General features: G+C 64.9%; 56 protein-coding genes and 1 pseudogene (2 of these 57 running past the window's edge). 34 read left to right on the top strand and 23 right to left on the bottom strand.

All coding sequences use genetic code 11. The features are described 5' to 3' along the window. Positions 1–233: the start of a 16S rRNA (cytosine(967)-C(5))-methyltransferase RsmB gene (gene rsmB, locus API01S_RS26040; protein WP_061306508.1), read on the bottom strand. Its footprint begins 1,105 nt before the window's first position; only the first 233 of its 1,338 coding nucleotides appear in the window; it begins with the start codon at positions 231–233; its stop codon lies beyond the left edge, outside the window. 93 nt (positions 234–326) lie between these two features. Between rsmB and API01S_RS26035 the strand changes: the two genes are divergently transcribed. Together API01S_RS26035 and rimO are read left to right on the top strand one after the other, a co-directional pair. After that, positions 327–956, top strand: coding sequence for a LysE family translocator (locus API01S_RS26035; protein ID WP_050728512.1), 630 nt, complete (start codon positions 327–329; stop codon positions 954–956). Positions 957–1,167: 211 nt separating this feature from the next. Next, positions 1,168–2,484: a 30S ribosomal protein S12 methylthiotransferase RimO gene (gene rimO, locus API01S_RS26030; protein WP_050728511.1), complete on the top strand. Its 1,317-nt coding sequence runs from the start codon at positions 1,168–1,170 to the stop codon at positions 2,482–2,484. A 91-nt stretch (positions 2,485–2,575) separates the two neighbouring features. Here the strand turns inward: rimO and API01S_RS26025 are convergent, their stop codons facing one another. Beyond that, entirely contained in the window at positions 2,576–3,127 is a 552-nt protein-coding gene (locus API01S_RS26025) for a ferritin-like domain-containing protein (RefSeq protein ID WP_061306507.1), read from the bottom strand. A 231-nt stretch (positions 3,128–3,358) separates the two neighbouring features. Between API01S_RS26025 and API01S_RS26020 the strand changes: the two genes are divergently transcribed. From API01S_RS26020 to API01S_RS26000, 5 genes are read left to right on the top strand one after another with little or no spacing between them, the layout of a single operon-like run. Then, a complete protein-coding gene (locus API01S_RS26020) occupies positions 3,359–3,946 on the top strand; it encodes an LOG family protein (protein ID WP_006216261.1) in 588 nt (195 codons plus the stop codon). 42 nt (positions 3,947–3,988) lie between these two features. Beyond that, positions 3,989–4,555, top strand: coding sequence for a hypothetical protein (locus API01S_RS26015; RefSeq protein ID WP_061306506.1), 567 nt, complete (start codon positions 3,989–3,991; stop codon positions 4,553–4,555). Positions 4,556–4,588: 33 nt separating this feature from the next. After that, the gene (locus API01S_RS26010) at positions 4,589–5,215 is read left to right on the top strand and encodes an HAD hydrolase-like protein (RefSeq protein WP_006216263.1); all 627 of its coding nucleotides are present in this window, start codon (positions 4,589–4,591) and stop codon (positions 5,213–5,215) included. Between the two features lie 20 nt (positions 5,216–5,235). Continuing rightward, entirely contained in the window at positions 5,236–5,862 is a 627-nt protein-coding gene (locus tag API01S_RS26005) for a pyridoxamine 5'-phosphate oxidase family protein (protein ID WP_061306505.1), read from the top strand. A 24-nt stretch (positions 5,863–5,886) separates the two neighbouring features. Then, positions 5,887–6,408, top strand: a complete 522-nt coding sequence (locus tag API01S_RS26000; RefSeq protein ID WP_006216265.1) for a class IV adenylate cyclase — start codon at positions 5,887–5,889, stop codon at positions 6,406–6,408. A gap of 41 nt (positions 6,409–6,449) precedes the next feature. Here API01S_RS26000 and fmt read toward each other — a convergent pair whose 3' ends face one another. Together fmt and def are read right to left on the bottom strand one after the other, a co-directional pair. After that, positions 6,450–7,391 (bottom strand): methionyl-tRNA formyltransferase, encoded by a 942-nt coding sequence (fmt, locus tag API01S_RS25995; protein ID WP_061306504.1) that lies wholly within the window; start codon positions 7,389–7,391, stop codon positions 6,450–6,452. A 33-nt stretch (positions 7,392–7,424) separates the two neighbouring features. Next, a complete protein-coding gene (gene def / locus API01S_RS25990; protein ID WP_006216267.1) occupies positions 7,425–7,937 on the bottom strand; it encodes a peptide deformylase in 513 nt (170 codons plus the stop codon). 220 nt (positions 7,938–8,157) lie between these two features. Here def and dprA point away from each other — a divergent pair, with 220 nt between their 5' ends. The 3 genes from dprA (at position 8,158) to API01S_RS25975 (ending at position 10,772) form a co-directional block, all read left to right on the top strand. Then, the gene (gene dprA / locus API01S_RS25985) at positions 8,158–9,270 is read left to right on the top strand and encodes a DNA-processing protein DprA (RefSeq protein ID WP_061306503.1); all 1,113 of its coding nucleotides are present in this window, start codon (positions 8,158–8,160) and stop codon (positions 9,268–9,270) included. 123 nt (positions 9,271–9,393) lie between these two features. After that, positions 9,394–10,302 (top strand): hydroxymethylglutaryl-CoA lyase, encoded by a 909-nt coding sequence (locus tag API01S_RS25980; RefSeq protein WP_006216269.1) that lies wholly within the window; start codon positions 9,394–9,396, stop codon positions 10,300–10,302. Next, positions 10,299–10,772, top strand: coding sequence for a membrane protein (locus API01S_RS25975; RefSeq protein ID WP_006216270.1), 474 nt, complete (start codon positions 10,299–10,301; stop codon positions 10,770–10,772). Before API01S_RS25980 ends, API01S_RS25975 begins: the two co-directional genes overlap by 4 nt. 72 nt (positions 10,773–10,844) lie before the next feature. Here the strand turns inward: API01S_RS25975 and API01S_RS25970 are convergent, their stop codons facing one another. Together API01S_RS25970 and API01S_RS25965 are read right to left on the bottom strand one after the other, a co-directional pair. After that, the gene (locus API01S_RS25970; RefSeq protein WP_039882462.1) at positions 10,845–11,861 is read right to left on the bottom strand and encodes an amino acid ABC transporter substrate-binding protein; all 1,017 of its coding nucleotides are present in this window, start codon (positions 11,859–11,861) and stop codon (positions 10,845–10,847) included. Positions 11,862–12,041: 180 nt separating this feature from the next. Next, positions 12,042–13,283: an aminotransferase-like domain-containing protein gene (locus API01S_RS25965; RefSeq protein WP_039883697.1), complete on the bottom strand. Its 1,242-nt coding sequence runs from the start codon at positions 13,281–13,283 to the stop codon at positions 12,042–12,044. A gap of 200 nt (positions 13,284–13,483) precedes the next feature. On the opposite strand from API01S_RS25965, the gene API01S_RS25960 reads away from it, so the two are divergent. Both API01S_RS25960 and API01S_RS25955 read left to right on the top strand, forming a co-directional pair. Beyond that, positions 13,484–14,203 (top strand): YggS family pyridoxal phosphate-dependent enzyme, encoded by a 720-nt coding sequence (locus API01S_RS25960; protein ID WP_061306502.1) that lies wholly within the window; start codon positions 13,484–13,486, stop codon positions 14,201–14,203. Between the two features lie 160 nt (positions 14,204–14,363). Continuing rightward, positions 14,364–15,332 carry a Bug family tripartite tricarboxylate transporter substrate binding protein gene (locus tag API01S_RS25955; RefSeq protein WP_006216275.1) on the top strand — a complete coding sequence of 323 codons (969 nt, stop codon included), beginning with the start codon at positions 14,364–14,366 and terminating at the stop codon, positions 15,330–15,332. A 115-nt stretch (positions 15,333–15,447) separates the two neighbouring features. Here the strand turns inward: API01S_RS25955 and API01S_RS25950 are convergent, their stop codons facing one another. Both API01S_RS25950 and API01S_RS25945 read right to left on the bottom strand, forming a co-directional pair. Beyond that, entirely contained in the window at positions 15,448–19,407 is a 3,960-nt protein-coding gene (locus API01S_RS25950) for a DUF3683 domain-containing protein (protein WP_006216276.1), read from the bottom strand. A 131-nt stretch (positions 19,408–19,538) separates the two neighbouring features. After that, positions 19,539–20,075: a YqaA family protein gene (locus API01S_RS25945; RefSeq protein ID WP_061306501.1), complete on the bottom strand. Its 537-nt coding sequence runs from the start codon at positions 20,073–20,075 to the stop codon at positions 19,539–19,541. A 159-nt stretch (positions 20,076–20,234) separates the two neighbouring features. Here API01S_RS25945 and ilvA point away from each other — a divergent pair, with 159 nt between their 5' ends. Beyond that, the gene (ilvA, locus tag API01S_RS25940; protein WP_006216278.1) at positions 20,235–21,743 is read left to right on the top strand and encodes a threonine ammonia-lyase, biosynthetic; all 1,509 of its coding nucleotides are present in this window, start codon (positions 20,235–20,237) and stop codon (positions 21,741–21,743) included. A 162-nt stretch (positions 21,744–21,905) separates the two neighbouring features. Here ilvA and API01S_RS25935 read toward each other — a convergent pair whose 3' ends face one another. Beyond that, a complete protein-coding gene (locus tag API01S_RS25935) occupies positions 21,906–23,018 on the bottom strand; it encodes a porin (protein WP_061306500.1) in 1,113 nt (370 codons plus the stop codon). 469 nt (positions 23,019–23,487) lie between these two features. Beyond that, the gene (locus API01S_RS25930; RefSeq protein WP_061306499.1) at positions 23,488–23,871 is read right to left on the bottom strand and encodes a DUF4148 domain-containing protein; all 384 of its coding nucleotides are present in this window, start codon (positions 23,869–23,871) and stop codon (positions 23,488–23,490) included. Between the two features lie 384 nt (positions 23,872–24,255). Between API01S_RS25930 and API01S_RS25925 the strand changes: the two genes are divergently transcribed. Next, a complete protein-coding gene (locus API01S_RS25925; protein WP_006216282.1) occupies positions 24,256–25,146 on the top strand; it encodes a LysR family transcriptional regulator in 891 nt (296 codons plus the stop codon). Between the two features lie 20 nt (positions 25,147–25,166). On the opposite strand, the gene API01S_RS25920 is transcribed toward API01S_RS25925, so the two are convergent. The 8 genes and pseudogenes from API01S_RS25920 to purT all read right to left on the bottom strand — a co-directional run bounded on the left by API01S_RS25920 (position 25,167) and on the right by purT (position 34,330). Next, the gene (locus API01S_RS25920; protein ID WP_006216283.1) at positions 25,167–25,718 is read right to left on the bottom strand and encodes an adenine phosphoribosyltransferase; all 552 of its coding nucleotides are present in this window, start codon (positions 25,716–25,718) and stop codon (positions 25,167–25,169) included. Positions 25,719–25,772: 54 nt separating this feature from the next. Beyond that, positions 25,773–27,470 (bottom strand): thiol reductant ABC exporter subunit CydC, encoded by a 1,698-nt coding sequence (cydC, locus tag API01S_RS25915; protein WP_061306498.1) that lies wholly within the window; start codon positions 27,468–27,470, stop codon positions 25,773–25,775. Beyond that, positions 27,467–29,170 (bottom strand): thiol reductant ABC exporter subunit CydD, encoded by a 1,704-nt coding sequence (cydD, locus tag API01S_RS25910; protein ID WP_254598464.1) that lies wholly within the window; start codon positions 29,168–29,170, stop codon positions 27,467–27,469. Before cydD ends, cydC begins: the two co-directional genes overlap by 4 nt. Positions 29,171–29,247: 77 nt before the next feature. Next, the gene (cydX, locus tag API01S_RS25905; protein WP_006216286.1) at positions 29,248–29,373 is read right to left on the bottom strand and encodes a cytochrome bd-I oxidase subunit CydX; all 126 of its coding nucleotides are present in this window, start codon (positions 29,371–29,373) and stop codon (positions 29,248–29,250) included. A 13-nt stretch (positions 29,374–29,386) separates the two neighbouring features. Continuing rightward, on the bottom strand, positions 29,387–30,541 hold the full coding sequence (gene cydB, locus API01S_RS25900) for a cytochrome d ubiquinol oxidase subunit II (protein ID WP_006216287.1): 1,155 nt from the start codon (positions 30,539–30,541) through the stop codon (positions 29,387–29,389). 12 nt (positions 30,542–30,553) lie between these two features. Continuing rightward, positions 30,554–32,128, bottom strand: coding sequence for a cytochrome ubiquinol oxidase subunit I (locus API01S_RS25895; protein ID WP_006216288.1), 1,575 nt, complete (start codon positions 32,126–32,128; stop codon positions 30,554–30,556). A 128-nt stretch (positions 32,129–32,256) separates the two neighbouring features. Continuing rightward, on the bottom strand, positions 32,257–32,802 hold the full coding sequence (locus API01S_RS25890) for a GbsR/MarR family transcriptional regulator (RefSeq protein WP_006216289.1): 546 nt from the start codon (positions 32,800–32,802) through the stop codon (positions 32,257–32,259). Positions 32,803–33,123: 321 nt separating this feature from the next. Next, a pseudogene (purT, locus tag API01S_RS25885) lies at positions 33,124–34,330 on the bottom strand (formate-dependent phosphoribosylglycinamide formyltransferase). 105 nt (positions 34,331–34,435) lie between these two features. On the opposite strand from purT, the gene API01S_RS25880 reads away from it, so the two are divergent. The 9 genes from API01S_RS25880 (at position 34,436) to API01S_RS25840 (ending at position 41,883) form a co-directional block, all read left to right on the top strand. Next, on the top strand, positions 34,436–35,425 hold the full coding sequence (locus API01S_RS25880) for a KpsF/GutQ family sugar-phosphate isomerase (protein ID WP_006216291.1): 990 nt from the start codon (positions 34,436–34,438) through the stop codon (positions 35,423–35,425). Beyond that, complete coding sequence (locus tag API01S_RS25875) at positions 35,422–36,030, top strand: KdsC family phosphatase (protein ID WP_084802506.1); 609 nt, start codon at positions 35,422–35,424, stop codon at positions 36,028–36,030. The genes API01S_RS25880 and API01S_RS25875 overlap by 4 nt, the downstream gene beginning before the upstream one ends. Positions 36,031–36,067: 37 nt before the next feature. Next, positions 36,068–36,700, top strand: a complete 633-nt coding sequence (gene lptC, locus API01S_RS25870; protein ID WP_006216293.1) for an LPS export ABC transporter periplasmic protein LptC — start codon at positions 36,068–36,070, stop codon at positions 36,698–36,700. Beyond that, positions 36,697–37,317: a lipopolysaccharide transport periplasmic protein LptA gene (gene lptA, locus API01S_RS25865; protein ID WP_061306495.1), complete on the top strand. Its 621-nt coding sequence runs from the start codon at positions 36,697–36,699 to the stop codon at positions 37,315–37,317. The genes lptC and lptA overlap by 4 nt, the downstream gene beginning before the upstream one ends. A 33-nt stretch (positions 37,318–37,350) precedes the next feature. Beyond that, positions 37,351–38,145: an LPS export ABC transporter ATP-binding protein gene (gene lptB / locus API01S_RS25860; protein WP_039882468.1), complete on the top strand. Its 795-nt coding sequence runs from the start codon at positions 37,351–37,353 to the stop codon at positions 38,143–38,145. A 223-nt stretch (positions 38,146–38,368) separates the two neighbouring features. After that, on the top strand, positions 38,369–38,707 hold the full coding sequence (gene hpf / locus API01S_RS25855) for a ribosome hibernation-promoting factor, HPF/YfiA family (RefSeq protein WP_006216296.1): 339 nt from the start codon (positions 38,369–38,371) through the stop codon (positions 38,705–38,707). 318 nt (positions 38,708–39,025) lie between these two features. Continuing rightward, positions 39,026–39,481 carry a PTS sugar transporter subunit IIA gene (locus API01S_RS25850; protein WP_050728498.1) on the top strand — a complete coding sequence of 152 codons (456 nt, stop codon included), beginning with the start codon at positions 39,026–39,028 and terminating at the stop codon, positions 39,479–39,481. Positions 39,482–39,500: 19 nt separating this feature from the next. Further along, entirely contained in the window at positions 39,501–40,427 is a 927-nt protein-coding gene (gene hprK, locus API01S_RS25845) for an HPr(Ser) kinase/phosphatase (protein WP_006216298.1), read from the top strand. A gap of 22 nt (positions 40,428–40,449) precedes the next feature. Then, on the top strand, positions 40,450–41,883 hold the full coding sequence (locus API01S_RS25840) for an aminotransferase-like domain-containing protein (RefSeq protein WP_061306494.1): 1,434 nt from the start codon (positions 40,450–40,452) through the stop codon (positions 41,881–41,883). 39 nt (positions 41,884–41,922) lie between these two features. Here the strand turns inward: API01S_RS25840 and API01S_RS25835 are convergent, their stop codons facing one another. Together API01S_RS25835 and API01S_RS25830 are read right to left on the bottom strand one after the other, a co-directional pair. Then, positions 41,923–43,203 carry a cytochrome c gene (locus API01S_RS25835; RefSeq protein ID WP_006216300.1) on the bottom strand — a complete coding sequence of 427 codons (1,281 nt, stop codon included), beginning with the start codon at positions 43,201–43,203 and terminating at the stop codon, positions 41,923–41,925. Positions 43,204–43,216: 13 nt separating this feature from the next. Beyond that, the gene (locus API01S_RS25830) at positions 43,217–43,975 is read right to left on the bottom strand and encodes a c-type cytochrome (protein ID WP_156487186.1); all 759 of its coding nucleotides are present in this window, start codon (positions 43,973–43,975) and stop codon (positions 43,217–43,219) included. A gap of 185 nt (positions 43,976–44,160) precedes the next feature. Between API01S_RS25830 and rapZ the strand changes: the two genes are divergently transcribed. Next, positions 44,161–45,033, top strand: coding sequence for an RNase adapter RapZ (gene rapZ, locus API01S_RS25825; RefSeq protein ID WP_039883698.1), 873 nt, complete (start codon positions 44,161–44,163; stop codon positions 45,031–45,033). Further along, positions 45,030–45,992, top strand: coding sequence for a septal ring lytic transglycosylase RlpA family protein (locus tag API01S_RS25820; protein ID WP_050728495.1), 963 nt, complete (start codon positions 45,030–45,032; stop codon positions 45,990–45,992). Before rapZ ends, API01S_RS25820 begins: the two co-directional genes overlap by 4 nt. 18 nt (positions 45,993–46,010) lie before the next feature. Here API01S_RS25820 and API01S_RS25815 read toward each other — a convergent pair whose 3' ends face one another. Together API01S_RS25815 and rsmI are read right to left on the bottom strand one after the other, a co-directional pair. Further along, the gene (locus API01S_RS25815; protein WP_050728494.1) at positions 46,011–46,595 is read right to left on the bottom strand and encodes a methylated-DNA--[protein]-cysteine S-methyltransferase; all 585 of its coding nucleotides are present in this window, start codon (positions 46,593–46,595) and stop codon (positions 46,011–46,013) included. 4 nt (positions 46,596–46,599) lie between these two features. After that, entirely contained in the window at positions 46,600–47,535 is a 936-nt protein-coding gene (rsmI, locus tag API01S_RS25810; RefSeq protein ID WP_006216305.1) for a 16S rRNA (cytidine(1402)-2'-O)-methyltransferase, read from the bottom strand. Positions 47,536–47,602: 67 nt separating this feature from the next. Here rsmI and API01S_RS25805 point away from each other — a divergent pair, with 67 nt between their 5' ends. The 4 genes from API01S_RS25805 to API01S_RS25790 all read left to right on the top strand — a co-directional run bounded on the left by API01S_RS25805 (position 47,603) and on the right by API01S_RS25790 (position 50,020). Then, complete coding sequence (locus API01S_RS25805; RefSeq protein WP_061306492.1) at positions 47,603–48,085, top strand: YraN family protein; 483 nt, start codon at positions 47,603–47,605, stop codon at positions 48,083–48,085. Positions 48,086–48,198: 113 nt separating this feature from the next. After that, positions 48,199–48,792: a phosphoheptose isomerase gene (locus tag API01S_RS25800; protein ID WP_006216307.1), complete on the top strand. Its 594-nt coding sequence runs from the start codon at positions 48,199–48,201 to the stop codon at positions 48,790–48,792. Beyond that, complete coding sequence (locus tag API01S_RS25795; RefSeq protein ID WP_006216308.1) at positions 48,789–49,529, top strand: BON domain-containing protein; 741 nt, start codon at positions 48,789–48,791, stop codon at positions 49,527–49,529. The genes API01S_RS25800 and API01S_RS25795 overlap by 4 nt, the downstream gene beginning before the upstream one ends. Continuing rightward, complete coding sequence (locus API01S_RS25790) at positions 49,526–50,020, top strand: peroxiredoxin family protein (RefSeq protein ID WP_006216309.1); 495 nt, start codon at positions 49,526–49,528, stop codon at positions 50,018–50,020. Before API01S_RS25795 ends, API01S_RS25790 begins: the two co-directional genes overlap by 4 nt. 95 nt (positions 50,021–50,115) lie before the next feature. Here the strand turns inward: API01S_RS25790 and API01S_RS25785 are convergent, their stop codons facing one another. Then, positions 50,116–50,904 (bottom strand): MetQ/NlpA family ABC transporter substrate-binding protein, encoded by a 789-nt coding sequence (locus API01S_RS25785; RefSeq protein WP_006216310.1) that lies wholly within the window; start codon positions 50,902–50,904, stop codon positions 50,116–50,118. Between the two features lie 260 nt (positions 50,905–51,164). Here API01S_RS25785 and argB point away from each other — a divergent pair, with 260 nt between their 5' ends. The 5 genes from argB to API01S_RS25760 form a co-directional block, all read left to right on the top strand. Then, positions 51,165–52,067: an acetylglutamate kinase gene (gene argB / locus API01S_RS25780; RefSeq protein ID WP_006216311.1), complete on the top strand. Its 903-nt coding sequence runs from the start codon at positions 51,165–51,167 to the stop codon at positions 52,065–52,067. Further along, positions 52,067–52,813, top strand: a complete 747-nt coding sequence (locus tag API01S_RS25775) for a pyrimidine 5'-nucleotidase (protein ID WP_050728492.1) — start codon at positions 52,067–52,069, stop codon at positions 52,811–52,813. Before argB ends, API01S_RS25775 begins: the two co-directional genes overlap by 1 nt. A gap of 56 nt (positions 52,814–52,869) precedes the next feature. Beyond that, a complete protein-coding gene (gene slmA, locus API01S_RS25770; RefSeq protein ID WP_006216313.1) occupies positions 52,870–53,445 on the top strand; it encodes a nucleoid occlusion factor SlmA in 576 nt (191 codons plus the stop codon). A 215-nt stretch (positions 53,446–53,660) separates the two neighbouring features. Continuing rightward, positions 53,661–55,154, top strand: a complete 1,494-nt coding sequence (locus API01S_RS25765) for a DASS family sodium-coupled anion symporter (RefSeq protein WP_050728491.1) — start codon at positions 53,661–53,663, stop codon at positions 55,152–55,154. Positions 55,155–55,166: 12 nt separating this feature from the next. Then, positions 55,167–55,678: the 5' portion of an Ldh family oxidoreductase gene (locus API01S_RS25760; protein WP_006216315.1), read on the top strand. Its footprint extends 538 nt past the window's final position; the window shows 512 of its 1,050 coding nt (coding positions 1–512); its start codon is at positions 55,167–55,169; its stop codon lies beyond the right edge, outside the window.

Here is a 55,678-nt window from a genome sequence, read left to right as displayed (position 1 = left end):
AACACGCTGGGATAACGCTGGACCAATTCACGGCCCACCGCATCGGCCCAGCCCAGATAGCGCATCGCATGGAAAGACACGGCCTGCGTGGCCGGGCGCAGGGCCGAACTGACGTCGCTCAACGCGTCCGTCAGGGAACGGCCGTCCAGCACGCCCTCGACCACCCCCGCGCTGGAAAGAAGAACGGAGGAAAGCGGGGGGGCAAGATTGGGGGAGTCGGAACGCGTGGACATGGTGGGAATTCTGAGGATAAGACCGATATGGTAGCCGGACCTGGACGAACGGCGCTGGCCACGTCAAACTGGCCGCTGCCCAGGGAGCGCTTTATGTCCACCGCCACACTGTTGCTGTTCGTCCTGGCCTCGGCCATCGCCATCGTGACGCCCGGCCCCACCACTCTGCTTGCCATGAGCAACGGCTCGCGCCACGGCGTGCGCGCCGCCGGCTGGGGCATGGCGGGCGCGGTGCTGGCCGACCTGATCCTGATCGGCGCGGTTGCATCCGGCCTGGGCGTGGTGCTGGCGGCCTCGGAAATCGCCTTCCAGATCATCAAATGGGTGGGCGCGGCGTATCTGGCCTACCTGGGCTGGAAGATGCTGCGCTCGGATGCGGCGCTGGTGCTGCCCTCTGCCAGCTCGACTGCGCGCCCGGCCAGCCTGGCTCTGGGCATGCGCAGCTTTCTGGTGGCGCTGACCAACCCCAAGGCCCTGCTGTTCATGTCGGCCTTCCTGCCGCAATTCATCGACCCGCAAGCCCCGCTGCTGATTCAATACGCCATCGTCGCGGCGGTGATGGCGACGATCAATACGCTGACGATGGTGGTTTACGCCATGCTCGGCGCGCAATTGGTGCGGGCATTTCAAGGATCGGGATTGCGCTGGCTGAATCGCGTTTGCGGCAGCTTGATGATGGGCTTGGCGGCGACGCTGGCCCTGTATCGGCGAGGGGCGGGGTAAAGTCCGAATCGCCGGATGCGGCGTGGGCCCAGGCCCGTCGGTTACACACGTAACCCCCGCCGCTCGGCAGGACCTGGGCGGGCCTTTCGCCTCCTCCAGCCAATTCGTCGCTTCCCCCCGGTTTCCCCTAAAATAACGGCCCCCGCTCTGCCGCGCTAAAATTGCGCAGATTTTGATCATTGGCGCCGGCTCGCGCCCACCGAGGTATTCCATGTCTTCCCCCAAAGTCGGCTTCGTCAGCCTGGGCTGTCCTAAAGCCCTGGTCGACTCCGAACGCATCCTGACCCAACTGCGCACCGAAGGGTACGAAGTCACGCCCGAGTACAACGACGCGGACGTTGTCGTCGTCAACACCTGTGGGTTCATCGACAGCGCCAAGGCCGAATCGCTTGAGGCGATTGGCGAGGCGCTGGCCGAGAACGGCAAGGTCATCGTCACCGGCTGTATGGGCGTCGAGGAATCCGTGATCCGCAAGGTGCACCCCAGCGTGCTCGCGGTCACCGGTCCTCAGCAGTACGAAGAAGTGGTGCGCGCCGTGCATGACGCCGCGCCGCCCAAGCAGGACCACAATCCCTATCTGGACCTGGTGCCCCCGCAAGGCATCAAGCTGACGCCGCGTCACTACGCCTATCTGAAGATCTCGGAAGGCTGTAATCACCGTTGCAGCTTCTGCATCATCCCGTCGATGCGCGGCGATCTGGTCAGCCGCCCGGTGGGCGATGTGTTGAGCGAAGCCGAACGTCTGGTCAAGGCGGGCGTGAAGGAAATGCTGGTGATCTCGCAGGACACCAGCGCCTACGGCGTCGACGTGAAGTACCGCAGCGGCTTCTGGAACGGCCGTCCGGTCAAGACGCGCATGACCGAGCTCTGTCTGGCCCTGTCCGAAATGGGCATCTGGACACGCCTGCACTATGTGTACCCGTACCCGCACGTGGACGAAGTGATTCCGCTGATGGCCGAGGGCAAGATCCTGCCCTATCTGGACATTCCGTTCCAGCACGCCAGCCCGCGCATCCTGAAGGCCATGAAGCGCCCGGCGTTCGAAGACAAGACCTTGGCGCGCATCAAGCGCTGGCGCGAGATCTGCCCCGACCTGACCATCCGTTCCACGTTCATCGTCGGCTTTCCTGGCGAGACCGAGGAAGACTTCCAGTACCTGCTGGACTGGATGCAGGAAGCGCAGCTGGATCGCGTGGGCTGTTTCCAATATTCGCCGGTGGAAGGCGCGCCCGCGAACCTGCTGGACAACCCCGTGCCCGACGACGTGAAGCAAGATCGTTGGGAACGCTTCATGCAATTGCAGCAAGGCATCTCGACCGCGCGCCTGGCGCGCAAGGTGGGCCGCGAAATCGACGTGCTGATCGATGAAGTGGACGAAGACGGCGCGATTGGCCGCAGCAGCGCGGACGCGCCCGAGATCGACGGCTGCGTGTACGTCAGCTCCGACAACCCGCTCAAGCCGGGCGACATGGTGCGCGTGCGCGTCACCGAGTCGGACGAATACGACTTGTGGGGCGAAGTGATCTGATGAAGCAGGGGCGCGGCGCCAATGTTGGCGCCGCGCCCCCGTTTGATGGCGCCCGAAGCGCGGGCGCCCTGGCCGCGTAGCGGCTATCTGTTTACAGGAAGTCCGCCAGGTCGTCGGCGTGTTCCTCTTCGACCGCCAGGATTTCTTCCAGCATACGGCGCGTGGTCGAATCCTGATCGCCGATGTATTCGATCATCTGGCGATAGCTGTCGATGGCGATACGCTCTGCGATCAAGTTTTCCTTGATCATGTCCTGCAAGGTTTTGCCTTCGACGTATTCCGAATGGCTGCGCTCCAGCAGGCCCTTCGGAGACAGGTTCGGTTCGCCACCAAGCTGAACGATGCGTTCGGCCAGACGGTCGGCGTGTTCCTGTTCCTGCGTGGCATGTTCGGCGAATTCCGCCGCCACCGGCTCGGCGTTCAGCCCATGTGCCATGAAGTAGTGGCGCTTGTAGCGCAGCACACAGACTATTTCAGTGGCCAAGGCCTCGTTCAGCAGCTTCAGCACGGTTTCCCGGTCTGCGCGATAGGTGTCCGTGACGGCGCCGGATTCGATGTCCTGACGCGCCTTGGCTCGGATCGCCTTCACGTCCATGTCGAATGGGCGGCTGGCCTTCTCGGCGGTTCGGGTTGCTTGTTCCATATCGTTCGCTCCTCTAGTTAGTGAAAGCCCTACGACGCTGGATTTCCAGTCGTACCGAACGACTCAGTCTACCGATCGCAGCGGAACTTGCTGTGTCCAAACATTGCTCCTGCCACCAATTTGCACCGCCCGGCCACCCCCAAACGCGCCCGCTGACCTTCTCGTAAACTATCGACTTCCCGGAAAGCCCGTGACGCAATCTGTAACGGGCCCGGTCATCTCGAACCTGTTATGAACCTGAAGAACATCTGCGTGTATTGCGGCTCGAACCCGGGCAGTCGGCCGGACTATATCGAGCAGGCCCGCGTGCTGGCCCGCGAATTGGTCAAGCGCGACCTGGGTCTGGTGTACGGCGGATCGGTCGTCGGCATCATGGGCGTGGTGGCCAATGAAGTGTTGGCCGCTGGCGGCCGCGTCATCGGCGTCATCCCGGAATTGCTGCAAAAGAAGGAACAGGCGCATCGCGGCCTGACCGAGCTGCATCTGGTGCAGAACATGCACGAGCGCAAGGCGATGATGATCGAGAAGTCGGACGGCTTCATCGCCCTGCCGGGCGGCTCCGGCACGCTGGAGGAATTCTTCGAGGTCTGGACCTGGGCCCAACTGAACATGCATCAGAAGCCCTGCGGCCTGTTGAATATCGCGGGATACTACGACGCGCTGGTGCAGTTCGTTAACCATGCTGTCGACGAAGCCTTCATCCGCCCGCAGCATCGAGACATGTTGGTGGTGGAGCAAGACCCCGCGCTGCTGCTGGACCGGTATGCCATCTATGAGCCGCCGAACGTCTCGAAGTGGTTCGACCCCATCACGGCCTGATGCCTTTCTTCCCCTTTTGAGCCCATGACGACCGCCCTCGCAATGTCTTCCGATTCGTTGTCCCCACGCAGCACCGAGTCCGTGCTGCGCGACTACTTCCACGCCAAGGACGAGAATCGCCCGCATTACATGGCGCGCGCATTCGCCTCGGACGCTGTCCTGAAGATGGCCTTGCGCACGCAGGCGATCGCCTTCCCCCCTGAATCGCACGGACTGGCGGCGATTGCCGACACGCTGGTGCGCAAGTTCGGCCAGACCTACGAAAACGTCTACACGTTCTACCTGTCGCGCCCGCCGATCGATGCGCGGCTGCCCGAATACCAGTGCGACTGGATCGTGGGCATGACCGAAAAAGCCACGGGCAATGTGCGCGTGGGCTGCGGTCGCTACGACTGGAAATTCCAGGCGGATCCCTATCGCGCCACCGACTTGACCATCACCATCGAAACCATGGTCACGCTGCCGCCGGGCGACATGCCCGCCGTGTTCGGCTGGCTGCTGGCGCTGGACTATCCCTGGACCAATGCGGCGCGTGTCGTCGCCAGCGCGCCGCCGCTTGAAGCACTGGCGCCGGTCGTGCACTATCTGCTACACCCCAACGGCTTATAGGCCCCGCCACCAGCCGGCAAACGGATTGATTACTTGAAATACGATATCGCTGCATTCGACTTTGACGGAACCCTGGCAGACACCATGCCCTGGTTCAATTCCATCCTGAACACGGTGGCCGACAAGTACGGCTTTCGGAAGATCGACCTGGCCGAGCGCGAGAACCTGCGCCACCGCGAAGCCTCCGAAATCCTGAAGTACCTGGGTATTCCGCTGTGGAAGCTGCCGGCCATCATGACGCACGTGCGCACGTTGATGCAGGACATCGACCCCAGCGTGCAACTGTTCGACGGCATCGCCGATGCGGTCGCGCAACTGAAGGCGGGTGGAGTGCGGCTGGCGGTGATCAGTTCGAATTCCATCGAGAACGTGCAGCGCGTGCTGGGCGCCGACACCTGCGCACTGTTCGACGACTATGAATGCGGCACCGACCTGTTCGGCAAGGCTGCCAAGATCGACCGACTGATGCGCCGTCATGAAGTCGCCCCCGAACGCTTCCTGCTTGTGGGCGACGAAATGCGCGACATCGACGCCGCGCGCAAAGCGGGCGTGCGCGTGGCCTCCGTCGCCTGGGGCTATAACCACGTGGACGCGCTGCGCGAGCGCAAGCCCGACGAACTCATCCTGACCGTAGACGACCTGCCCGCCATCCTGGCCTGACTTCGCAACCGGAACCCGCCATGCACATCGACCCCGACCATCTCGTCACCGACGCCAACGCGCTCCAGGCCCTGTACGGTTCACCGGGCGAGGCGTCGCTGAAGAAGGAAGTGGATCACGTGCATCCGCATTACCGGGCTTTCATCGAGGCATCGCCGTTTGCGATGCTGGCCACGTGCGGGTCGGATGGGTTGGACGCATCGCCGCGCGGCGATCCGGCCGGCTTCGTCGTGGTCGAAGACGAAAAGACACTGCTGCTGCCCGACCGCCGTGGCAACAATCGCGTGGACAGCTTGCTCAACGTGCTGGCCGACCCTCGCGTGGCGCTGTTGTTCCTGGTGCCCGGCGTGGGCGAGACGTTGCGCGTGAACGGCACGGCCCGCATCAGCGTCGACCCGGCGCTGCTGGCGCGCTTTGCGGTGGACGACAAGCTGCCGCGCTCGGTGCTGATCGTTGACGTGCAGACCGTGTACTTCCAGTGCTCGCGTGCGCTGCTGCGCTCGCGCCTGTGGGACCCGGCCACGCAAGTGCCGCGCAGCGCGCTGCCCAGCGTCGGGCGCATCCTGTCCGACCTGACGGCGGGCACGTTCGATGGTGTCACCTATGACCGGGACCTGCCAGCACGCGTGGCAGGCACGTTGTACTGATCTTATTCAGCCGAGGTTCTTGCCATGGCTCGTAACGTCGAAATCAAGGCCAGGGTCGATAGCCTGGCCGTGCTGGAACCCTTGGCCGCCGCCCTGTCCGGCCAGGAACCGGTATCGCTTGAGCAGGACGACACCTTTTTCACCTGCACCCACGGGCGCTTGAAGCTGCGGGCGTTTGCCGATGGCACGGGCGAGCTGATTTTCTATCGACGCGCCGACGAAGCGGGCCCGAAGGAAAGCTTCTATTCCATTTCGCCCACCGACGCGCCCGACACGCTGCGCGAGACCCTGACGCTAGCGTATGGTGCGATTGGCCGGGTGAAGAAACACCGCGTCGTGTTCATGGCGGGGCGCACCCGCATCCATCTGGACCGGGTCGAAGGCCTGGGAGAATTCCTGGAGTTGGAAGTCGTGCTGCGCGACGGCGAGAGCGCCGACGCCGGCTATGAAGAAGCCCGCACCTTGATGTCGAGCCTGGGCGTCGCGCCCACGCAATTGGTGCCGGGCGCCTACCTGGACCTGCTGGCGGGCACCGCGCGGGCCTGAACGTTCAGGCCGGCTGCGCGCAGCCCGCTCGCTCGCTCGCTTCAAGCAGGCTGCCAGCCGCGCACGAATACATCGACAGGCTGGCGCTTGCCGCCAGCCTTCTGCAATTCCAGCAAGCGCAGCACGCCATCGCCGCAAGCAATGTCGATGCCCTGCCCGTCCGCGCGCAACACGCTGCCCGGCTCGGCCGTCGCCGCGCCTTCCAGCGCCTGCGCGCGCCAGACCTTGACCGGGTCAGGCAGGCCCGGCAAGCGGATGCTGGCGCCGGGCACGGGGTTGAAGGCGCGCACGCGGCGCGCGAGCAGTTGCGCGGGCTGCGTGCAGTCCAGCGCTGCTTCGGCCTTGTCCAGCTTGGCGGCATAGGTCACGCCGGCTTCGGGTTGCTTGCGAGGCGTAAGGCCGTCTTTTTCCAAGGCGTCCAGCGCTTGCACGATGGCCTGGCCGCCCGCCGCCGCCAGGGCGTCGTGCAGCTGTGCGGCATCGGTGTCCGCGCCAATCGGCACCACGACTTCCAGCAGCATGTCGCCCGTGTCCAGGCCCTGATCCATCTGCATGATGGTCACGCCCGTCTGCGCATCGCCGGCTTCGATCGCGCGCTGAATCGGCGCGGCGCCGCGCCAGCGCGGCAACAGGCTGGCGTGGATGTTCAGGCAGCCCAGGCGCGGCAGGCCCAGCACCCATTGCGGCAGGATCAATCCATACGCCGCCACCACCATCACGTCGGGCGCAACCTGCTCCAGCAACGCGCGGGCCTCGGCGGCCTCGTCGGGATAGCGCCCGTCCAGCCGCAGGCTGCGCGGCTGGGCAACGGGAATGCCGGCGTCCAGCGCGGCCTGCTTGACCGGGCTGGGCGTCAGCTTCAGGCCGCGACCGGCGGGCCGGTCGGGCTGGGTCATTACCAGGGCAATGTCGTGACCCGCAGCCCGCAAGGCGTCAAAGGCGATACGGGCGAATTCCGGCGTGCCGGCAAAAACTAGGCGCATGGGGAGTCAGACCAAAAAGTCAAAAAACGGGAATCAGTCGCGCAGCGCTTCGCGCTCGGCCTTCTTCAGCTTGGTCTTGATGCGGTTCTGCTTGAGGTTGGACAGGTATTCGACGAAGACCTTGCCTTCAAGGTGGTCCAGCTCGTGCTGGACGCACACGGCCAACAGGCCGTCGGCTTCGAATTCGAAGGGCTTGCCGTCGATATCGAGCGCCTTGCAGCGGATGCGCGACGCGCGTTCGACTTCGTCGTAGATGCCGGGCACCGACAGACACCCTTCTTCGTAGATCTTGTGATCGTCGCTGCGCCAGGTGATCTCGGGATTGATCAGTGCGAGCAGTTCGTTGCTGTCCTCGGACACGTCGATCACGACCACGCGTTCATGCACATCGACCTGGGTTGCGGCCAGGCCGACGCCGGGCGCGTCGTACATGGTTTCAGCCATGTCGCGAACCAGTTGACGGATGCGGTCGTCGACTTCGGCTACCGGCTTGGCTTTCTTGTGCAAGCGCGGGTCCGGGTAGCGAAGGATAGGAAGTAAAGCCATTGAAAAGGGATCGCCAGTAATTGATGCTTGGGTAAGAGTTTAATTCATTAGAGTCTTGATTTCTAATAGTTTTCGGCTAATCCGGGCATTGCCGGCATGCTGCGTCCCCGGTTCCTGCAGGCTCGCGCGTGACCGATCCGTCCCTGCCCGGCCGGCACGCATCTCGCCTTGCATGCGACACTTGCCCACTCTTGACGCTCCCATCCGACGCGCCCGTCACATGCCGCTAGCCCATACTTCCGCCGAACTGTCCGCCTGGTTGCGGCTGTCCCTGGAACCGAATGTCGGATCCGCCACCGCCTGTACGTTATTGAGCGCACTGGGTATGCCCGAGCAGATCTACGCGCAACGGGCCACCGCCCTGGTCCGTCATCTGCCCGAGGCGCTGGCGCGCCAACTGGCCGCGCCCATGCCGGCGGACATGGCCGCACAGGTGGAAGCCGCGCTGCAATGGGTGGTGGCGCCGGGTCGCCACATCGTGACGCTGGCTGACCCGACCTATCCGCAAAGCCTGCTGACGATTGCCGACCCGCCGATCCTGCTCTATGTGGCGGGCGACCCCGCCTACCTGCAAGGCCCGTCGTTGGCGGTGGTCGGCGCGCGCAACGCCACGCCCGGAGGCCAGGAAACCGCGCGCGCCTTCGCCCGCCACCTGGCGGGCCATGGCTGGCGCGTGGTCAGTGGCCTGGCCCTGGGCATTGATGCCGCCGCGCACGAAGGGGCGCTGGACGCCGGCCCCGAAGGCGCGGGCACCGTCGCCGTCATGGGCACGGGCATCGACCGCATCTATCCCGCCCGCCACCGCGAGCTTGCTCACCGCATCGCGGCGCACGGCGCGCTGGTGTCTGAATTTCCATTGGGCACGGGCGCGCTGCCGCCGCACTTTCCGAAACGCAATCGCATCGTGGCCGGGCTGGCGCGCGGGGTGCTGGTGGTGGAAGCCGCCAAGCAAAGCGGCTCGCTCATCACGGCGCGGCTGGCCGGCGAAAGCGGGCGCGAAGTATTCGCCATTCCCGGGTCCATCCATTCGCCCTTGTCGCGCGGCTGCCATGCGCTGATCCGCCAGGGCGCCAAGCTGGTGGAAACCGCCGCCGATATCACCGACGAGCTGGGCGGCGGCCCCACCCCGATCAACCGCCGCGCGCCGCCCGCGCCCCCGGCGCTGCCCGATCACCCCGTGCTGGACGCCATGGGCTACGACCCGCTGCACCTGGACGCCATCTTCGCGCGCTCGGGCATCACCATCGACGCGCTACAGGCGCAGCTGGTCGAGCTGGAATTGCAGGGCCGGCTCGCCCGTCTGGATGACGGCCGCTACCAACGTTTGAAGTAGGGTCATCCGAGCGACCCACGCCCGGGAAACCGCACACGCCCTCTGCATAGCGATGGCGCTACTATTGTCGATGGCGCCGCAGCGTTGCGCGCCGCGTCACCCAATATCGAACCAGGAAGAGACATGGCTTTGCCCTCCCGCGTGAAGATCGTCGAAGTGTCGCCCCGCGACGGTCTGCAGAATGAAAAGGAATTCGTGCCGACCGACATCAAGGTCGAGCTGATCAACCGCCTGTCCGCCGCAGGCTTTCCCAACGTGGAAGCCGCGTCGTTCGTATCGCCCAAGTGGGTGCCGCAGATGGCCGACGGGGCCGACGTCATGGCGCGCATCGAGCGCCGGCCGGGCACGATCTACTCGGTGCTGACGCCCAACATGAAGGGCTTCGAAGGCGCACTCGCCGCCGGCGCGGATGAAATCGTCATCTTCGGCGCGGCCAGCGAAGCGTTCTCGCAAAAGAACATCAACTGCTCCATCGCGGAATCCATCGCCCGCTTCGAACCCGTGGTGCAGGCCGCGCGCGAAGCCGGCATCCGCGTGCGCGGCAGCATCAGCTGCGCACTGGGCTGTCCGTACCAGGGCGAGGTCCCCATCGAATCCGTGGTCGATGTCGCGCAGCGCTATCTGGCGATGCAGGTCGATGAAATCGACGTGGCCGACACCATCGGCGTCGGCACCCCGCAACTCGTGCGCGACGTCATGACCGCCGTGACGCGCGTCGTGGACCCGGCGCGCGTGTCCGGCCACTTCCACGACACCTATGGCCAGGCGCTGGCCAACATCCTGGCCGCGCTGGAAACCGGCATCTCGATCTTCCATACGTCTGTCGCCGGCCTGGGCGGCTGCCCGTACGCCAAGGGCGCCACCGGCAACGTCGCCACCGAAGACGTGCTGTACATGCTGCGCGGCCTGGACATCGACACTGGCGTTGACTTCGACGCCGTGGTCGATATCGGCCAGTGGATGTCGGCCAACCTGAACCGCAAGGGTTCCAGCCGCGCGGGCAACGCCATCGCGGCCAAACGGGCGGCATGACCTCGCCTGGCCCTGCCCCTTCCCTTGAAGAGCGCGCGGCCTTGCTGCGCGAGATCGGCCCGTTGCCGCTGTCGGGCCAGGCATGGCCCGACTGGGTGCGCATCCTGGCATGGGTCATCCTGGCCGTGCTGGGCGTGCAGGTGGTGACCACCGCCATCCGCGCGCCCGCGCAGCCGTTCGATACGGTGCTGGCGGTGGTGGTGGTGCTGTGTTTCGTGGGGCTGCTGTTCGTGTCCTGGCACATGCAGACGTCGATCACGACGATCGACGAGCGCGGGCTGCGCCAGTCCTGGTTCACCCGCCGCGAAGTCGCCTGGGAAGACGTGCGCTACGCGCGCTTCGTGCCCATGCTGTTTTCCAAGCGGCTGGTGATATTCACGCATCGGGGCAAGCCCGTCATCCTGCAGGGCGGCACGCGCGAACTGCGTACGGCGTTCGTGAAGATCGCGCAGCTGTATCGACGCGGCTGACGCCCCCCCCGGGACTTCATCGAATACAACGCGCGGAAAGCCCATCGCGGGCTCACCGCGCAACGCTGACGATCAGCGGATCGGCAACGCGTACATCAAACCGCCCTGCGTCCATTGCGCATTGAGCCCGCGCTTGATCTTCAGCGGGCTGCCCTCGCCGACGTTGCGATCAAAGCTCTCGCCGTAATTGCCCACCTGCTTGACGATGTTGTAGGCCCACTTCTCGTCCAGCCCCAGGTTCGCGCCGCCGCCGGGCGTCACGCCCAAGATGCGCTTGATGTTGGGATTGGCGCTGTTGAGCTGCTCGTCGACGTTCTTGGACGTGACGCCGTATTCCTCGGCCTCGATCATTGCCGACAGCGACCAGCGCACGATGTTCAACCACTTATCGTCGCCCTGCCGCACGAACGGACCCAGCGGTTCTTTCGAGATGATCTCGGGCAGCACCACGTAGTCGTCAGGATTTTGCAGCTTCGAGATGCGGATCGACGCCAGCCCCGAGGCGTCCGTCGAGAACACATCGCAGCGGCCCGCCGCGAAGGCGTTGACCACTTCGTTGAATGTTTCGATCACCACCGGCTTGTACGTGACGTTGTTGGCGCGGGCCCAGTCGGCCAGCGTGTTCTCGTTGGACGTGCCGGTTTGCAGGCAGATGGTGGCGCCGTTGATCTCTTTGGCGCTTTTCACGCCCAAGGACTTCGGCACCAGGAAACCCTGGCCATCGTAGAAATTGATGCCGGCGTGGATGATGCCCAGCGCGGTGTCGCGCTGCTGCGTGACCGTGGTGTTGCGCGTCAGCACGTCCACTTCACCCGATTGCAACGCGGTAAAGCGCTGCTGCGAGTTCAAGGGCACCACCTTGATCTTGTTCGCGTCGCCGAACACCGCTGCCGCAATGGCGCGGCATAGGTCCACGTCCAGCCCTTGCCACTTGCCTTGCGCGTCGGGCGCGGAGAAACCCGCAAAGCCCGTGGTCGTGCCGCAAGCCACGGCGCCACGCTGACGCACGACGTCCACCGTTGCCGCCTGCGCGCCTTGCGCCGCCGCCATCAAGAGCGCCGCGCCCATCAACCCTTTTGCAATGTTCATGACCTGGATTCCTGTTAAGCCGGGCGCGCGGACGCGCCGAGGCAAGAAGCTTATAGACATGAAGCGCCCGCGCCAAATAACAAGCGCTTATTTAGGTATGACCGCTCGCGCTCCGGGATGTCGGGCGCGAGCCGGTGGGCCAAGCTTAAACAGGCCGACGCCGCTCGGCCTTGTCCGCGATCAGGCGGCCAACGAAATCGACACGGGTTCGTTGGCTTGGCACGCGTCCAGCGCGCGGCCCAGGCGCACCATGCCCTGGGCGATTTCCGCCTCGTTCATGGTGGCGAACGACATGCGCATGGCAAACAGGTCGGCCTGCTCGGCATTGGCGTAGAACGCCTTGCCCGGAACGTAGACCACTTCATGTTCGATGGCGTAGGGCAGCAGGCGCGTAGCGTCGACATCGCCCGTCAGGCGCGCCCAGAAGAACATGCCGCCCTCGGGCTTGCTGAAGCTGACGCGGCCGTCCAGTTCACGGGCCAGCGACTCGGCCATCGCGTCGCAACGCAGGCCATAGGCAGCGCGGATGCGCGGCACATGCTCGTCGTAGCGGCCATTGGCCAGATACTGCGCCACCACTTCCTGGATCCACGCCGATGAGGCCATGTCGTCGGCCGCCTTGGCGCTGACGCAGCGGCGACGGATTTCGGGCGGGGCGATCAGCCAACCGATGCGCAGCGCCGGCGCCATGGTCTTGGACATGCTGGCCAGGTACACCGCCCAGTGGCGCGCTTCGCCTTCGGCCAGCGCCGCGATGGGGGGCACCGCCTCGCCGGCAAAGCGCAATTCGCTGTAGGGGTCGTCTTCAACGATCAGGAAGCGATGTTTGACGGCCAGCTCCAGCAAACGCAGGCGGCGCTGACGCGAAATGGTCGCGCCGCACGGGTTCGAGAACGAGGCCACCACGCAAACCATCTTGGGTTTGACCCGCGCGGCCAGCTCATCCAGCGCGTCCACGTCGATGCCGTCCGGCCCCGAGGCCACGGTGTGCACGGTGGCGCCGGTGTAGCGCAGGGCCTGGACAGAATTGGGGAAGGCCGGCGATTCAATGATGGCGTGATCGCCCGGTTGCAGCATCACGCGGGTCAGCAACGCCAGCGCTTGCTGCGATCCGCCCGTGACAACCAGCTCGGTGTCGGCGTTGCAATGCAGGCCGCGCGCGGCGGACAGGCGCGCCAGTTCGTTGCGCAGGCTGGCCTGCCCGTCGATATTGGAATATTGCAGGCAGGCGCCCAGGCGTGACAGGACCTGGTTGGAGGCGATCGACAAGCCCTCGACGTCGAACAATTCTTGCGCAGGATAGCCGCCAGCCAGCGAAATCGTGCCGGGCCGCAAGGCATACGGCATGAGCGATCGGATGGGAGAGGCGGGGGGATTCAGGAAAGGCGTGGCAAAGGCGTATTCTGGCGCAGCGCTGGACATGGCGGGAGACTGGGGAAGGTGGAAGACCGTGTCGCCCGCTGGGGCGGCGCCGGAGGGCATAGAACATTGAAATATAAACAAATCTCCGCAAATTCTAAGCCTGCGTATTACGCAGGGTCAACGACCGTCACACCACGTGTGGCGAAACGATCGCGCGGGGTCCTACACTATGGGACATCCTGTTCCTGCAAGAGAGCTGCATGACCGTCCAAGACACCATGGCCGGGCGCATCGCCCGCATCCACCAACGCATTGCCGACGCCTGCGCGCGCGCCGGACGCAGCCCGGACAGCGTGGTGCTGCTGCCGGTCAGCAAGACCTTCGAGGTGGACGCGATCCGCGAAGCCATGGCGCTGGGCATGACCCGCTTTGGCGAGAACAAGACCCAGGAACTGCGGCAGAAGGCCGCCGCCCTGGCCGGCCAGGGCCTGCAATGGGTGCTGATCGGCCATCTACAGACCAACAAGGCCAAGGACGCCGCGCGCGACGCCGACGAGGTGCAATCGCTGGACCGCGTCGACCTGGCAGAAGCATTGCACCGCCGCCTGCTGAACGAAGGCCGCACCCTGGACGTGCTGGTCCAGGTGAAGACGTCCACCGAGCCCAGCAAGTTCGGCATGGCCCCGGAAGACGTGTCCGCGTTCCTGCGCCGCATCGCGGCGGAATTTCCGACGCTGCGCGTGCAGGGCCTGATGACGCTGGCGGTCAATTCGCCCGATCCCGACGCCGTGCGGGCCTGCTTTCGCGCCTTGCGCACGCTGCGTGACAGCCTACGGGCGGAAAACATCGAGGGCGTTTCGCTGGACCGCCTGTCGATGGGCATGAGCGGCGACTTCGAACTGGCCATCGAGGAAGGCTCGACGGAAGTGCGCATCGGCACCGCGATTTTCGGCGCGCGCACCTACCCCGACGCGCAGTAGACAGGCGCGTTGATGCGGGAAAACAGGGGGCCACGCGGCCCCCTTTTCGCTGGGAACGCGAGCATAATGGCTGCGCAAAAAATAGCGACGCGGACTGACGGCGCAGAACACGACCGGCAGCGTCGCGCTCAATCTTTGATCCCGCACGAGGAGACACCCCATGCAACATTCCGCACGGCGCCTGTTGGCGCTGGCTGCCCTGTCGTTGGCCACCGCCACGGCATCCGCCCAATCCTGGCCCACCCAACCCGTCCGCTGGATCGTGCCGTACCCGGCTGGCGGCGGCTCCGACGTGGTCGCGCGCACGGTCGCCAGCGGCCTTGAAAAGTCCCTGGGTCAGACCATCGTGGTGGAAAACCGCCCCGGCGCGGCCACCATCATCGGCGCCACCGCCATCGCCCAAGCCGAACCCAATGGCTACATGGTCGGCACGGCGGACTCGGGCACCCTGGCGTTCAATTCGTCGCTCTACGCCAAGCTGTCCTACGACCCGGCCAAGTTCACCTACATCGGCGGCATCGCCAAGTTTCCGCTGCTGCTGGCCGTGAACGTGAATTCGCCCTACAAGACGGTCGAAGACGTGCTGGCCGCCGCCAAGAAAGAGCCGGGCAAACTGACGGCGGCATCCGCCGGCGCGGGCTCGCCCCACCATCTGGCGCTTGAGCTGTTCAAGCAGCGCACGGGCGCCAACCTGCTGCACGTGCCCTACAAGGGCGCGGCGCCCGCCATTCAGGATCTGCTGGGCGGACAGGTGGACGTGATGTTCATCGACCTGGCCTCGGGGCTGCCCAACGTCAAGGCCGGCAAGCTGCGCGTGCTGGCCGCCGCCACGCCGGAACGCGTGTCGGTGCTGCCGGACACGCCGACGATGGCCGAACAAGGCGTGGCCAACTTCACGGCTTACGCCTGGCAAGGCCTGGTCGGCCCGGCCGGCTTGCCGGAAGCCGTGGTGAAAAAGCTGTCGGCCGATCTGGACGCCACGCTGAAAAGCCCCGCCGTGTCGCAGAAGATGCTCGACATGGGCGTGATCCCGATGCCGATGTCCGCGCAGGACTTCAAGGCCTACGCCGAACAGGAGCGCAGCGCCTGGGCCGACGTGATCAAGAAGGCGAACATCAAGCTTGAGTGATCCGGCAAGACAATGAAAAACCCGCGTTCATCGCTGAACGCGGGTTTTTTTTGGCCCATCCGGGTCGGTTACGCGCGGCCAGGGCAAAGAGATTCGCCCCGACGCGCGCCGCGCCTTACACCAGCACGCGCTCGATACCGCCTGCGTTGGCGCGCTTGACGTAGTCTTCCATCCAGCCTTCGCCCAGGATATGGCGGGCCATCTCGACGACGATGTAATCCGCTTCCATCTTGGTGTCGCCTTCATAGCGCGACAAGCCTTGCAGGCAAGACGGGCACGACGTCAGCACCTTCACATCGCCGGTGAAGCCGTCGCCACGCAGCGCGGCGTCGCCCTTGAGCAACTCTTCCTGCTTGCGGAAACGAACCTGCGTGGAGATGTCCGGCCGGCTCACCGCCAGCGTGCCCGATTCGCCGCAGCAACGGTCGCTCTTGATGGCCTCGTCGCCCACCAGCGCGCGCACCGTCTTCATGGGCTCTTGCAGCTTCATCGGGGTGTGGCAGGGGTCGTGATACATGTAGCGCACGCCCTTGGCGCCTTCCAGCTTGATACCCTTTTCCAGCAGGTATTCATGGATGTCGATCAGGCGGCAGCCGGGGAAGATCTTGTCGAATTCATACCCCGCCAGCTGGTCATAACAGGTGCCGCAGCTGACCACCACCGTCTTGATATCCAGGTAGTTCAGCGTATTGGCGACCCGGTGGAACAGCACGCGGTTGTCGGTGATGATCTGCTCGGCCTTGTCCGTCATGCCGTTGCCGCGCTGGGGATAGCCGCAGCACAGGTAGCCCGGAGGCAGCACGGTCTGCACGCCGGCGTGCCAGAGCATCGCCTGGGTCGCCAGCCCCACTTGCGAGAACAGGCGTTCTGAACCGCAACCCGGGAAATAGAACACCGCTTCCGTGTCGGCCGTCGTGCCCTTGGGGTCGCGGATGATCGGCACGTAGTTGGCGTCTTCGATGTCCAGCAGCTTGCGCGCCGCCTGCTTGGGCAAGCCGCCCGGCATCTTCTTGTTCACGAAGTGAATGACCTGCTCGCGCAGCGGCGGCTTGCCGACGGTGGCGGGCGGCTTGGCCGTCTGCTTCTTGACCAGGCCCGAGAACAGGTCATGCGCCGCGCGCTGCACCTTGTAGCCCACGCCCACCATCGCCTTGCGGGTGGCGTTGATGGTGGCCGGGTCCTTGGCGTTCAAAAAGAACATCGCGCTGGCCGTGCCCGGGTTGAACGACTTGCGGCCCATGCGGCGCAGCACGGCGCGCATGTTCATCGACACGTCGCCAAAGTCGATATCGACCGGACAGGGGTTGTAGCACTTGTGGCAGACCGTGCAGTGGTCGGCCACGTCCTCGAATTCTTCCCAGTGCTTCAGGCTGACGCCGCGCCGGGTCTGCTCTTCGTACAGGAAGGCTTCGACCAGCAAGGACGTCGCCAGGATCTTGTTGCGGGGCGAATACAGCAGGTTGGCGCGCGGCACGTGGGTGGCGCACACCGGCTTGCACTTGCCGCAACGCAGGCAGTCCTTGATCGACTCCGAGATTGCGCCGATGTCGCTTTGCTGCATGATCAGCGACTCGTGGCCCATCAGGTTGAAGCTGGGCGTCCAGGCGTGGCGCAGGTCGGCGCCGGGCATCAGCTTGCCGGCGTTGAAGTGGCCGTTGGGATCGACGCGGCGCTTGTAGTCCTGGAACGGGGCCAGTTCGGCTTCCGTCAGGAACTCGTACTTGGTCAGGCCGATGCCGTGTTCGCCGGAGATCACGCCGTCCAGGTCGCGGGCGATCTGCATGATGCGGTCGACGGCCTGATGGGCCTCGCGCAGCATTTCGTAGTCGTCCGAGTTGACCGGGATGTTGGTGTGCACGTTGCCGTCGCCCGCGTGCATGTGCAGCGCCACGAACACGCGGCTTTTCAGCACACGGCCGTGGATGGCGATGAGTTCGTCAACGATCTTCTTGTAAGACGCGCCCGAGAACGCGCGTTGCAGGCCAGCCAGCACTTCCGTCTTCCAGGACACGCGGATCGTGCGGTCCTGCACCACGTCGAACACGCGCGCGGTGGGTTGCGCGGCCAGACGGTCGGTCAGGGTGGCGTGCACGTCGCCCAGGCCCAGCCCTTGCAGTTCAGGCAGCGCCTGCGCCAGCGGCAGGTCCAGGTTGTCCAGCAGCCATTGCCAGCGTTGGCGCACGCCGCCCAGCAGCTCCAGCGCCTGGCGCGTGCGTTCAGCCAGCACCTCGGCGCGCGTGCTTTCGATGTCGGCATCGTCCGCCTTGCCCACCGGCAGCGGCGTGCACAGGTAGGCATCCAGCGCGCCCAGCAGCTTGAGCTTGTTGCTCGTGGACAGCTCGATGTTGATGCGTTCGATGTGATCCGTGTATTCGCCCATGCGGGGCAGCGGGATCACCACGTCTTCGTTGATCTTGAAGGCGTTGGTGTGGCGCGCGATCGCGGCGGTGCGCGAACGGTCCAGCCAGAATTTCTTGCGCGCCTCGGGGCTGACGGCCACGAAGCCTTCGCCGTGGCGCGTGTTGGCCAGGCGCACGACTTCGCTGGCGGCGGCGGCCACGGCGGCATCGTCGTCACCGACGATGTCGCCGATCAGGACCATCTTGGGCAGCACGCCGCGCTTGCTCTTGGTGGCGTAGCCGACCGCGCGCAGATAGCGTTCGTCCAGATGCTCCAAGCCGGCCAGGATGGCGCCACGCGCTTTTCCTTCGCCGTCCAGATAGCCCTTGACCTCGACAATCGACGGGATGGCATCGCGCGCCTGTCCGAAGAATTCCATGCAGACCGTGCGCGTGTGGCGCGGCATGCGGTGCAGCACCCAGCGCGCCGACGTGATCAGGCCGTCGCAACCTTCTTTCTGGATGCCCGGCAGGCCCGCCAGGAATTTATCGGTGACGTCCTTGCCCAGCCCTTCCTTGCGGAACACGCGGCCCTTGATTTCCAGCGTCTCGGTCTTGAGCAGGCGTTCGCCGGGCTTGCCCTTGCCATCGAACCACTTGAGTTCGAAGCGGGCCAGCTCCACGTCATGGATCTTGCCCATGTTGTGGTCCAGGCGGGTGACTTCCAGCCAGTTGCCGTCCGGATCGACCATGCGCCACCAGGCCAGGTTGTCCAGCGCGGTGCCCCACAGCACGGCTTTCTTGCCGCCGGCGTTCATGGCGATGTTGCCGCCCACGCACGACGCTTCGGCCGACGTGGGATCCACGGCGAAGACGAAGCCCGCGGCTTCGGCCGCTTCGGACACCCGCTTGGTCACGACGCCTGCGCCGGCATGGATGACGGCCACGGGCTCGGTCAGGCCGGGCAAGATACAGGACTCGACCTTGCCCAGCTTGTCGAATTTTTCGGTATTGATGACGGCCGACTTCCAGGTCAGCGGGATGGCGCCGCCCGTGTAGCCGGTGCCGCCGCCGCGCGGGACGATGGTCAGGCCCAGCTCGATACAGGCGGTGACCAGCGCGGCGATCTCGTCTTCGGAGTCGGGGGTCAGCACCACGAACGGGTATTCCACGCGCCAGTCGGTCGCGTCCGTCACGTGCGACACGCGCGACAGGCCGTCGAACTTGATGTTGTCGCGCGCGGTGATGCGGCCCAACACCTTCTGCGCTTGCTTGCGCATCATGGTGGTCTGGTCGAACTCACCTTCGAAGGCAGCAATGGCGGACCGGGCGCGGGCCAGCAGGCCCACCACCTTTTCGTCGCGGTGCGGATCGTGGCCTTCTTCCGTGGGCGAACCCGGCTCGCGGCGGCGGTCGATCTCGCTCAGGCGATGATGCAGCGCATCGATCAGCTGCTTGCGGCGCTTCGGGTTGTCCAGCAGGTCGTCCTGCAGGTAGGGGTTGCGGCGCACCACCCAGATATCGCCCAGCACTTCGTACAGCATCCGCGCGGAGCGGCCTGTACGGCGTTCGCCGCGCAGATCGCTAAGCAGGCTCCAGGCGTCATCGCCCAACAGCCGGCCGACAATTTCGCGGTCGGAAAACGACGTGTAGTTGTAGGGGATTTCGCGCAATCGCGCGGGAGTCGCGGGCGGCATCGCCCCGTTCAAGATGTGGCTGGCGAGAGGGGCGTTCATGGCGGCAAGAGGGGCCCATAAAAAATTATTTTATGCCATTGGCAGGACTTGACCCCAAATACCCCTGGGAAGCCGACCAAAAGCGCGGGGAAGACGGCATGTACCGTCCCCGATTAAGTTCGAAGTCAGCGCTAGATCTGCCCGGGGAAAAACCACAGCAGGCCGGCCGTCATGACCAGGTAGCGCATGAATTTGCCGATGGCCATATAGAGCATGCAGGGCCAGAACGACAGTCGCAGCCATCCGGCCACGGCGCACAGCGGGTCGCCCACGGCGGGCAGCCAGGACAAGAGCAGGGCCGGCGGGCCCATGCGATGCAGCCAGTCATGCGCGCGTTCGTTCCAGCGGCCGCGCATCCGCCCGCTCTCGGTCGCGTCGGGATGCGGGTGCGGATGCTTTTCCTTCCAGCGCTGATAGGCCTTTTCAGCGCCCAGGCCCATCCAGTAGCTGATCGCGCCGCCCACGGTATTGCCCACCGTCGCCACCAGGATGGCCGGCCAGAACATATCGGGCGCCAGCTTGATGAAGCCGAATACCGCCGGCTCGGAACCCAGCGGCAGCAAGGTGGCGGAGATCAGCGATACCGTGAAAATGGCGGACAGGCCCACCGAGGGCAATGCCAGCACTCCCAACAGCCAGTGAATAGCGGATAAAAGGCTTTCTTCCATGAGGAGCGAGTGTAGCCGCGCGCGGTCGAATGACGATCGGGAATTGAGCGGGCCGCGCCTGTCCATGCAGCGGCATCGACACCAGAAACCTTGCGGGCGACGCGGCTTTCCCTGCAATAATCTCGCCCAGTCCTCACTTTTGCTCTTGTGCGCGGGTCCATGTCCACTGATTATCTGAAACGCATCCTGACTTCGAAGGTTTACGACGTGGCGGTTGAATCGCCGCTGGAAACCGCTCCGCAGCTATCCGCGCGAATTTCGAACACGGTGCTGCTCAAGCGCGAAGACACCCAGGCCGTGTTCAGCTTCAAGCTGCGCGGGGCGTACAACAAGATGGCCAACCTGACGCCGGCCGCCTTGAACCGGGGCGTGATCGCGGCCTCGGCGGGCAACCACGCCCAAGGCGTGGCGCTGGCCGCCAGCCGCCTGGGTTGCCGCGCCGTCATCGTCATGCCCACGACCAGCCCGCAGGTAAAGGTCGACGCGGTGCGTCGTCTTGGCGGCGAAGTGGTGCTGGCCGGCGAGAGCTTCACCGACGCCTACGCGCACGCGCAAATCCTTGAGAAGAAAGAAAAGCTGACCTTCGTGCACCCCTTCGACGACCCCGACGTGATCGCGGGCCAGGGCACGGTGGGCATGGAGATCCTGCGTCAGCACCCCGGCCCGATCGACGCCATCTTCGTGGCCATCGGCGGCGGCGGGCTGATCTCCGGGGTGGCCGCCTATATCAAGCAGCTGCGTCCCGAGATCAAGATCATCGGCGTGCAGACCGAAGATTCCGACGCCATGCTGCGCAGCGTGCGGGCCGGGCGTCGTGTTCAGCTCAATGACGTCGGGCTGTTCTCGGACGGCACCGCCGTCAAGATGGTGGGCGCCGAAACCTTCAAGCTCACGCGCCAGTACGTCGACGACTTCGTGGTGGTGAACACGGATTCAATCTGCGCCGCGATCAAGGACGTATTCCAGGACACGCGCAGCGTGCTGGAACCGGCGGGCGCCATGGCGGTGGCCGGCGCCAAGCAATACGCGGCCGAGCACAACCTGAAAGGCAAGACCCTGGTGGCGATCGCCTGCGGCGCCAACATGAACTTCGACCGCCTGCGCTTCGTGGCCGAGCGCGCCGAAGTGGGGGAAATGCGCGAAGCCGTCTTCGCCGTGACCATGCCCGAACAGCGCGGCAGCTTCCGCCGCTTTTGCGAACTGGTCGGCGAACGCAGCGTCACGGAATTCAACTATCGGATTTCCGACGCGGACCGCGCACACGTGTTCGTGGGCATCCAGGTGTCCTCTGCCGCCGAGCCCGACAAGATCGCCGCCAATTTCCGTCGCCACGGCTTTGACACGCTCGACCTGACCCACGACGAAATGGCCAAGACGCACCTGCGTCACATGGTGGGCGGGCGCTCGACACTGGCGCGCAATGAGTTGCTGTACCGCTTTGAATTCCCGGAACGTCCGGGCGCGCTGATGCGCTTTTTGAATGCGATGAATCCGGATTGGAACATCAGCCTGTTCCACTACCGCAACCAGGGCGCCGACTATGGCCGCATCCTGATCGGCATCCAGGTCCCGCCCGCCGACAAGAAACAGTTCCGCACCTTCGTCGCCGAGCTGGGCTATCCGCACTGGAACGAAACCGACAACCCCGCCTACAAGCTGTTCCTGTAGGAAGCGCGCCGCCACAATGCGAGAGGGCCTCCATCTGGAGGCCCTTCCCTTCTGAGCGTCAAGGACGCCCGGCTGCAACCGAAAGCGGGGGTTCGCTGTCACTCGGCGGTCTACGGAGATAAACCGCGCATTCGGCAGGGCCGCAGCCAGGCGTTCTGTCGTTTAGAAACGGTGGCGCACGCCGACGGCGACGGCGGTGTCGCGCGCGTCGTGCTGGAACGCGTAGTTGTCGCCATACGAGGCGTACGCGTACAGATTGGTGCGCTTGGTGAAGTCGTACGTGTAGCCCAGGCTGTAGACATTGAACGTGGCGTCGTCGCCCGTCAACTTGTCGTTGCCGGGGGTGGCGCGCTGCCACGAACCGAACACGGCGTGGCGGCCCAACGGCACGGTGGCGCCGATCATGTACGAGTTGGCGCGAAAGCCATCGGCCAGCTTGAACGAACCCAGCGTGTTCATGCCGTCCGGCGTCGTGCCCATGTTCTGGCCCACGAACCAGCCGTCGCGCGTCTGGCCGAATGCAGCCGACAGCTTCACGACTTCAAAGTCGTACGAACCGCCGACGATGTATTCCCGAATGCGCGCCGCGCTCTTGCCGCCGACGCGGTCGTTGCTCGGATCGAAGCGGTCGTAGGCAGCGGCCAGGTTCAGCGGGCCGTTGACGTACTGCACGCCGGCGGTCAGCACGCGGTTGTTGTTGCCCGTGGCAAAGCCGGTCTGCTTGGTGTCGCTGACGGTGTCATCGGCGCTGAACGAGTAGCCCAGGCCCGCCTTGAAACCGCCCAGGCTGGGGGTTTGATACAGCACCATGTTGTCCAGGCGCATCGTGTTGGCGCTGCCGAACGTCGTGCCCATGTTGGCGGTGTTGTAGCTGATCGAGAACGGGTCGATGGAACCGAAGTACTTCGAAGCCAGGTTCGTCTGGCGGCCGAATTCCAGGCGGCCCCACGAATCGCTGTCCAGGCCCACCGTGGCTTGACGGCCGAACAGGCGGCCGTTCTGGGCCGACTTGCCGTTCATGGGGCCGAAGCCGCCTTCCAGGGTGAACACGGCGCGCAGGCCGTCGCCCAGGTCTTCCGTGCCGCGCAGGCCGAAGCGCGAGCCGCTGCTCACGCCCTGGACGCCGCCGATACGGCTTTGCTTCACACCGTTGAATTTCACTTGCTCGTAGCCGATACCGGCGTCGATCAAGCCGTACAGCGTCACGGAGTCAGCGGCTTGCGCGGCGCTGGCAAAGCCTGCCAGCAACGCAACGGCCAATAGCGTCTTCTTCATAAAAGTGTTCCCAAAATGGCGAGATGAAAAGGCATGCGCGGCGGCGCGTCCGGTAGACGGGCCTGCTGCGTGCCGCTGCAATCCGCAAGCGGCGACTGCACTGGCGCTAGTGTCCGGCCTGCTGCAACGCGAAGTAACACGGATTTCGACGAACTACTTTCCATGGTTGGGATAATGCGTCCGCCGCAGAGGCGGGACGCGTTGCCGCTTCGGGCTTAACACCTTGAAAACAAATGCGAATGTTTGCTCGTGATAGCTGCCGGCGCGGTATGCAGTTGCCCGTCGATGCGAACATTTCAGAAAGCAGTTGTTGTCCTGCCCGTCCAGTTGTGAGGCGAAAACACCACACTGAAGCGCTCCGTCATATGCCCCGCGTACCGGGACGGCGAAAAAAAACCCCTCGGCGTCTCAAGGGGTATTTCGTGACCGGCGATGCTGCGCGTGCTGGCCTGGCAGGCGATGCAGGGGCTTACTTGCCCTTGGGCGGGTAGTCCAGTTCACCGAAGGTGTATTCGCCGCGTGCCTTGGCTTCTGCCAATTCCTGGCGGACTTGTTCGCGCGTCTTGCCACCGGATTGCGACACGGCGGCCTTGGGCGGGTAGTCCAGTTCAGCGCTGGTGACTTGGCCGGCGATCTTGGCGCTTTGCAATTCTTGCTGGACCTGATCGCGGGTCAGGCCGGTTTGCTGCACGGTGGCGGGCGGGTAATCCAGTTCACCAAACGTGACCTGGCCGGCGGCCTTGGCAGCTTGAAGTTCTTGTTGGACCTGTTCACGCGTCTTGCCATCGGCGTGGGCGGCGGACATGCCAACCAGGGTTGCGGTAACCATGAGTGCGCTTGCTAGGGCTTTCATTGTGATGACTCCATCCTAAACCTTGCGCAGCGTCCGGCGCCAGAATGGCAACGGCGATGCGGCTGTTTGATTGCTGGGACGAAGTATCTGGAAATTCGAGCCTAGTAAAAACCCTTAATTTGGTGAACATATTTGCACTGATGGGACAATTGCACGTTGTATCCCGCAAATAGCGGTCGATTTTTGCGCAGTCCATAGGCAGCCCCAGGCGTGGCAAGCCTTACCGGCGTTCAGCTTGCAGCAAGGCGTTGAAGCAAATGTGCGCCGTCCCAATCCGCGAGCGGTACACCGCTACCGTGGAAATAGACATTTCAGCTGGCGGGACAATAAATCCATTTATCATACAAACCTGCCAGAAATGGAATTTTGAGACTTGAGGGCCACATGGATATCCAGCTTAACGACATCGCGCTTTTTGTCGAAGTCGCCAAGCGCAAGAATTTCAGCCACGCCGCCGAAGCCTTGAACATTCCAACATCCACACTGTCGCGCCGCGTCAGCGAACTGGAACGCAGCGTGGGGATGCGGCTGCTGAACCGCAGCACGCGCAAGATCGATCTGACCGAAGCCGGCGCCATTTATTTCGAGCGTTGCCGGCACATCGTCGAAGAAGCGCGCATCGCGCACGACCAGTTGCTGGACATGGCGGTGCAACCCAAGGGGCGCTTGCGCATCTCGCTGCCGACCAGCCTGGCGCAGTTGTTCCTGCCCGCCGTCATCAGCGAATTCCGCGAACAGCATCCCGATATCGAATGCGATTTCGATCTGAGCATGCGGCCGATCGATCCCATCAGCAATCCGTTCGATTTGATCCTGCGCTTTGGCCAGCAGCCCGATTCCAGCCTGATTTCTCGCAAGATCGTGCTGATGGCCCACCAGCTGTATGCGTCGCCGGATTATCTGGCGCGCCATGGTGAACCGCGCGTGCCCGCCGACCTGGCGCACCATGAATGCCTGCGCCCCACCATGCGCGAAGAATCATCCTTCTGGATGCTGCACTCCGGAGACAAGGTGGAACGCGTGCAGGTGTCGGGCCGGCTGTCAGCGAACAACGTCGGCATGCTGGGCCGGCTGGCGGGCCAGGGGCTGGGCATCACGCCGCTGCTGGTTTTCGATGCGATGGAACGCGCCATCAAGCAAGCTGGACTGGTGCGCGTGCTGCCCGACTGGAGCCTCACGCCGCTGCCGCTGTTCGCGCTGCTGCCCTCGCGCATGCTGCCCGCCAAGACGAAGGCGTTTCTGGATTTCATCCAGCCCAGGTTGTCGGATTCGTAGGCGTTGCCTGGCGAGCAGGCTCAGGGCGTGTCCGCGCTGTACTGACAGACCGTGAAAAGCGGCGTGCCGGTTTCGGCTACCTTGGCCGAACCGCCCAGGTCGGGCAGGTCGATGATGGTTGCGGCCTCGACCACGTTGGCCCCCAGGCGTTGCAGCAGCTTGATGGCGGCCAGCATGGTGCCGCCCGTGGCGATCAGGTCGTCAACCAACAGTACGCGTTGACCGGTGCGCACGGAATCCGTGTGCATTTCGACCGACGCATTGCCATATTCCAGCGAATATTCTTCGGCGACGGTGCGGAAAGGCAGCTTGCCCTTCTTGCGCACGGGCACAAAACCCAGGTTCAGTTCATAAGCCAGCACGCTGCCTATGATGAAGCCACGCGCGTCGATACCAGCCACCAGATCAAGGCGCTGGCGCATGTAGCGGTAGACGAACAGATCGATCAGAACCCGGAACGCCCGCGGGTCCTGCAGGACGGGCGTGATGTCGCGGAAGATGACACCAGGTTGGGGCCAGTCCGGAACACTGCGGATGGTTCGCCGGATGGTCTCGGCGTTGTCGGTCTGCATGAAAGGCGGGCCTGAAGAAATGAAGCAAGGCGAACTATAACCCTGCCACCGCGCTTAAGCCAGGATTGCCGCCTGCCATGACATGTCATGTAATTTGCCATTGCACAATTGCAGGCTGCGGTGCACCGCGCCGGGGGGCAAGGCGGCGTGCGTGACCAGCACCACCGAGCGTCCGGCCACCGCGCGCTCCAGGTCGTTGAAGAAGCTGGCCTCGGCGGCGGCGTCCAGGCCGGCGGTGGGTTCGTCCAGCACGATGACGGAGGCCGGCGACAACAAGGCGCGCGCCAGGCACAGGCGGCGCGCCTGGCCGGCGGACAATTGCGACCCCGTTTCGCCCGCCCAGGTGTCCAACCCTTCGGGCAGCGCGCGCACGAAATCCCCCAGGCGGGCGGCGTCCAGGGCGCGCCACAACGCCGCGTCATCGGCGCTGGCGTCGCCAATCAACAGATTCGTGCGCAAGGTACCCAGAAATACCGGTGCGTCTTGCGATAGCAAGGCGATGCGCCGATGCCAATCACGTTGCGTGCGCTCGCGCGCATCGACGCCGCCAAACCGAACCTGTCCGGCTTGCGGATCTTCCAGTCGAAGCATCAGGTGCAGCAAGGTGGACTTGCCCGCCCCGCTGGCGCCCAGGATAGCCACGCGCTCGCCCTTTTCCACGCGCAGGTCGATGCCGTCCAGCACGGCGGGACTTTGGGTCGCCGACCGGGCGGGATAGCGGAACGTAACACCATCCAATTCCAGCGCCCCGCTTTCAGGCAAGAGGCGCGGGGTGGTCGGGTCGATCATGTCGGGCTGGGCCTGCGTCACGTCGCGGATGCGGCCCGCCGCGCTCATGGCCGACCCCATGCGCGACGCGCCCCGCATGATGGGGCCCGCCACTTCGAAAATACCGATCACGGCCAGCAACAAGCCCACCAGCACGGGGCCTTCGATGCCCCCTGCTTCGTGAGTGCCCAGCCCAAACCACAGCAGCGCCAGCACCGAGACGCCCGCCGCCACTTGCAGGAACCATTGCCCTCTTGCGGCCACGCGCGCCTGGCTGCGACGCGCCAATGCGCTGGCGTGGCACAAGCGCTCGAAGTGCTCGGCCGCCTGCGCCTGCGTGTGCAGCGCCACCATGTCGGCGTGGCCTTCGACCGCGTCCAACGTCGCGGCGCGCAATCCCGCCGCGCTTTCCTGAGCGGCCGCGCCGGGCTTGCGCGCGGCGCGCAGCAGCCATAGCGGCACCAGCAGGCACGCGGTCAATAACGCCAGCGCGAACGCCAACGCGGCAGCCGGCACCCACATGCCCAGCACGGCGGTCAACACCGCACCGGCCAGAATGGCCGTCGCCAAGGGCGCCAGCACGAACAGGAATACGGTGTCCAGCGCGTCAACATCCCCGGTCATGCGCGCGACGAGATCACCGCTTCGATACTTCGCGAGCTGGCGCGGCGTCAGGCGGATCAACGATGCAAACACCATGGCGCGCAGGTCGGCCAACAGACGCAAGGTGGCTGAATGCCCGACTACCCGGTCGGCATAGCGGGACACTATGCGCAGAAAGGACAGCCCGCGCACCAGCGCGGAAGGCGCGAACAGGTTGAAAACGCCGCCCGCGCCGGCCAGCGCCGCCCCCGTCAGGAACCAGCCGGACACGCCCAGCAGCCCGACGCCCGCGGCAACCGTGGCCAGCGCACAGAACAATGCGAGCAAAAGCCCGCTTTTTCTACGTGCGTAAAGGGGCAACAGCAACAGCAGGTTTTTCATGCCTCATCCAATCGGCCATCGGCCAGCCCGAGCACGCGGCCCACGCGCGCGGCCACCGCTGGCGAATGCGTCGCCAGCAACAAGGTCCGGCCCACGGAAAATTCCAGGATTTCGTCCAGCACGCGGGCCTGCGTCGTTTCGTCCAGATGCGCGGTGGGCTCGTCCAGCAGGATCAGGCCCGGGTCGCGCAGGAACAAACGAGCCAACGCCACGCGTTGCGACTGACCGCCCGACAGGCCATGGCCTCGGCTGCCCAGCGGCGTGTCCAGGCCTTGCGGCAGCGCGTCGGTGAACGCCAGCACGCAGGCGCGGCGCGCGGCCTCGCGCACATCGGCGTCCGACGCGTGCGGACAGCCCAGCCGGATGTTGTCGGCGATGGACCCGGCCAGCAACAGCGGCGTCTGCCCGATCAATGTCACCCGGCCACGCAACGTGGCCTCATCCCAGTCGGCCAGAGGCCGATCGTCGATGCGTATGTCGCCTTGGCTGGGACGCAGCCGCGCGATGGCTTCGATGAGGGTCGACTTGCCGATGCCGCTGGGGCCCATCAACGCCACGTGTTCACCGGGTGACAGCATCAGCGCTGCGCCGGCCAGCACCGGCTGCGCGCGCCCGGGCGCCAGCACGGTCAGGTCGGTGACGACGAGCGCAGCGCCGGAGGCAGTGGCAGGCAATGGCGCGCCCGCCGATGCGGTTGAAGTGGGTTGCGTCGTTTGCGTGGGCTGCCCCGCTTGCGTCGCATCTTGCGCAGGCAGCCCGTCGAACAGCACCGCGACCTGCGTCACCGCTGCCATCGCGGTTGCGCGATCGTGATAGTGCGCGGCGAACTGGCGCAGGGGCGCATAGACTTCCGGCGCCATCAGCAGGCAGAACAGGCCGGCCTGCAAGGTCAGCGGCGACCAGCGCACATCGAGAAATCCCAGGTACGTGAGGCCGATGTACACCGCCACGCCGGCCACGCCCAACGCTGCGAAAAACTCCAGCACGGCGGACGACAGGAAGGCGATGCGCAGCACCGACATCGTGCGCTGGCGCAGCGCATCGCTGGCGGCCACGACGGAAGCGGCCTCGGCATCGGCGCGGCCATAAAGCTTCAGCGTGGACAGACCACGCAGGCGGTCCGCGAAAAATCCCGACAGGCGCGCAAACGCACGCAGATGACGGCGGCTGGCGCCCTGCGCGCCCCACCCCACCAGCGCCATGAACAACGGGATCAGCGGCGCGGTGATCAGCAACACCAGGCCCGCGATCACGTCCACCGGCAACAGCAAGACGGAAAACGCTACGGGCAGCAGCGCGGCGGCGGCCATGGCCGGCAGGTACTTGGCGAAGAATCCATCCAGCGCTTCGACCTGGTCCACGACTGCGCTGGCCAGCTCGCCAGATGCCTTGCCGCGGCTCCAGTAAGGACCCTTGGCGACCATGCTTGAAAACAGGGATTGCCGAACGTGGCGCTTGATGCGCTCGGCGGCGTCGGCCCCCGCGCGCTCGCCTGCCCAGGTGATCGTGGCGCGCAACAACATCAATGCCGCGATACCCACGATGCCGGACAGCAGTTGCTGGCGCGGCACGTGCTGCACGATTGCCGCATCCAGCACGCGGGCGAGCAACCACGCCTGCACCACCAGCAACGCGCCACTGAGAAGCGGCGCGGCGCCGGCGAGCATCAAGCCGGGCCTGGCCGCCTTGGCCAGCGCCATCAACCACCGCGACTGTTCGCGCGGAGGTTTCTGCAAACTGGCCGAGGGGTCGTGCTCCAGGCTGCTAGCGCCGCCGCTCACTCGTCGTCACGGCTGGCGCGCGGGTCGTGCGAGTGACCTTCGCGCAGCTCGAACCACATGGCGTTGAGAATGGCGAACGCGCATGCCAGACCCAGGCCGAGTATCCATGAGAAATACCACATGAGGCGGGCTCCTTTAGTACGAATTGGGCGTGTCGCCCACGGATTCATGGGTGACCTTGCCGCGCATCACGCGATACACCCAGGCGGTGTAGAGCGTCACGATCGGCAGGAAGACGGCCACGGCGATCACCATGATCCACAGCGTCAGATGGCTGGACGATCCATCCCAGATGGTCAGGCCGGCCTGCGGCTTGGTCGAGGACGGCATGACGAACGGGAACAGCGCGAAACCGACGGTGAGGATGACGCCCGTGATCGACAGGGCCGAAGCCAGGAACGCCAGCATGTTGGCGCGCGCGGTCAAGAGCAGCACCACCAGCAGCGCGCCGCCGACGCCCAGCACCGGCGCGATCCACATCAACGGCCACGTCGTGTAGTTGGCCATCCATGCGCCCGACTGCACGGCCACCGTCTTGAGCATGGGGTCGGACGGGCCGCCCATGTTGACGACGCTGGTGATGGTGTGGCCACCGATACCGCCCGCCACCCAGAAGCCGCCCGCCACGAACAGCGCCGCGGTCAGCAAGCCGGCCAGTCGGCCCCAGTTGCGGGCGCGGGAAGACACGGGATCGTCCGTGCGCCAGGCCAGCAGCACCGCGCCGTGCATGGCCAGCATCACCACGCTGAGTACACCGGCCAGCAAGGCAAAGGGCGCGAACAATTGATAGAAGTGCCCTTCGTAGATGGGGCGCAATGTCACCGGATCGAACGTGAACGGCACGCCCAGGATGATGTTGCCCATCGCCACGCCGAACACCAGCGAGGCGACCACGCCGGAAAAGCACAGCACGCCGTCCCAGCTGTTGCGCCAGCGCGTGCCTTCCATCTTGCTGCGATATTTGAAGCCGACGGGGCGCAGGATCAGCGCGATCAGCACCAGCATCATCGCCAGGTAGAAGCCGGAGAACGACGCTGCATACAGCAATGGCCATGCGGCGAAGATCGCGCCGCCCGCCGTGATCAACCACACCTGGTTGCCTTCCCACACGGGGCCGACCACGTTGATGACCACACGGCGTTCGGCGTCCGTCTTGGCCACGACGGGCAGCAATGCCGCCACGCCCAGGTCGAAGCCGTCCATGACGGCAAAGCCGATGAGCAGCGCGCCCAACAGCACCCACCAGATCACCCGCAAGGTGCCATAGTCAAAAGGAATAAGGGTATCCATCTGCTTTCCCCCTCAGGCGCGCACGGCGGCGCGGACAGGATCGGCGGCGGCATTGCTGACCACCGGCCCATCGGATTTCGGACCCGCCTTGATGGCGTGCAACATGACCTTCACTCCGATGATCAAGAGGACGGTGTACAGCACCAGGAAGATCGCCAGGCTGATGGCCAGGTCGGCGATGGTCAGGCCTGAAGCGGCGTAGTACGTGGGCAGCACGCCTTCGATCACCCAGGGCTGGCGGCCATACTCGGCCACGAACCAGCCGCTTTCAATGGCGACCCAGGGCAGCGGCAGGCTCCACAGCGCCACCTTGAGCAAGCCGCGCCGGCTGTCCAGGCGGCCACGGGAGGCCAGCCAGAAAGCCACGCCGAAGAACAGGATCAGGTACATGCCCACGGCCACCATGATGCGGAAGGCCCAGAACAACGGCGCCACGGTGGGCACGGTGTCGATCGCGGCCTGCTTGATGTCGGCCTCGGTGACCTTGCTCATGTCTTCCTGATAACGCTTGACCAGCAAGGCGTAGCCCAGGTCCGGCCAGGTCTTGTCGAAGACCATGCGCGCATCCGTGTCCTTGGGATTGGCGCGGATCTTCTGCAAGGCGTCGTACGCCACCATGCCATCGCGGATGCGATTTTCGGCGCGCAGGATCAGGTCGTCGATGCCCAGCAGCGGCGTGGTGAGCGAGCGCGTGCCGATGATGCCCATGACGTAGGGAATCTCGATGGCGAAGTCGTTCTTGCGCTCGGCCTGGTTGGGAATCGCGATCAGGTTGAAGGATGCGGGCGCGGGCTCGGTGTGCCACATGGATTCCATGGCCGCGATCTTCATCTTCTGATGCTCGGTCGTGAGGTAGCCGCTTTCGTCACCCAGCACCACCACCGACAAGGCGCCGGCCAGGCCGAAGCTGGCGGCCACGGCCATCGAACGCTTGGCCAGGTCGGTGTGGCGACCCTTGAGCAGATACCACGCGCTGATCGACATCACGAACATGGCGCCTGCGACGTAACCGGCGCTGACCGTGTGCACGAACTTGGCCTGGGCCACGGGGTTGAAGATCACCGCGGCAAAGTCGGTCATCTCCATCCGCATGGTGTCCGGATTGAAGATCGCGCCCACCGGGTTCTGCATCCAGCCGTTGGCGATCAGGATCCACAGCGCCGAGAAGTTGGTGCCGAACGCCACCAACCAGGTCACCACCAGGTGGCTGACCTTGGACATGCGGTTCCAGCCGAAGAAGAACAGGCCGACGAAGGTGGCTTCCAGGAAGAAGGCCATCAGCCCTTCGAGCGCAAGCGGCGCGCCGAAGATATCGCCGACGTAATGGCTGTAGTAGGACCAGTTCATACCGAACTGGAATTCCATCACCACGCCCGTGGCCACGCCCAGCGCGAAGTTGATGCCGAACAGCGTGCCCCAGAACATCGTCATCCGTTTCCAGATGGGGCGGCCGGTCATCACATACACGCTTTCCATGATGGCCAGGATGAACGACAGGCCAAGCGTGAGGGGGACGAACAGGAAGTGATAAAGCGCGGTCGCGGCGAACTGGAATCGCGACAGGTTGACGACGTCAAGATCAATCATTGGGGCGCTCCCAAGCAGTCGAGACACCGCGGCAACCGGCATGGTTCCCAGGCCGACTCTCGCGCCATGTTAAGGGCGATGGATACAACTTCATAGCGGTTTCCTGAAAAATCGGGGCGCTTGGCGACTCAGTCCTTGCCCCGCAATTTGCCGGCGAAGCCCAGCACCTTCTGCACTTGCGAACCCAGTCGCATGAGCTTTTGCACGGTCTCCGGGGGCAGGCGTTGGACCTCATCGAACCATCCGGAAGACAGTTCGATGAGCTCCAGCATTTCGGTCATGCGTTGTTGTGCGTACGCGTCATTGGGGCCGGACGGCGTCTCCAGAAGCGTGTCGCGCAGCAGGGTCATCGTGGGGTTGATCTCGCGCTTGCGCTTTTCGTCCATCAGGATGCGGAAGATCTCCCACACATCCTTGGGCGTTTCGAAGTAGTCGCGGCGGTCGCCCACCTGGTGCACCAGCTTGACCAGGCGCCACGATTGCAATTCCTTCAGCCCCAGGCTGACATTCGAGCGCGAGAAGCCGAGCGTTTCGGCGATTTCATCGGCATTCAGGGGATCGGGATGCAGGAACAGCAGCGCGTAGATCTGGCCAACCGTGCGGTTCACGCCCCAACGGCTGCCCATTTCGCCAAAGTGCAAGACGAAACGTTCGTTTTGAGGGCTGAGAACCATGTATTTATTGCGCCAAAGGTCAAAAGCACGGTGTGGCCGATAGTTTCAGTTACACCGCTTTCAGAAATTCCTGAAATTATCGAACAAACTGTGCGATTAGGCAAACCACAATGCTGGTAGGGGTAAAGGCGCAAGCGTGGCGGCTTTCCGAAACTGACCTTACCGTCCCCATATGACAGGATGGCTCCTGGCAGGAACGCCAGCCCAGAAAGCAGACAGCCACCGTGCAAGGGGTGCACGGTGGCTGCATACCTGGGCTGAACACTCAGCCGATGTTAATAGGGCCGGGTCAAAAACCCCGCCTTGGCACGGGCAGGTAGATCAACCTGCCTTGACGGTAACCGCCGCCGACACGCGCTTGGCCTTGGCGCGCGCGGCCGCCACGTCTTCAGCCACGGCCAGGCCCACGCCCATGCGGCGCTTGACGAAGGATTCGGGTTTGCCGAACAGCCGGATGTCGGTGCCCGGTTCGGACAGGGCCTCGGCCACGTTGTGGAACGACACGGCGGCTGCGTCGACCCCGCCATAGATGACGCTGCTGGCGCAGGCTGGTGTCCACGGGCAGGCCCAGCAAAGCGCGCGCGTGCAGTTCAAATTCGTTCTGCGTCTGGGTAATCATGGTGACCATCCCGGTGTCGTGCGGACGCGGGCTGACTTCCGAGAACCAGACCTGATCGCCCGCCACGAACAGCTCGACGCCGAAAATGCCCAGGCCGCCGAGGTCGGACGTCACGGCCAGCGCGATCTCGCGGGCCCGTTCCAGCGCGGCGGGCGACATGGGATGCGGCTGCCAGCTTTCGACGTAGTCGCCGTCCACCTGCTTGTGGCCGATGGGCTCGCAGTAGCGCGTTTCGACCGTGCCGTCCGCGCCGCGCGCGCGCACCGTCAGCAGCGTGATTTCGTAGTCGAAGCGGATGAACCCTTCGACGATTGCCCGGCCGCCGCCCACCCGGCCGCCTTCCTGCGCGTAGCGCCAGGATTGCGCGACGTCATCGGCGCTTTTGATCACTGATTGGCCCTTGCCCGACGAGGACATCACCGGCTTGATGACGCAGGGATAGCCAATTCCGCCATCGATCGCGGCCCGCAATTCTTCTTCGGTATCGACAAAACGATAGGGGGACGTGGGCAGCCCCAGCGTCTCGGCGGCAAGGCGCCGGATGCCTTCGCGGTTCATGGTCAACTGGGCCGCGCGGGCCGTCGGCGTGACGCGGGTGACGCCCGCCGCCTCCAGATCCACCAGCAAACTGGTGGCAATGGCCTCGATTTCGGGGACAATAACGTGCGGTTGTTCCTGCTCGATGATCTTCTTGAGGGCGTCCGCATCGGTCATGGAGACCACATGCGCGCGGTGAGCCACCTGATGGCCCGGCGCGTCCGCGTACCGATCCACCGCAATGACTTCCACGCCCAGCCTTTGCAGGGCAATGATGACCTCTTTGCCCAGTTCGCCCGATCCGAGCAACATGACTCGGGTGGCCAGGGGGGACAGGGGCGTGCCAAGGACGGGGCTGGAAATGCTGGACATGGAGCGGGCCTGGATAAGAAGAATTGAAAGCCGTTGAAAAGAGCCGCCAGGATGCCATAGGGCCCAGGCGGGGGCAAACCCGCCCACTGATATTAAAATCCCCGCATGACTGATCATCCCATCACTTCGTCCGATGCCGCGCTGGCATCTGCCCGACGCACGTTGCAAGTCGAAACCCAGGGGCTGCTGGACCTGTCCGCCCGGCTGGACGAGTCGTTCGCGCAAGTCGTCGCCCTGCTGCTGGCCTGCCGTGGCCGCGTGGTGGTCACGGGCATCGGCAAGACCGGGCACATTGCCCGCAAGATCGCCGCAACGTTCGCCTCGACCGGCACGCCCGCCTTCTTCGTGCACGCCGCCGAAGCGGTGCATGGCGATCTGGGCATGATCACGAAGGACGATGTGGTCATCGCCGTTTCCTATTCGGGCGCCGGCCAGGAATTGCTGACCATCCTGCCGGTGGCGCGCCGCATGGGCGCCAAGCTGGTGGCGATCACCGGCAATCCGCAATCCGAACTGGCCCGGCTGGCCGACGTGCACCTGGACGGCAGCGTGGCCCAGGAGGCCTGCCCGCTGAACCTCGCACCCACTGCCAGCACCACGGCCGCGCTCGCCCTGGGCGATGCGCTGGCGGTCGCCTGCCTGGAAGCGCGCGGCTTCGGCCCGCAGGATTTCGCGCGATCCCACCCGGGTGGCGCGCTGGGCCGCCGCCTGTTGACGCACGTGCACGATGTCATGCGCCAGGGCGACGCCCTGCCTATCGTGCTGGCGGGCACGCCCGTATCGCAGGCGCTTGAAGTGATGTCCGCCAAGGGCATGGGCATGACGGTCGTGACCGACGCGCAGCACCGCCCGCTGGGCATCTTCACCGACGGCGACTTGCGCCGCCTCATCGCCCGGCACGGGGACATCCGCAGCTTGACCGTGGAGGCGGGCATGACCCGGTCCCCACGCACCATCTCCCCCGACGCGCTTGCCGTCGAGGCCGCCCAGCAGATGGACGAGCTTCGGCTCAGCCAGATGCTGGTTCTGGACGCCGATGGCGCCTTGCTGGGCGCCTTGCATATGCATGATCTGATGGCCGCTAAAGTGGTATGACTATGACTCTTCCTGCTTCCGTGACTCACCCGGCCGAAGCGCTGGTCCTTGCCCGTATTCCCACCACCGTGCGCGACCGCGCCGCCGCCGTGCGGCTGATGGTGTTCGACGTCGATGGCGTGCTAACCGACGGCAGCCTTTACTACGGCGAAGGCGGCGAACTGCAAAAGCGCTTTCATGCGCTGGACGGTCATGGGCTGCGCCTGCTGATGGAAGGCGGCCTGACGGTTGCGCTGATGACGGGCCGCTCGGGCCCCATCGTGGCCCGCCGCGCCGCCGAACTGGGCATCTCGGAAGTGATGCAAGGCGTGCGCGACAAAGGCTCGGCGCTGGCAGAACTTGCGCAGCGCTCGGGTGTCCAACTGAACCAAACCGGCTACATGGGCGATGACATCATCGACCTGCCGGCCATGCAACGCGCGGGTTTTGCAGCCAGCGTGCCCAATGCCCCCGGCTATGTCAGCCAGGCGGCGCATTGGATTTCGACGCAGCCCGGCGGCAGCGGCGCGGTGCGCGAATGCTGCGACCTGCTGCTGGCTTCCCAAGGACGCCTGGGCGCGTTCCTCGCGGCGCCCGGCCTGCTGGGCCCAGGCGCCATCCAATGACGGCCACGAACTTCGACACGCCCTTGCGGCGACACTGATGAAAGAACGTTTTCCTTCCCTGATCGCGCTGTTCCTGCTGCTGGTGCTGGTCACCAGTTCGTGGTGGGCGGCCGATTACGCGCAGCGCGCGATCCAGGTTGACCCGCCGCGCCGCATCACCCACGAAATGGATGCCTGGTCGCGCGATTTCGTCATGCTGCGCACCGACCCCACGGGCCGTCCGATCAATCGGCTGGAAGGTGAATACGCGGAACACTTCCCCGACGACGATTCGTATCACATCACCGCGCCGCGCGCGGTGGGGCAGCGCGAGGCCAACCCCGTGACGGTCGGCGTATCGAAAACGGCCGTGATGGAACAAGGCGGCAAGCGCATCGTCATGAATGGCGACGCGCACGTGCACCGCCAGCCGGACGCCAACAACGACGTGCTCGACGTGCGCAGCCAGCAGCTGATCATCCTGCCCGATGAAGACGTGGTGTTCACGGACCTGCCGGCGGAAGTCATCAAGGGCCGCTCGCGCATGAACGGCAAGGGCATGCACTACAACAACAAGACGCGCCAATTGCAGGTATCCGCGTCGACGGATGTTGAAATTGCCGGCACTGAAGGCAAGCAACAGCGCCGCACCGAGATACCCGCCAACAACACTGACCAAAAGAAACCATGACCGACCTTCGGACTCTCTTTGCCCCGACGACTCGCCTGCTTGGCGCCGTCCTGCTGACGGCCTCGGTGTTCGCGCCCGCCCACGCGGCGGAACCCGCGGCCAAGCCGGCCGAAGAGCCCAGCACGCTGATCCTGTCGGACACGCTGCACTATGACGACGTAAAGAAACAAAGCGTTTTCACCGGCAACGTCAACATGACGCGCGGCCTGATGACGCTGACGTCCGACACGCTGGAAATGCACGAAGACGCCCAGGGCGGCCAGTACGGCACCGCGACGGCCAACAAGGGCAAGGTGGTGACTATCCGCCAGGAGCGCCCCGAGACTTTCGAGCTGATCGAAGGCAAGGGCCTGCGTGCGGAATATGACGGCACCAAGAGCACGTTCGACCTGATCGGCCAGGCGGTTGTCGTCCGTTACGTCTGTGGCAAACCGTTCGACACGATTCGCGGCGAACGGGTACGCTACAACGAAAAAACCGGTACCTACGAAGCCCAGGGCGGCCCGAACTCCGCCGCCCCCGGTGGTCGCGTGCGTTCGGTTTCCGAACCCCGCGCCAAGTCCGATGCCGCCGTGGCCGAATGCCGCAAGCAGCAAGCCGCCAAGAAAGGGCGCTGAAGCGCCCCCCCTGCAACACCTCTCGCAGCCACGATGAATCAACCTTCTGTGCCCACCCCCGTGACCTCCGCCCCTTCGGGCGTCAAGCAGGGCAGCCTGCGCGCAACCGGCCTGCGCAAGACCTATAACGGCCGGACCGTGGTGCAGGATGTGTCCCTGTCCGTGGTCAGTGGCGAAGTCGTGGGCCTGCTGGGCCCCAACGGCGCTGGCAAGACCACCAGTTTCTACATGATCGTGGGCCTGGTTCCCGCCGACGCCGGGCGCATCGAGATCGACGGCGCGGTCATCACCGCGATGCCAATCCACAAGCGCGCGCGCATGGGTCTGTCGTATCTGCCCCAGGACGCCTCGGTGTTCCGCCGCCTGACGGTCGAACAGAACATCCGCGCGGTGCTGGAATTGCAGATCGGGCCGGACGGACGGACGCTGTCCACGGCGAAGATCAACGAGCAGATGGAATTGCTGCTTGAAGAGCTTCAGATCGGCCACATTCGCAGCAATGCGGCGATTTCGCTGTCTGGTGGCGAACGTCGCCGTGTGGAAATCGCGCGCGCCTTGGCCACGAGCCCGCGCTTCATCCTGTTGGACGAACCCTTTGCCGGCGTGGACCCGATTGCCGTTATCGAAATCCAGCGCATCGTGCGGTTCCTGAAGGGCCGCGGCATCGGCGTGCTGATCACCGACCACAACGTGCGCGAAACGCTGGGCATCTGCGATCGCGCCTACATCATCAGCGAAGGCAAGGTGCTGACCGACGGTCACCCCGACGAAATCGTGGGCGATCCGGCCGTGCGCCGCGTGTATCTGGGCGAGCACTTCCGCATGTAACGGGCACCTGGGGAAGACCCCTAGACGCCCCTCGGGCGGCGGCGAATACGCCCTAGGGACTCCGCCATAAAAATGCCATGTTCTTGCGCTAGGTCAGCTTGTTTTATCGGCCCGAGTCTATACACTAGTACTAAACGTAGCCACCCAATCCAAGGAGAACGCCTAACGACCTCACCGCGCATTTTGCGCACCATTTTTTTCTCTTTTAGAAGGAGAGCACACTATGAACCTGAGCATCTGCGGTCGTCACCTCGACGTCACCCCGGCAATCCGGGAATATGTCATGAACAAACTGGCGCGAGTGCTGCGGCATTTCGATCACGTCATCGATACCCAGGTCATGCTCTCAGTAGAGCCCCTGCGGCACAGAGCCGAAATCACCATGCGTCTAAGCGGCAAGGATATTCATTGTGAAGCGACCGATGAAAATCTCTATGCAGCCATAGACCTTCTTGCTGACAAAGTCGACCGTCAGGTCATCAAGCACAAGGACAAGGTACGAAGTCACTCAGCGGAGTCCGTGAAGCGGCAAGCGGCGAGCCTCTCGCCACCCCAGCAGTAATGCGCTTCATGATCACTCGCCCTGCGCGATAAGCTAAACAGCGATTGTAAAAATCCTGCCTAAGTCCCGGTGTCCCGCTAGACGTCAGTCCAGCCGGGGCATCGGCAAAACTCCCCCGCTCTACCCCCTCCTGCTCGTCTCCCCACCCATCATTTGCCGCGCCAAGCCGTGTCCACGGGCTGGACGTCGTGTTCGAACGCCCACAACGCGCCGCGATCAGACTATGCTGTCGCTCTTGCCACGCCGTTCGCATCCCATCGTTGGGGGGGACGCCCGGCCAATTTATTGCACTGCGTCATATAACCATATAATGATCCGATGAATCATTTGTCGCGCATCCTACCCGCCGGCAACGTCGTGCTCGATATGCTCGCAACGAGCAAGAAACGGGCGTTCGAACAAGCTGGCCTTCTCTTTGAAAACAACCATGGCTTGGCACGCGCGCTCGTGTTCGACAGCCTTTTTGCCCGGGAACGTCTAGGCTCCACTGCCCTTGGGCAGGGCGTGGCCGTTCCGCATGGCCGCGTGAAGGGGCTCGAGCAGGCGCTGGCGGCGTTCATCCGCCTGAGCCAGCCGATCTCGTTCGACGCGCCAGACGGGCAACCGGTGTCGATGTTGCTGTGCCTGCTGGTGCCGGAAACGGCCACGCAGCAGCATCTGGACATCCTGGCCGAACTTGCACAGCTGATGTCGAACAAGGCATTGCGCGAGGCGCTGGCCACGGAAACTGATCCGGCCGTCGTCCACAAAATGCTCACGACCGGCCAACTCTGATCCTCGCGGAAACGCTGCCATGCTAACGGTGCAGGAACTCGTCGACGACAACGCCGACAAAATCCCCTTTAACTGGATTTCGGGCCAAGGCGCTGCCGACCGCGCCATCCCCGATGACGGCATGGCCGCCGCCGACCTCGTCGGCCACCTGAATCTGATCCATCCGTCGCGCATTCAGGTGTTCGGCCAGGAAGAGCTGGCGTACTACACCCGCTTCGACTTGCGCCGCCGCATGCACCACATGGACGAGCTGCTGATTGGCGGCGTGCCGGCCATCCTGCTCGCCGACGGCCTCACGCCCCCCCAAGACCTGGTGGACCAGTGCGATCAGCATCAGGTGCCGTTGCTGTCCACGCCGGTCGCGGCAGCGCAATTGATCGACCTGCTGCGCATCTATCTGGGCAAGAAGCTGGCGCCCACGACGACCGTGCACGGCGTGTTCCTGGACGTGCTGGGCCTGGGCGTGCTGATCACTGGCGAATCGGGACTGGGCAAGAGCGAACTGGCGCTGGAGCTGATTTCGCGCGGTCATGGCCTGGTGGCTGATGACGCCGTGGAGTTCTCGCGCACCGCGCCCAACATGATCGAAGGCCATTGCCCACAGCTGCTGCAAAACCTGCTGGAAGTTCGTGGCCTGGGCCTGCTCGATATCCGCACCATCTTCGGCGAGACCTCGGTACGCCGGAAAATGCGCCTGAAGCTGATCGTGCATCTGGTGCGCGCCACGGCGCAAGACAAGTTCGAGCGCCTGCCTCTGCAAGACATCACCCAGGACATGCTGGGCTTGCCCGTGCGCAAGGTGATGCTGCAAGTGGCGGCGGGCCGCAACCTGGCCGTGCTGGTCGAAGCCGCCGTGCGCAACACGATACTGAAATTGCGCGGCATCGATACGCTGGGCGAATTCATGGAACGCCAGGCCATGGCGATCCTGCAAAGCAGCAAATGAACGCGCGCGGCCACGTGGCATCGTGAGCCTTTACGAAACCCTGGCCGACGAAATCGCGCAGTCGATTCGCGATGGCGTCATGCGCGTCGGAGACAAACTGCCTTCGGTGCGCGACGCCTGCGCGGCGCGCGGCGTCAGCCCCTCCACGGTATTTCAGGCGTACTACCTGCTTGAAGCGCGCGGCCTGATACGCGCGCGGCCGCGTTCCGGTTATTACGTCCACGCCCCCGTCGAATCGCTGCCGCCCGAACCCGGCGCGTCCAATCCGGCGGGCGAGTCGACCGAACTGGCCATCAGCGAACGCATTTTTGACATCCTCGGTTCCGTGCGCAATCGCGACGTGACACCGTTGGGGTCCGCCTTTCCTTCCCCTTTGCTGTTCCCACTGCCCCGCCTGGCGCAAGCCATGGCGGCGCACTTGAAACGGCAGGACCCGCTGGATACCGTCGAAGACCTGAGCCCCGGCAACCCCAGCCTGCGCCGCCAGATCGCGTTGCGCTACCTGATCGGCGGCATGAACGTCGCGGCCAGCGATATCGTGGTCACCAATGGCGCGTTGGAAGCGCTGAACCTTTGCCTGCAAGCCGTCACGCAAGTGGGCGACACCGTCATGGTCGAGGCCCCGACTTTCTACGGCGCCTTGCAGGCCCTGGAACGCCAGGGCCTGAAAGCACTGGAAGTGCCCACGCATCCGCGCACGGGCGTGGACCTGGACGCCATGGAAGCCGCGATCAAACGGCATGCGCCGCGCGCCTGTTGGTTGATGACGCAATTCCAGAATCCGCTCGGCAGCCTGATGCCGGACGACAAGAAACGGCAACTGGTGGAGATGCTGGCGCGCCATGGCATCCCGCTGATCGAGGACGACGTTTACGGCGAACTCTATTACGGCGCCGCGCGGCCCGTGCCGGCAAAGGCCTATGACAAAGCCGGCCTGGTACTGCACTGCTCGTCGTTTTCCAAATGCCTGGCGCCCGGTTATCGGATCGGCTGGGTATCGGCCGGCCGCTATACGCAGCGAGTGCAACGGCTGAAGCTGTCGTCGACCTTGTCCGCGTCGGGCCCCGCGCAAGGCGCCATCGCCGAGTATCTGGAGCAAGGCGGATACGACCGGCACCTGCGGCGGCTGCGGCAAACATTGCAGGCGCAGCAGGACCGTATGGCCGACGCGATAGCGCACGAATTTCCGGCAGGCACGCGCGTCACGCGGCCGCAAGGCGGCTTCTTTCTTTGGGTGGAACTGCCGGCGGCCGTCGACGCACTGGGCTTGCATCGTGATGCGCTGGCGCGCGGCGTCAGCGTGGCGCCGGGCCCGATATTTTCAGCCAGCAGCCAATTCGCCAGCGCGCTGCGCTTGAATTACGGGCATCCGTGGGACGCCGCGCACGAATCCGCCATCCGCGTGCTGGGCGAGCTTGCGCGCCAAGCCTGCGCGCGGGCCAGGGGCAGACGCTAAGTCAAAAGCGCCGCCGCGCGCAGCCCTCTTCAACCGACATCAGTTCAACGTGGACGCCGCGCGCGCACGCTTGACGTCCAGGGCGCTGACGCTGCCCGCCTCATTGCCCCAGCTGTTGCGGATGTAGGACACCAGCATGGCGATATCGCTGTCGTTCAGGATTTGGCCAAAGGGCGGCATGCCGTGTGGCCGGGGGTTGGCCGCCGTGGCAGGTGCGTAACCGCCGTCGAGCACCATGCGAATCACGTTGGTGGGCACGGGCGCGGTCACCGTGGGGTTGCCGGCCAACGCCGGCCACGCCGTGCCGCTGCCCTCGCCTTGCGGCTGGTGGCATTGTGCGCATTGCTGCCGATAGATCTTGCCGCCCAACTCCATGGCCGCCGCACCCGCCGCCGATTGCTGGCGCGGCGTGGATGCTGGCGTGGCCGGCAGGGACTTGATGTACACGCCGATCGCCAGTGCGTCGTCATCGGTCAGATGCTGCGTGCTGCCCAGCACGACTTCGGCCATGGGACCGCTGGCGCTGGAGTGCGCCGAGATGCCGGTCTTGAGCAATGCCGCGATATCGGCTGCCGTCCAGCGGCCCATGCCGGTCTGCATGTCATTGGTGAGCGGCGGCGCGTACCAATCCAGCACCGGGATCACGCCGCCCGTCAGCGCATCGGAGGCACGCGTCGCGCCCAGTTGATTGCGAGGCGTGTGGCAGGCCGCGCAATGCCCCAGCCCTTCAACCAGATAACGCCCCCGGTTCCATTGCACCGATTGCCCTGCGTCGGCGTCTTGCACGCCCGGCTTGAAATACAAGGCGCGCCACCCGGCCAGCAACGCGCGTTGATCGTATGGAAACGCCATCTCGGCCGGCTTGTTGGGCTGGCTGACAGGCGGCACGCTGCGCAGGTAGGCATACAAGGCATCGGCATCCGCCCGGCTGACGCGGGTGTATTCCGTGTAGGGGAACGCGGGATACAGCAGCGTGCCATCCTTGGATTTGCCGTTGTGCAGCGCCTGCCAGAAGTCGTCTGCGGTCCACGAGCCGATGCCCGTCTTGTCGTCCGGCGTGATGTTGGGGCCGTAGACCGTGCCGAACGGCGTGGGTATGGGCGTGCCGCCCGCCAAGGGCTTGCCGCCCCGGCTGGTATGGCAGGCCATGCAGTTGCCCACCTGGGCCAGATAGCGGCCGCGATCGACCAGGGTCGCTGCGTCCGCCGTGGCGGCCGGACCGGTGCTGGCGTCATCGCGGGTGCCAAGCCAGTACAGGGCGCCCACCGCGACTATCGCCGCAAGCAGCACAAGGGACAGGACTCTCTTGAACAGTTTCATTGGGGCCCCCGGATCAGCGTTGCGCCTGGCTGCCGCATTGCGCGGGCAGCTCGAGCGAACCCGCGGCTTCGGGCGCGTAAGGCTCGACGACGGGCTGCGACGACAGCCACGCCGCCAGGGCGCCGATGTCGTTGGGGGTGAGCTTTTGGGCGATATCGGCCATGCAGTCCGGCGCGGCGGCGCGGCGCAGGCCAGTTTTCCAGCTACCGATCTGCGAACCGATGTAGTCGCGCGGCAAGCCCAGCAATCCGGGGATAGCGGGCATCAAGCCGCCCAGCGCGGCGCCATGACAGGACGCACAGGCGGGCAGCCCACGCGCCGCATCGCCTTGCAAGGCCAGGACGCGGCCCGCTTCAAGCGTGGCGCTGGAGACGTCCGCGCGGATGGGCGGCGGATAGGGCACATGCTGTTCGGAAAAATACCTGGCCATCTCGCGCAGGTAGTCATCGGGCAGGCCGGCCAGCAGATGCGACATCGGCCGGTACTGGCGCCGGTCATCGCGAAAGTTCAGCAGCTGGTGGTACAGATACTCCTGCGGCTTGCCGGCCAGGCGAGGGTAATAGCCGTCGGTGCCGGCCCTGCCCTGCGCGCCGTGACAGGCGGTACAGGCCGCGACGCGCGCCGCCATGGTGTCGGGCCGCAGCGTCTCGGGAGGCGCTGGTTGGGACAGCGCGCTGCTTGTCGTAAAGACAACAGTGGCGGTCGCAAGCACGCGGAAAATCGCCCCAAACCGCGGCAGTGAAACACTACTAAAGGAAATGAGCGCTAACATTCAGGTCGAATTCCTATCCCCCGTAAGCATGACGGCGGGGGCTCGTAAGTGAATCGAACAAGTATCCGGCCCGTTAGCTTACGCGACGCGGCAACAAAGGGTACAGACCCAGATTCCTTATTTGCGGCCATATCAGATGCCATCGCTGCGGCATCGTCCTGGAAAAGCGTGCAACAATCATGTCCATGTTGAAAGTCGTCCTTGTCACCGGCATCTCTGGTTCAGGAAAATCCGTTGCACTGCGCATGCTTGAGGACGCCAGCTACACCTGCGTCGACAACCTGCCTGTGCGATTCCTGACCGAATTCATCGCCAACGCGCGCGATGAGGGCCTGGAACGCGTGGCCGTGGCCATCGACGTCCGCTCGCCGGGCGAACTGGCTGAACTGCCCGACGTGGTGACCGCGCTGCGCGCCATGGGCACCAGCCTGCGCGTGGTCTTCCTGGACGCCAACACGTCGACGCTGGTGCAGCGCTATTCCGAATCGCGCCGCCGCCATCCGCTGACCGATCGCCTGCAACGCGGCGGCACGCCGCCCTCGCTGACCGATTGCATCGCGCTTGAACGCGAACTGCTGGCGCCGCTGCGCGAGCAGGAACATGTGATCGACACCTCGGACCTGACTCCGGGACAACTGCGCGCCTGGATCCGCGATCTCATCAAGGCTGACCGCGCCCCGCTCGTGCTGACCTTCGAGTCCTTCGCCTACAAGCGCGGCGTGCCCGGCGACGCCGACCTGGTGTTCGACGTGCGCTGCCTGCCCAACCCGCACTACGACCGCAATCTGCGTCCATTGACCGGGCGCGATGAGCCCGTCGCCACCTGGCTGGCCGGCTACGAGCAGGTGGGCCAAATGATCGACGACATCGCCGGCTTCCTGAACCGCTGGTTGCCGCTGTACACACAAGACACCCGCAACTACCTGACCGTGGCCATCGGCTGTACGGGCGGCCAGCATCGCTCCGTCTACGTGGTCGAACAGTTGGCGCTGCGCTTCGCCGACCACGATCCCTTGCTGGTGCGCCACCGAAACCAATTGCTCTCCGAATCCGCATGACCCTGTCCCGCCCGCTCCACCTGATCCTGATGTTGTTGCTGGCCATTGCCGTGGCCGGCTGCTCTTCCACCGGGGGACGAAAGAAGGGCGGCGGGTATTACAAGGACGACGGCCCGGACGCCAACCCCCCGGCCAACCTGGACCAGGTGCCCGACGCGGTGCCCCGCATCGAACCGTACGCCAGCGGCGCGAACCGGCCCTACGTGGTGTTCGGCCAGCGTTACGTGCCGGACACCAGCGGCCAGCCGTACAAACAGCGCGGCATCGCGTCCTGGTATGGCAAGAAATTCCATGGCAATTCCACGTCCATCGGCGAGTCCTACGACATGTACGCCATGACGGCCGCCCACACCACGCTGCCGATTCCCAGCTACGCCCGCGTGACCAGCCTGGTCAATGGCAAGACGATCATCGTGCGCGTGAACGACCGCGGGCCATTCCACAGCGACCGCATCATGGATCTGTCCTACGTTGCCGCGTACAAGCTTGGCATCATCGGGCCGGGCAGCGGACAGGTCGTGGTCGAGAGCATTCCGCAAGAGGAGATCCGCCGTCTCGCCTCGCAGGGCGCGCCCGCCGCCCCCGCGCCGGAACCGGCTTCGGCTACCGGCTCGCTGCCGGTCCAGGCGCCGGTGTCCGCGGTGCCGGTGGCGCTGACGGCCGAACCGCTGCCCGGCCCCGTGCCCGGATCAGCGCCGGTGCGGCAGGCTCCCGCCGCGGGGATCGGCAACGTCTATCTGCAAGTGGGTGCGTTCAGCCAGCCGGGCAATGCGCAATCGCTGGTGGCGCGCATCAATTCGCAGCTGGGTTCCGCGGGCGCGCCGCCCGCCCAGGTCGAGCAATCGAACAACCTGTACCGGGTGCGGATCGGACCTTACCCCGACCGCCAGAGCGCCATGAATGCCGTGCCGCTGGTGTCGGACCGCATCGGCATCCTGCCCAGCATCGCGACGCAGTAAGCGGTGCCGGCCCGGCGTTCACCAGGGCAATTCGGCCTGGCCGTCGCAGACACGGCGCGCGCGCGGGTTGCGGCTGACATAGCGGTTGCCTTCGTGCGCCAGCAACGCCTGCTTGCGCGGCAGGCCGCCGCCAAAGCCCGTCAATGACGTATCGGCCCCGATCACCCGGTGACACGGAATGATGATGATGATGGGATTGCGGCCGACCGCGCCGCCCACCGCCTGCGCACCCTTGGGCCGCCCCACGGTGCGAGCCAGATCGCCATAGCTGGCCAGCTTGCCGAACTCCAGCGCGCACAGCGCATGCCAGACCTTGTGCTGAAAAGTCGTGCCGATGGGGTCCAGCGCCACGTCGAAGCCGCGCCGCTTGCCCGCGAACCAGTCATCCAGCTCGCGCCGCGCCTGCTCCAGGATGGGGTTGGCGTCCGTGCGCGTCCAGCCCTCGGGCGAGGGCAACATTTCCTGGTCGGTGAACCATGCGCCGCGCAGTCCCTTGGGGCTGGCGACAAGGCGCAGCTCGCCCAGCGGGGTGTCGATGTCGCGGTAGGCCAGCGGCTCCAGCGGGTCGGCGGGCTTGTTCGACACTATCGTTGCATACGCCATGGCTTTACTCCGCCGATTTCTTGCGCGAGAGCGCCCGGTTGTACAACACGTCGCGCGCCTGGCCCGTGACCTTGGCGGCGACCCGCGCGGCATCGCGCACGGACATCGATTCCAGCAGCGCGTCCAGCAGCACGTCGGTGCGCGGGTCGGCCTCTTCGTCGATCTCCTGCGCCACTTCGGCATGCGCGATCAACACGAACTCGCCCTGCTCGCGGTGCGAGTCGCCGGCCAGCCAGGCGGCGGCCTCGCCCATCGTGATGGTGGCGATTTCTTCAAAGCGCTTGGTGAGTTCGCGCGCCACGGTCAGTTGGCGGTCGGGCCCGCAGACTTCAAGCAGATCGGCCAGCGTGGCGGCCAGGCGATGCGGCGACTCAAACATCACCACCGGCGCGGGCAACGCGCACCAGGACCGCAGCCAGCGCTGGCGGGCCACGGCCTTGGGCGGCGGGAAGCCGGCGAAGGCGTAGGCCGGATTTTCGTCAGTGGTGACGCCGCTGCCCATCAGCGCGGCGATCACGGCGCTGGGGCCGGGCACCGGCACCACCGCAAAGCCGGCCTCGCGCACCGCGCGCACCACGCGGGCGCCGGGGTCGCTGACGGCGGGCGCGCCTGCGTCCGACACCAGCGCTACGCGCTGCCCCTGGGCCAACCGTTCGCAGATTGCCTGAGCGGCGGCGGCCTCGTTGTGGCGGTGAGCGGCCATCAGCGGCGTGCCGACGCCCCAGGCGTCCAGCAAGGTGCGGCTGGCGCGCGTGTCTTCGGCGGCGATCACGTCAGCACGTTGCAGGGCGTGCCACGCCCGCAGCCCCAGGTCGCCCAGGTTGCCGATTGGCGTGGCCACGACGTACAGGGTCGAAGCGGGCCAATGCTGCCCGGCCACGCGATCGGACACGCGGCTCCAGGCATCGCCGGCGGGCGGGGGTGAGACATTTTGATTCATTGCAGCCTACTGACACGGAAAAACCATGTCAGTGTAGCCGCCAATCCCCGCCATCCCCGGAGCCCGCATGACGGACCCCACCCTGCGGCTGGCCTGCGAACTGGCGCTGGCGGCAAGGCGCCGCGCCGACAAGCGCCGCCGCCGCGCGCGCCCTCCCGCATCGCCCGTCGACGCGCCAGTACGCCGCTCGCCCATGCAGCGTCGCGGCGACGCGCACGAGGACGCGGCCTTGCGGTGGTTGCAGGCGCGCGGGCTGGTGCTGCTGGCGCGCAACCTGTGGACCCGCCTGGGCGAAATCGACCTGGTCATGCGCGAAGGCGATACGTTGGTCTTCGTCGAAGTCCGCGCCCGCGCGCCTACGCGCTATGGCGGCGCGGCGGCAAGCATTGGCCGCGACAAGCAGGCGCGGCTGGCGCGTGCAGCCGCGCACTGGCTGCCGGAATTGGCCCGCCGCCATTTCGGTGGCGTGACGCCCCCCGCCCGTTTCGACGCGGTGGTCTTCGACGCCGGGCAGCCGCAATGGCTGCGCGACGCCTTTTCACTACCCTGATTCACTAGCCTGATCCCGCTTGCGCGCACGCGCCGATCATTCGGTGACAACCTGCCGCAACGTCGTTACGCCTGGACAGAACAGCGCGTCTGCCCCGTGAGATAATCGCGCCCATGGATATGACCTCTCGTATGACGTCGCACTTTCGCGACGCCATGGCTGCGTGCGAACAAAGTATGAACGTCCTGGCGGAACCGCTGGCAGTGGCGGTCGACGTGCTGTTCGGGGCCCTGGCGAACAACGGCAAGATTCTGGCTTGCGGCAATGGCGGCTCGGCAGCCGATGCGCAGCATTTCATCGCCGAACTGGTGGGCCGCTTCGAACGCGAACGCCTGCCCTTGGCCGGCATCGCACTGAACACCGACACCTCCATCCTCACCGCCGTCGGCAACGACTACGGCTTCGACGAAATCTACGAACGGCAGGTCAATGCGTTCGGCCAGGCAGGCGACGTACTGGTGGCGATCTCGACCAGCGGCAATTCGCCCAACGTCGTGCGCGCCATGGAAGCCGCCAGCTCGCGCGAAATGCACGTGCTGGCCTTGACCGGCAAGGGCGGCGGCGTCATGGGGGAACTCATCACGCCAATGGACGTCCATCTATGTGTTCCCAGCGACCGCACCATGCGGATCCAGGAAGTCCATATTCTGCTGCTGCACGCGCTTTGCGACGGCATCGACGCTCTTCTGCTTGGAGACACCGAATGATTTCTGACGTCAGAACCGCAGTCCGCCCCCTGATGCTCGCCGCGGCGCTGTCCACCGCGGCGCTCTCGCTTTCGGCCTGCGCGCCGCTGATCGTGGGTGGCGCGGCCGCCACCACGGCCGTCGTCGTCACCGACCGCCGCACCTCCGGTATCCAGCTTGAAGACCAGAACATGGCCTTCAAGGCACAAAGCCAGATCTCGCAAAAGCTCGGCGACACCGCGCGCGTCAATGCCATGGCCTATGGCGGCCACCTGCTGCTGACGGGCGACGTGCCCACCGAAGAAGCCAAGAACCAGGCGACTGCCATCGCGCAGGGCGTGGAAAACGTCAAGCAGGTCATCAATCAATTGAACGTGGGCCCGATCGCCTCGTTCGGCACCCGCTCGAACGACACGTGGCTGACGTCCAAGGTCAAGACCGCACTCATCAACACCAAGTACGTGCCGTCGGGCACCATCGCGCTGACCACCGACCACAGCGTCGTCTACCTGATGGGCAAGGTCACGCAGGCCGAAGGCGAATACGCAGCCAACGCCACCGCGGATGTCGGCGGCGTAGCCAAGGTGGTTAAACTGTTCGAGACCATCAGCCGCGAAGAAGCCATCCGGCTGTCCAACAGCAGCACCCGGGATAACTCCACGGAAACCAAGGCGCCCATCCAGAGCGGCGCCGGCACCGCGCCTGCAGACAGCGCGGCCGGCACCAGCAACGGCGTAGAGGCGATGCCCATCAAATGAAAAAAGCTATCGTAGCCCTCGCCGTCCTGGTGGCGGTTGGTATCGGCGCCTGGTTCGTCTGGCGCCCCGCCCAGACTGCGCCCGATGTCACGTTCACCACGCTGGAAGGCAAGACCTTCTCGATGCAGGACCTGCGCGGCAAGGTCGTGCTGGTCAAATTCTGGGCAACCAGTTGCGTGACCTGCGTGAAGCAAATGCCGGAAACCATCGCCGCCTATAAGGAATACGCGGCGAAAGGCTACGAGGCCGTGGCAGTCGCCATGAATTACGATCCGCCCAACTTCGTCTTGAACTTCGCGGACCAGCGCAAGCTGCCGTTCCCCGTGGCGCTGGACACCAAAGGCGACATCGCGCGCGCCTTCGGCGACATCCGGCTAACGCCGACCGCCTTCCTGATCGACAAGCAGGGGCACATCATCAAGCGCTATCTGGGCGAATACGACGTGGCCGAATTCCACGCCACCGTGGAAAAGGCCCTGGCGGCGGGCTGATCCCTCATCGCCTTTGCCGTGCACGCATGAAAAAACCGCCGTTTCAGGCGGTTTTTTCATGCGTGGCCCATCGAAATGGGCCGGGTGGATGAGGCTCAGAAGGCCGGAATGACAGCGCCCTTGTACTTTTCCTGGATGAATTTCTTTACGTCGGCCGAGTGCAACGCCTCGACCAGCTTCTTGATGCCCGGCGCATCCTTGTTGTCGGAACGCGTAACCAGGATGTTGGCGTAGGGCGAATCGGCGCCCTCGATGAACAGCGCGTCCTTGGTGGGGACCAGGCCGGCTTCCAGCGCGTAGTTGGTGTTGATCAGGGCCAGGTCCACGTCGTCCAGCGACCGCGGCAGCATGGCGGCTTCGAGTTCACGGAACTTCAGCTTCTTGGGGTTCTCGACCACGTCGGCAGCAGACGCCAGGATGTTCGAGGCGTCCTTCAGCTTGATGACGCCCTGCTTTTGCAGCAACACCAGCGCGCGGCCGCCATTGGACGGATCGTTCGGGATGGCGACCGTTGCGCCATCCTTGAGTTCAGCCAAGCTCTTGATCTTCTTGGAATAACCGCCGAAAGGTTCAACGTGAACCAGGGCGACGGGCACCAGCGTGGCCTTGCGGTCTTTGTTGAACGTGTCCAGGTACGGCTTGTGCTGGAAGAAATTGGCGTCCAGCTGCTTGTCCACCAGTTGCAGGTTGGGCTGCACGTAATCGCTGAACACCTTGATGTCCAGCTCGACGCCTTCCTTGGCCAACTGCGGTTTCACCACTTCCAGGATTTCGGCGTGGGGAACCTGGGTCGCGCCCACCACCACTTTTTCTGCATGGGCGGCCTGCGCCGCCACCAGGAATGCCGATGCCGCCAGAGCAGCGCGGACGAAGTTCAAACGCATGGTTGCCTCTTTTATGAAGTGAAAATGGGGGCTGATGCCCAACCGGTGCGGATTTGCCCCTTCGTGGGGGGCCTCGCGTCTCGAAAACGCCCCAATTTACCTGAATGCCGGTTATTTGTCGGGCATATGGACATGGGTTTTAGGCATATGAAACGTGTGGGTACTACAATCCGTCGTATGCTTGCGCTACCGCGTTTCGAACGCGATGTTGTGCAGGCATTTTTTCTAACCACTCATACATATTTGCCGACTTAGCTGCCATGACCGACACCCCCGACCCTGCTGCCGTTTCGTCCCCCGCTGTCAAAGCCGCTGTGCTGTCTGAAGCACTGCCGTATATCCGACGATTCCACGGCAAGACCATCGTGGTCAAGTACGGCGGCAACGCCATGACGGAAGAGCGCTTGCAGCGCAGCTTCGCGCACGATGTCGTGCTGCTCAAGCTGGTGGGTCTGAACCCGGTGGTCGTACACGGCGGCGGTCCGCAGATCGACGACGCGCTGCGCCGCATCGGCAAGCAGGGCACCTTCATCCAGGGCATGCGCGTGACCGATGCCGAAACCATGGAAGTGGTTGAATGGGTGCTGGGCGGCCAGGTCCAGCAGGACATCGTCATGATGATCAACGAGGTCGGCGGCAAGGCCGTCGGCCTGACCGGCAAGGACGGCGGCTTGATCCAGGCTCAGAAAAAGCTGATGGCCAACAAGGACAACCCCGCCGAGCCCATCGACATCGGTTTCGTCGGCGACATCACGCTGGTCGAACCCGCCGTGGTCAAGGCCCTGCAAGACGACCAGTTCATCCCCGTGATCTCGCCCATCGGCTACGGCGAAGACGGCACCGCCTACAACATCAACGCCGACGTCGTCGCCGGCAAGATGGCCGAAGTGCTGGGCGCCGAAAAGCTGTTGATGCTGACCAACACCCCGGGCGTGCTGGACAAGGCGGGCAAGCTGTTGCGCAGCCTGTCGGCCCAGACCATCGACGAACTCTTCGCCGACGGCACGATTTCCGGCGGCATGCTGCCCAAGATCTCGTCCGCGCTGGACGCCGCCAAGAACGGCGTGAACTCCGTTCACATCGTCGACGGCCGCGTGCCGCACTGCCTGTTGCTGGAAATCCTGACCGATCAAGGCGTGGGCACGATGATCAGCTCGCATTGATGCGAGCTCAACGTCTATTGCTACGGCCGGCGGTGCGCATGCGCCGCTCGCGCCGCATGGCCACGGGCGCTTCCGAGCGCCTGTGGCTGTTTGATCTGGACAACACGCTGCACGACACCTCGCACGCCATCTTCCCGAAGATCGATCTGGGCATGACGATGGCGGTGGCCGAGGCGTTGAACGTGGACGTCGACACGGCCAACGAGCTGCGCCGCAAGTACTGGCAGCGCTACGGCGCCACGATGATCGGCATGGTGCGGCATCACGGCGTCAACCCCCACGACTTCCTGCATCGCAGCCACGACTTCGACGTCAACCCGCTGGTGCGCGCGGAAAAGGCGCTGGCCTACAAGCTGCGCCAGCTGCCCGGCCGCAAGGTGCTGCTGACCAACGCGCCGCTGCGCTACGCCCGTTCCGTGCTTGAGCGCCTGGGCATCCTGCGCCAGTTCGACAGCCTGTGGGCTATCGAGCACATGCAGCTGCATGGCCAATTCCGGCCCAAGCCGTCGCCGGCGCTGCTGCGCTATGTATTGGCCCGCGAAGGCGTGCCCGCCCACCGCGCCGTGCTGGTCGAAGACACATTGGCCAACCTGCGTGGCGCGCGCCGCGTGGGCGTGCGCACGGTGCATGTGTATCACCCCGGCACGCCATTTTCGCGCGGCCGATCGCAGCGTCCGCCCTATGTCGACTTGCGGGTAAACTCCGTCAGTGATTTGCTGTTACGTCGGCGTCCCCTGCGGGGATAGCGGCGCGCTCCTCCCTCCCCCCACACCGTCAAGCCTGCGCGAGAGCAGTCCCTTCCATGGCGAGCAAACCCGGCGAGCGCAAGACCCAGATTCTGCAGACCCTGGCCGAAATGCTGGAGCAGCCGCACGCGTCCCGCATCACCACGGCCGCGCTGGCCGCGCGCTTGCAGGTGTCGGAAGCGGCGCTGTACCGGCACTTTGCCAGCAAGGCGCAGATGTTCGAGGGGCTGATCGAGTTCATCGAGACCAGCATCTTCACGCTGGTCAATCAGATCGCTACCGCCGAGCCCTACGGCGTGCCCCAGGCGCACAAGACCGTGGCCATGCTGCTGACCTTCTCCGAGCGCAACAAGGGCATGACACGCGTGCTGACCGGAGACGCGCTGGTCACGGAAGACAATCGGCTGCAAGAGCGCATCAACCACATCAATGACCGCATCGAGATATCGCTGAAGCAATCGCTGCGCATTGCCATCACCGACGGCGGCCTGCCAGCGGACGCCAATGTGGCCGCGCATGCCAGCCTGTTGACGCATCTGGTGTTGGGCCGTTGGCTGCGCTATGCCCAGAGCGGCTGGCGCGTGGCGCCAACGTTGCATCTGGACGAACAACTGCGCCTGGCGCTGGGTTGATTTCGCACGGCCGCTGCGCTTGCCGCGTGGCCGGGCGCACGAGCATAATGCGCGGGATGGGTTTACTCAAGCCCAAACCTCCATCGGTTTGATTCACATCAATACGGGTTTTCCGCAATACCGTCACGATCGTGCTGTAGCGTCGACACATAGATTTAGATAAGCCCGTGCTCGCGGGGAGTGTGTCGTCGGATTGACCTCAACCGGAGATGGATATGACCGCGCCAGCCGCCGTCCCTGCCCCACAGGCACCCCCAAAAGTAAAAATTCCAATCGGACTGATCGCCGGCATCGTCGTGATGATCGGGGTATTGATGATGCCCCTGCCCGCCGACCTGCCAGTCGCGGGGCACCGCATGCTGGCGATCCTGGCGTTCGCGGTGGTGGTCTGGATTACCGAAGCCGTGTCCTACGAAGCCAGCGCGATCATGATCACGACGCTGATGGCTTTCCTGCTGGGCACGGCTCCGACAATCAAAGACCCGAACGTGCTGTACGGCACGTCGGCCGCCATCAGCATGGCGCTGACCGGTTTTGCCAACTCGGCGCTGGCGCTCGTGACCGGCGCCCTGTTCATCGCCGCCGCCATGACCTTCACCGGACTGGACCGGCGCATCGCGCTGGTGACGCTGTCCAGAGTGGGCACCAGCACGCGCCGCATCCTTATCGGATGTATCGCCGTGACGATCGTGTTGAGCCTGGTCGTGCCCAGCGCCACCGCGCGCAGCGCCGCCGTGGTGCCGATCATGATGGGCGTCATCGCCGCCTTCGGCGTGGACAAGCGGTCGAACATCGCAGCCGGCATCATGATCATCGTGGCGCAGGCCACCAGCATCTGGAACGTGGGTATCCAGACCGCCGCCGCGCAGAACCTGCTGACGGTCGGCTTCATGGAGAAGATGCTGGGCGAACGCGTGGCGTGGTCGGACTGGCTGATCGCAGGCGCACCGTGGTCGCTCATCATGTCGGCCGTGCTGATCGTCGTGGTGCTCAAGCTGCTGCCGCCGGAAACCGACAGCATCGCCGGGGGCAAGGAAGCGGTCGAAAAATCGCTGCTTGAACTGGGCCCGATGACGGGTGCGCAAAAGCGCCTGATGGCCGTGTCGATCATGCTGCTGCTGTTCTGGTCGACCGAAGGCAAGCTGCACAAATTCGACACCACCTCGACGACGTATTTCGGGCTGGTCCTGTTGATGCTGCCGCGCTTTGGCGTGATGACGTGGAAAGACGTGCAATCGCGGATCCCATGGGGCACGGTGATCGTGTTCGGGGTGGGCATCAGCCTGGGCACCGCGTTGTTGACCACGCAGGCCGGCCAATGGCTGGGCAACCAGGTCGTGGCGCACACGGGCCTGGATCACCTGGGACCGCTGGCCATCTTCGCCGTGCTGGCCGCCTTCCTGATCATCATCCACCTGGGCTTTGCCAGCGCCACCGCGCTGACCTCGGCCATGCTGCCCATCCTGATTTCGGTGCTGGCCACGCTGCCGGGCGACTTCAGCCGCCTGGGCATGACGATGCTGCTGGGCTTTGTGGTCAGCTACGGCTTCATCCTGCCGATCAACGCGCCGCAGAACATGGTGTGCCTGGGCACGGAAACCTTCAACGCCAAGCAGTTCGCCAAGGTCGGCATCATCGTGACCATCGTGGGCTACCTGCTGATGCTGCTGATGGGCATGACCTACTGGCGCTGGCTGGGCTGGCTGTAAGGGGAGGCGATCATGAAACTCTCCCTTGCCCAAGCCAACGAATATGGCCGCCGCGTGCTGATGGCCCAGGGCGTGCCCGAAGACATCGCGCGCGACGTGGCCGAACACCTGGTCGAATCGGACCGGGTGGGCTACACCAGCCACGGCCTGTCCATCCTGACGAACTACCGACGCGTGCTGTCCGAAGGACTCGCACAGCCCGATGGCCGGCCCGAGCTGGTCAATGACCGGGGCGCCATGCTGGCCTACGACGGCCATCACGGCCTGGGGCAGTACGTTGGCAAGGTCGTCATCGAAAAAGCCATCGAGCGCACGCAGGAACACGGGCAGTGCATCGTGACCCTGCGCCACAGCCATCACCTGGGCCGCATGGGCCACTTCGGGGAAATGGTCGCCGCCAAGGGTCTGATCCTGCTGGCCTTCACCAACGTGATCAACCGCGCGCCGACCGTCGCGCCGTTCGGCGGCGCAGAGGCGTGCCTGACGACCAACCCGCTGTGCTTTGCCGGCCCGCTGCCGGGTGG

This window comes from Achromobacter piechaudii NBRC 102461, assembly GCF_001571245.1.
Classification (GTDB): domain Bacteria; phylum Pseudomonadota; class Gammaproteobacteria; order Burkholderiales; family Burkholderiaceae_B; genus Achromobacter; species Achromobacter piechaudii.
This window is presented reverse-complemented; position numbering and strand designations above follow the sequence as displayed.

Coding starts and splice junctions, on each gene's coding strand:
- API01S_RS25975 (WP_006216270.1), top strand. CDS start 10,299: ATGACCTCGCCTGGCCCTGCCCCTTCCCTTGAAGAGCGCGCGGCCTTG.
- API01S_RS25960 (WP_061306502.1), top strand. CDS start 13,484: ATGACCGTCCAAGACACCATGGCCGGGCGCATCGCCCGCATCCACCAA.
- API01S_RS25880 (WP_006216291.1), top strand. CDS start 34,436: ATGACTGATCATCCCATCACTTCGTCCGATGCCGCGCTGGCATCTGCC.
- rimO (WP_050728511.1), top strand. CDS start 1,168: ATGTCTTCCCCCAAAGTCGGCTTCGTCAGCCTGGGCTGTCCTAAAGCC.
- API01S_RS25945 (WP_061306501.1), bottom strand. CDS start 20,075: ATGGAAGAAAGCCTTTTATCCGCTATTCACTGGCTGTTGGGAGTGCTG.
- API01S_RS25850 (WP_050728498.1), top strand. CDS start 39,026: ATGAATCATTTGTCGCGCATCCTACCCGCCGGCAACGTCGTGCTCGAT.
- API01S_RS25820 (WP_050728495.1), top strand. CDS start 45,030: ATGACCCTGTCCCGCCCGCTCCACCTGATCCTGATGTTGTTGCTGGCC.
- API01S_RS25980 (WP_006216269.1), top strand. CDS start 9,394: ATGGCTTTGCCCTCCCGCGTGAAGATCGTCGAAGTGTCGCCCCGCGAC.
- hpf (WP_006216296.1), top strand. CDS start 38,369: ATGAACCTGAGCATCTGCGGTCGTCACCTCGACGTCACCCCGGCAATC.
- argB (WP_006216311.1), top strand. CDS start 51,165: ATGACCGACACCCCCGACCCTGCTGCCGTTTCGTCCCCCGCTGTCAAA.
- cydB (WP_006216287.1), bottom strand. CDS start 30,541: ATGGATACCCTTATTCCTTTTGACTATGGCACCTTGCGGGTGATCTGG.
- cydX (WP_006216286.1), bottom strand. CDS start 29,373: ATGTGGTATTTCTCATGGATACTCGGCCTGGGTCTGGCATGCGCGTTC.
- lptC (WP_006216293.1), top strand. CDS start 36,068: ATGAAAGAACGTTTTCCTTCCCTGATCGCGCTGTTCCTGCTGCTGGTG.
- API01S_RS25930 (WP_061306499.1), bottom strand. CDS start 23,871: ATGAAAGCCCTAGCAAGCGCACTCATGGTTACCGCAACCCTGGTTGGC.
- API01S_RS25795 (WP_006216308.1), top strand. CDS start 48,789: ATGATTTCTGACGTCAGAACCGCAGTCCGCCCCCTGATGCTCGCCGCG.
- API01S_RS25950 (WP_006216276.1), bottom strand. CDS start 19,407: ATGAACGCCCCTCTCGCCAGCCACATCTTGAACGGGGCGATGCCGCCC.
- API01S_RS25970 (WP_039882462.1), bottom strand. CDS start 11,861: ATGAACATTGCAAAAGGGTTGATGGGCGCGGCGCTCTTGATGGCGGCG.
- API01S_RS26035 (WP_050728512.1), top strand. CDS start 327: ATGTCCACCGCCACACTGTTGCTGTTCGTCCTGGCCTCGGCCATCGCC.
- API01S_RS25955 (WP_006216275.1), top strand. CDS start 14,364: ATGCAACATTCCGCACGGCGCCTGTTGGCGCTGGCTGCCCTGTCGTTG.
- API01S_RS25775 (WP_050728492.1), top strand. CDS start 52,067: ATGCGAGCTCAACGTCTATTGCTACGGCCGGCGGTGCGCATGCGCCGC.
- cydC (WP_061306498.1), bottom strand. CDS start 27,470: ATGAAAAACCTGCTGTTGCTGTTGCCCCTTTACGCACGTAGAAAAAGC.
- dprA (WP_061306503.1), top strand. CDS start 8,158: ATGCCGCTAGCCCATACTTCCGCCGAACTGTCCGCCTGGTTGCGGCTG.
- API01S_RS25895 (WP_006216288.1), bottom strand. CDS start 32,128: ATGATTGATCTTGACGTCGTCAACCTGTCGCGATTCCAGTTCGCCGCG.
- API01S_RS25920 (WP_006216283.1), bottom strand. CDS start 25,718: ATGCAGACCGACAACGCCGAGACCATCCGGCGAACCATCCGCAGTGTT.
- fmt (WP_061306504.1), bottom strand. CDS start 7,391: ATGCGCCTAGTTTTTGCCGGCACGCCGGAATTCGCCCGTATCGCCTTT.
- API01S_RS26015 (WP_061306506.1), top strand. CDS start 3,989: ATGTCTTCCGATTCGTTGTCCCCACGCAGCACCGAGTCCGTGCTGCGC.
- API01S_RS25935 (WP_061306500.1), bottom strand. CDS start 23,018: ATGAAGAAGACGCTATTGGCCGTTGCGTTGCTGGCAGGCTTTGCCAGC.
- API01S_RS25890 (WP_006216289.1), bottom strand. CDS start 32,802: ATGGTTCTCAGCCCTCAAAACGAACGTTTCGTCTTGCACTTTGGCGAA.
- ilvA (WP_006216278.1), top strand. CDS start 20,235: ATGTCCACTGATTATCTGAAACGCATCCTGACTTCGAAGGTTTACGAC.
- API01S_RS25790 (WP_006216309.1), top strand. CDS start 49,526: ATGAAAAAAGCTATCGTAGCCCTCGCCGTCCTGGTGGCGGTTGGTATC.
- API01S_RS26020 (WP_006216261.1), top strand. CDS start 3,359: ATGAACCTGAAGAACATCTGCGTGTATTGCGGCTCGAACCCGGGCAGT.
- API01S_RS25785 (WP_006216310.1), bottom strand. CDS start 50,904: ATGCGTTTGAACTTCGTCCGCGCTGCTCTGGCGGCATCGGCATTCCTG.
- API01S_RS25805 (WP_061306492.1), top strand. CDS start 47,603: ATGACGGACCCCACCCTGCGGCTGGCCTGCGAACTGGCGCTGGCGGCA.
- lptB (WP_039882468.1), top strand. CDS start 37,351: ATGAATCAACCTTCTGTGCCCACCCCCGTGACCTCCGCCCCTTCGGGC.
- rsmI (WP_006216305.1), bottom strand. CDS start 47,535: ATGAATCAAAATGTCTCACCCCCGCCCGCCGGCGATGCCTGGAGCCGC.
- API01S_RS25800 (WP_006216307.1), top strand. CDS start 48,199: ATGGATATGACCTCTCGTATGACGTCGCACTTTCGCGACGCCATGGCT.
- API01S_RS26025 (WP_061306507.1), bottom strand. CDS start 3,127: ATGGAACAAGCAACCCGAACCGCCGAGAAGGCCAGCCGCCCATTCGAC.
- API01S_RS25925 (WP_006216282.1), top strand. CDS start 24,256: ATGGATATCCAGCTTAACGACATCGCGCTTTTTGTCGAAGTCGCCAAG.
- API01S_RS26005 (WP_061306505.1), top strand. CDS start 5,236: ATGCACATCGACCCCGACCATCTCGTCACCGACGCCAACGCGCTCCAG.
- slmA (WP_006216313.1), top strand. CDS start 52,870: ATGGCGAGCAAACCCGGCGAGCGCAAGACCCAGATTCTGCAGACCCTG.
- lptA (WP_061306495.1), top strand. CDS start 36,697: ATGACCGACCTTCGGACTCTCTTTGCCCCGACGACTCGCCTGCTTGGC.
- API01S_RS25765 (WP_050728491.1), top strand. CDS start 53,661: ATGACCGCGCCAGCCGCCGTCCCTGCCCCACAGGCACCCCCAAAAGTA.
- API01S_RS25965 (WP_039883697.1), bottom strand. CDS start 13,283: ATGTCCAGCGCTGCGCCAGAATACGCCTTTGCCACGCCTTTCCTGAAT.
- cydD (WP_254598464.1), bottom strand. CDS start 29,170: ATGGCGCTGGCCAAGGCGGCCAGGCCCGGCTTGATGCTCGCCGGCGCC.
- API01S_RS25835 (WP_006216300.1), bottom strand. CDS start 43,203: ATGAAACTGTTCAAGAGAGTCCTGTCCCTTGTGCTGCTTGCGGCGATA.
- API01S_RS25830 (WP_156487186.1), bottom strand. CDS start 43,975: ATGTTAGCGCTCATTTCCTTTAGTAGTGTTTCACTGCCGCGGTTTGGG.
- def (WP_006216267.1), bottom strand. CDS start 7,937: ATGGCTTTACTTCCTATCCTTCGCTACCCGGACCCGCGCTTGCACAAG.
- API01S_RS26000 (WP_006216265.1), top strand. CDS start 5,887: ATGGCTCGTAACGTCGAAATCAAGGCCAGGGTCGATAGCCTGGCCGTG.
- API01S_RS25815 (WP_050728494.1), bottom strand. CDS start 46,595: ATGGCGTATGCAACGATAGTGTCGAACAAGCCCGCCGACCCGCTGGAG.
- hprK (WP_006216298.1), top strand. CDS start 39,501: ATGCTAACGGTGCAGGAACTCGTCGACGACAACGCCGACAAAATCCCC.
- rapZ (WP_039883698.1), top strand. CDS start 44,161: ATGTTGAAAGTCGTCCTTGTCACCGGCATCTCTGGTTCAGGAAAATCC.
- API01S_RS25875 (WP_084802506.1), top strand. CDS start 35,422: ATGACTATGACTCTTCCTGCTTCCGTGACTCACCCGGCCGAAGCGCTG.